This is a genomic window from Bradyrhizobium sp. 197 (genome assembly GCF_023073375.1).
Lineage (GTDB): Bacteria > Pseudomonadota > Alphaproteobacteria > Rhizobiales > Xanthobacteraceae > Bradyrhizobium.
Genome location: NZ_JADPJJ010000177.1, coordinates 1 through 54,619 on the forward strand (window position 1 = coordinate 1; position 54,619 = coordinate 54,619).

Consider the following 54,619-nt stretch of genomic DNA (forward strand, 5'->3'; position numbering starts at 1 on the left):
TTCGAAACCGCCTTCGCGCAAAACAAGGCACGATAACGCATCATGGCAACCGCGCTGTCACCGCAATTACCGTGTCTCATTCCAGGGGTGCAGTCCAGCACTGTCACCGTAATTCCCGATAACGAACGGGACGTACTTGAACTTCTTGTCAGTCATCGCTGCATCATGAAGCCAAGTGAGCGCGCGGGCGATGGCATCGGCTTCCAGCCCCAACATCGCACGCGTGCTGCCAATCAAGCTAATGCATGTTACTGCATTTCAATTGTAAGCGTGGCGGGAAAAGCCGGCAATGCCGCACATGCAGCTACTTCTTACTCTCTAGCCGAGAAGCAATCTCTCGTACCAATTGCTTTATGGCAGCTTTGGTATCAGCCTCAAAATCTGCGAGCTTGATCTTCTTCTCTCTAACTTTGTTCAGGAACTCATACGCCAAAATAGGCTTCGAGTGACCGCCTGTCTTTGCATGTTGGGAGTTCTTGCCCTCGTAATTTAGATCGGGATCACCGAGAACGTGCGAGCAGAAGTCTTTTTTAGAGAATATATCCTCAATGCCGTCGCCGGGAATCTTGAACATGCGTTGCTTAGAAACCGCTTCATCATCTCCAAACATGTAACGCTTGAGGTTATTGTATGCTTGCCTTCCGGCGCTGTCGTCGTCAACGGCGACAATGAACTCTAAGCCCCACCCCAAGAACATATTCGCCAATGTTTGCACGTTGCTCGCCCCCGTGGCGGCAATGAAGTAAACCTCCTGCTTTTCTCCCAGCATCTCCCAGAAAGAGGTCAGATAGTAGAACCCACTGATTTCCTCCAAAATCACATTATTTCTTTTTTTGACTACCTGCTGATGAGAGAGATCAACACCCATCGCAATCAATACAGGTGACAGCGTGTCTCTCGACGCTGCGCCAAGTTCATGAGCGTGAACGAGCTTCGTAGGCGAATTGTCCGCGTCGCCGTCTCTTTGTGCTGCGATGACCCGGTAAAGCTTATCGTATTCGATCAAGTGTGGACTGTGTGTCGAGTACACGATCTGGCTTTTACTCGACTTCGCCAACCGATTGATCAGTGCCAAAACATCGGCCTGCGCTTTTGAATGCAGATTTGCGCCCGGCTCATCGAACAGGAATACGGTCCCTTGCTCGTCTTTTTCAGAAGCCTTTAGTTGGAGATAGAAGGAAATAAACCAGCGGACGCCTAGACTGCGTTGCTTGGGGAATAGTTGATTTGTTCCATCCGTGATCCAAAATTCGAGATGGGGCATCCCAGCAGTCTTCTGACCGCCTGGACCGTAGTAAGCAAATACACACTTCAGTTGTAGTTTCTCGTTCTTGCCAATCGTTTGGCTCCAGAACGAACTGAAGTCGGCAGTAACAGTCGCATTCGCGCGCGCTAACAGCGTCTGCTGGGTTCGTGGACTTCCATCCACGAGCGTGTCCAAGTTTATATTAGCGATCCTGAGGAAATTGGCGGCAGCCTGCGTTCCCGCGCCCGAAAGCACCCACCCACCCTTTTGTCCTTTTTGAATGTCGACTCGGTCAGGCAAGAGACCTGCGGCTTGATCAAACAACACGGTATCTGGAGCAATTGCGATTATCTCGTCAGCGAGCGTTTCCGGTGTGAGGATATGCACATGCACAGCTTCTTCGTCGCTTGCCTTCTCGTCGTCATCCGCGTCCTCATTCTTTTCATCTTCCGCGCGATCGTCTCCATCATCTGCGGCTTTCGTTGCGGTGCTGTTCGGCGGGCCGTTCTTCAACAGCAATTCCGCTAGATCTTTATCTTCGCAGGAGGGTTCGCAGACATATTTTGCGTTGGCAGCGTCGTAGCGCCAGCGAAAGTTCAGGATAAGGTCATTTTCGGTAAGCTCAAGATACACTCCCAGGGCATATACTTGGTCTTGGTCGTATGCGGCGAGGTTCGCCAGAAGTCGTTTGGTGTCGACCTTGAGGCGCAAGAATACGGCAGGCAACTCAGCATCGATCCGACAATCGTCGTCGGTGATATCGGTGGCATGGAACGTTGTGGCGAGGGCTTCGAGGATTGATGATTTTCCGCTTTCGTTTTGTCCAACCACTACGGTGATGCCGTCGGACGCAAAGGGGCACCATCCCGTATCAACGATCGAACGAAAATTGGTAATCCGAAACGCAATCAACCTCATATTCAGCCTCCCACCCAGCAGGTAGCATGTACGTGCAACCGCCGGCGGTAAGCAAGTTGCTCCACGCGTTGCTCGTTAGGCCCTTGTGGAAAGACCAGAATAGTGTGCAAATATTGATCTAACCTCCGTTGTGGCGTTCAGCTTCGGCAATGTTCGTCCTTCTGCCGAAGGTGGAGATAGCTTCCGGAGCTTCGCCAGCCGCTCTGCGCATAGTACGGCCCGACGGATTCCGGGCTCGTGGCTTCGCCGCGTCCGGGAATAACGGGAGGGTGGGTCCAGCCCCCTTCACACTCGCCCCGATTCATGCGACCTCCGCCCCCAGAAAACCCCTCATTCGAGCCCTCAATGCACATTCTCCTGCTCGGTTCCGGCGGCCGCGAACATGCCCTGGCGTGGAAGATCGCAGCCTCTCCTCTGGTGACCAAATTCTGGTGCGCGCCGGGCAATGCCGGGATCGCGCGCGAGGCGGAATGCGTGGCGCTCGACGTCGCCGACCATGCCGCCGTGATCGACTTCTGCAAGACAAATGCGGTCGAACTCGTGGTGGTCGGCCCGGAGACGCCGCTGGCGGCCGGTATCGTCGATGACCTCACCGCGGCCGGCATCAAGGCGTTCGGGCCGAACAGGATCCCCGCCCAGCTCGAAAGCTCGAAGGGCTTTACCAAGGCGCTCTGCACCGAATTCGGCATTCCGACCGGCGCCTACAAGCGCTTCACCAATGCTGCCGATGCGCGGGCTTACGTCCAGAGCCAGGGCGCGCCGATCGTGGTCAAGGCCGACGGCCTTGCCGCCGGCAAGGGCGTCGTCGTCGCCAAGACCGTGCGCGAGGCCGAGGACGCCATCGCCATGATGTTCGAGGGCGCCTTCGGCGAGGCCGGCGCTGAGGTCGTGATCGAGGAGTTTTTGCCGGGCCGCGAGATCAGCTTCTTCGCGCTGTGCGACGGCGAGACCGCCATTCCGCTGGCATCCGCCCAGGACCACAAGCGCGTGTTCGACCATGACGTCGGCCCGAACACCGGCGGCATGGGCGCCTATTCGCCGACGCCGCTGGTCACACCGGCGATCCACGACGCGATCATGGCCAAGATCATTCTGCCGACGGTATCAGGCATGAAGCAGCGCGGCACGCCGTTTCGCGGCATCCTCTACGCCGGGATCATGCTGACGACGCAGGGCCCGAAACTGTTCGAGTTCAACGTGCGCTTCGGCGATCCCGAGTGCCAGGTGCTGATGCTGCGGATGATGTCGGACATCGTGCCGGCGTTCCTGGCGTCCTGCGACGGGCAGCTGAAGCATTTTGATCTGCGCTGGCATCCGGATTCCGCGCTCACGGTCGTGATGGCGGCGAAGGGATATCCCGGCGACTATCAGAAGGGCACGCGGATCGAGGGGCTCGATGACGCCGCCAAGGTCGAGACCGCCGAGATCTTCCACGCCGGGACGGTCGAGAAGGACGGCGCCATCCTCGCCAATGGCGGCCGCGTGCTCAATGTCTGCGCGCTCGGCAAGACCGTGACGGAAGCGCAAGGCCGCGCCTATCAGGCAGTCGACCGCATCAACTGGCCCGAAGGCTTCTGCCGCCGCGACATCGGCTGGCAGGCGGTGGAAGCCGAGAAGGCCAAGAGCTGACAGCGGTTTTTCGCACGCGCGCGCAATGTCCGGCCGCGCCCGTCGGCACTCCAAAATTGTGCAGGCAGGTCTTGAACTTAGCTACTGTGCATGGGGTTGTTTTCGAGATTTTTGTTTTGGGGCCCCCAAGTCTTGGGCACTTCAAGACCGAGCAGGATCCAGCGCTGACCAGATAAGGATGCAGAAGATGTCCGATCTCGCCGACCTCTACCCCGGCTTCGCCTCCGAATGGATCAACACCTCGTTCGGCCGCATCTTCGCCCGCGTCGGCGGCAAGGGGCCGCCGCTGTTGCTGCTGCACGGCTTCTCCGAGACCAACGTGATGTGGCACCGCGTGGCGCCGCAGCTTAGCGACCAGTTCACGCTGATCATCGCCGATCTGCCCGGCTATGGCTGGTCCGATATGCCCGAGAGCGATGCGCTGCACATGCCCTACAGCAAGCGCGCGATGGCCAAGGCCATGGTCGAGGCGATGGAGAGCCTTGGCCACGTGCACTTCGCGCTCGCCGGCCATGATCGCGGCGGCCGCGTCTCCTATCGCCTTGCGCTCGATCATCCCGGCCGGCTGTCGCGCCTCGCCGTGCTCGATATCCTGCCGACCTATAATTACTGGGAGCGGATGAACCGCGCCTATGCGCTGAAGATCTATCACTGGACTTTTCTGGCGCAGCCAGCCCCGTTGCCGGAAACGCTGATCTCGAGCAATGGCGAGTTCTTCCTGCGTTTCAAGATGGCGAGCCAGACCAGGTCGAAGACGCTCGACGCCATCGACGAGCGCGCGCTCGAACACTACATCGCCCCGTTCCGCGATCTCGCCCGCGTCCACGCGATGTGCGAGGACTACCGCGCCGGCGCCTATTTCGATTACGATCTCGACAAGGCGGACTTCGAGGCCGGCAAGAAGATCACCATTCCGATGCTGGCGCTGTGGGGCGATGCCGGTATTGCGCAAGCCGCCGCCACCCCGCTCGACATCTGGAAGCAATGGGCGACGAATGTCGTTGGCATGCCGGTGGATTCGGGACACTTTCTCACCGAGGAGAACCCTGATGTCACCGCCAAGGCGCTGCGCGAGTTCTTTGCGGCGGGTTAGCGCCGCTCCCGGAAGAAGTCCTTGAGCAGCCGCGCCGACTCGCTTTCGCCGACCCCGGAATAGACATCCGGGACGTGATGGCAGGTCGGCGAGGTGAAGAACCTCACGCCGGACTCGACCGCGCCGCCCTTGGGATCGGCGGCGCCGTAATAGAGCCGCCTCACCCTTGCAAAGGAGATCGCGCCCGCACACATGGTGCAGGGCTCCAGCGTCACGTAGAGGTCGCAGTCGACCAGACGCTCGCTGCCGATCTTTTTGGCGGCTTCGCGGAGCGCGACAATCTCGGCATGGGCGGTCGGATCATAGTCGGTCAGGGTCCGGTTCGCCGCGGTGGCGATGACCTCGAAGTTGCGGACCACGACGCATCCGATCGGAACTTCGCCCGACTTTCCGGCGTTTTCGGCCGTTCTGAGCGCCAAATCCATGAAAGAGGGGGCTTTCAAGCCTCGTATCATCCCGAGAAACCTGCTAGTAGCTGCGCCTTCAGCAGAAGTGCTAACCGAATTTGCCTGAGCATGCGGCTCGAAACGAGCGCGCACAATGCTTTCTGGCCACCCCCTGAGTGAGATTATTCATGCCTCGCGACAGCGACAAAGACAATGATTCCCGCGGCCGGCGCGACCGTGGCCCGGCCAAGGGCGGCCGTTCCGGCAAGGCTCGGGGCCCCGAGAAGAAGTTCGCCAAGCGCGGATTTGAGGGCAAGGGCGACAGCCGCCCGCCCCGCGGCGACAGTGACAGCCGACCGGTCCGCCGCCGCGAAGACGGTGATGCGCCGCGCCGCGACTTCAGCGACCGCCCGAGGTTCAAGCGCGAAGACCGGCCGCGCGGCGAGGATCGGGGCGAGCGCAGCTTCAAGCCGCGTGGCGACCGTCCCTTCAAGCCGCGTGAAGACCGTCCGTTTTCCGATCGCCCGTCGCGCGACGGCGAGAAGCGCTCGTTCAAGCCTCGTGGCGACCGCCCATTTTCTGATCGCCCCTCGCGCGATGGCGAGAAGCGGCCGTTCAAGCCGCGCGGTGATCGCCCGTCCTATGGGCGTGATGACCGTCCGCCGCGCAGGGATCGCGACGATTCCCGTCCGGCCGGCCGGACCGGTGACACGAAATTTGGCGACAAGCGACCTTACGCGCCGCGTGGCGACCGTCCGGAACGCAAGTTCGACGGCGAGCGGAAGTTTTCGCGCGGCGCACCGGGCCGCGATCGTAGCGAGCGCAGCGATTCAAAGCCTTGGCAGAAGCGCGATGCGGCTCCCCGTGGGGACCGGCCGCCGCGCAAGGACTTCAGCAAGGGCCCGCGCAAGGATTTTGGCGGCAGCGACCGCGGTCAGGACAAGCCCTGGCAGAAGCGCGACGATCGGCAAGGCGGCGGCGGCGACCGTCCGCGCTTCTCGCGTTCGCGCGACGATCGTCCATCGGGTGATCGTCCGTTCCGTGAGCGGCCCAAATTCGATCGCCCGCGCGATGACCGTCCCAAGTTCGACCGGCCCCGCCGTGACAGCGATGGTGAGCGTGGTGGGCGCGGCGGCGACCGCCCAAAATTCGATCGTCCGCGCGAGCGCTCCGACTGGCACGAGCATCCGCGCAGCGAGAGCGATCGTCCGCGCCGCGAAAACGAGGACGACAGCAGGATCTTCGAGAAACGTCCGGCCTTCGGCGGTCGCGGCGCCTATCGCGGCCGTGATCGGGACTTCGAAGGCCGCCCGCGCCGGGACGAAGCACCGAAGCCGAAGAAGGCCGGCGAGCGTATCGCCAAGGTGCTGTCGCGTGCGGGCCTCGCCTCGCGCCGCGATGCCGAGGAGATGGTCACGCAGGGCCGCGTCGCCGTCAACGGCCGTGTCATCAATTCGCCGGCGCTCGACATCACCGCGAACGATGTCGTCACCATCGACGGCAAGCCGATGCCGGAGCGCGAGCGCACGCGGCTGTTCCTCTATCACAAGCCGCGCGGGCTGATGACGACGCATGACGACCCCGAGGGGCGTCCGACCGTGTTCGACAATTTGCCCGAAGGCCTGCCGCGGCTGATCTCGATCGGCCGGCTCGACTTCAACACCGAGGGCCTGCTGCTGCTCACCAATGATGGTGGGCTCGCGCGCACGCTGGAGCTGCCGGACACCGGCTGGCTGCGCCGCTATCGCGTCCGCGCCCACGGCGACGTCACGCAGGCGCAGCTCGACGAGCTGAAGAACGGCATCGACGTCGAGGGCGTCAAATACGGTCCGATCGATGCCACGCTGGAGCGTGACCAAGGCGCCAATGTGTGGCTGGTTTTCGCGATCCGCGAAGGCAAGAATCGCGAGGTGCGCAATGTCTGCGCCCATCTCGGGCTCGAGGTGAACCGTCTGATCCGCGTGTCCTACGGCCCGTTCCAGCTCGGCGAGGTTCCCGAAGGCCAGGTCGAGGAGATCAAGTCCCGCGTGCTGCGCGACCAGCTCGGCGACAAGATCATCGAGAAGTCGGGTGCCCAGTTCGACGTGCCGCAGAAATCTGCCGCGCGTGAGGGAGACGACGCGCCGCGCGAGAAGAAGCCCGCCAGCAAGCGCGGCGTGATCAGCGACCGCAAGGGCCGCCGCGTGCTGGTGCAGCGCACCGGCAGCGAGGAGGCGCGCGAGCGCAACGAGTCCGAAGCCAGTGGCTACGGCCCGCCGCGCCGTCCCAAGCGCGGCTATCACGGCAAGCGCGATCTGGCGCCGAAGGAGGACTGACGTTGCGCGTCGTCGGCGGTCGATTGAAGGGGCGCAATTTGGCCTCACCGTCCTCGCGCGACATCCGCCCCACGGCGGACCGCCTGCGCGAATCCGTGTTCAACATCCTCGTGCACGCCTATGGCGATCCGATCTCGGACGCGCGCGTGCTCGATCTCTTCGCCGGCACCGGCGCGCTCGGCATCGAAGCGACGTCACGCGGCGCGAAGTTCACGCTGTTCGTCGACAACGGCGCGGAAGCGCGCGCCCTGCTCCGCAACAATGTCGAGTCGCTGGGCCTCGGCGGCGTCACCAAGGTCTATCGCCGCGATGCGACCGATCTCGGGCCTGCACATCCGGTCGAGCCGTTCTCGCTGGTGTTCCTCGATCCGCCCTACGGCAACGGTCTTGCGGAGAAGGCGCTCGAGAGCCTGCGTGATGGCGGCTGGCTCACGCCAGGCGCGCTGCTCGTGGTGGAAGAGGCGAAGGCTGCGCAGTTCGCGACGCCTGAGGGTTACGAGGAATTGGAGCGGCGGGCGTATGACGACACGGAGTTCGTGTTTTTGAAGGCGCCGTAGCCTCCGAACTCACCGCCGCCCGAACAGCTTCTCCACGTCCGACAGCTTCAGCTCGACGTAGGTCGGGCGGCCGTGGTTGCACTGGCCGGAGTTCGGGGTGTCTTCCATCTCGCGGAGCAGGGCGTTCATCTCCTCCGGCCGCAGCCTGCGGCCGGCGCGCACCGAGCCGTGGCAGGCCATGGTTGCGGCGACGTGCATCAGGCGGCGCTCCAGAGGCAGCGCCTCGTCCCACTCGGCCATGTGCTCGGAAAGATCGCGCAACAGCCCGCCCGCGTTGGTCTTGCCGAGCAGTGACGGCGTCTCGCGCACCGCGACCGCGCCGGGGCCGAAAGATTCGATCGCAAGGCCAAACGACGTCAGCTCTTCGCTGCGCTCGAGCAGGCGCTCTACCGTGGCCTCGTCCATCTCGACGATCTCGGGGATCAGCAGGATCTGCCGCTGCACGCCATTGGCGGCGAGCGAAGCCTTCAGCCGCTCGTAGACGATGCGTTCATGCGCGGCGTGCTGGTCGACGATGATCAACCCGTCGCGGGTCTGCGAGACGATATAGGTCTCGTGGATCTGGGTGCGTGCCGCGCCGAGCGGACGGTCGACCAGGTCGCCGACGGGCTGGCTCTCGATCCGCACGTCTGCGCTCGGCGCGCCGACATCGAACGCAGCCTGCGCGCGCTCGGCGAAGGAGGGCGCCGCGGCACCGTCGAAAGACGGCATCGGGGCGGATGGCGACTGCCGCCAGTCCCAGCTTGCCGGGCGCGGCGTGAATGCGGGGCGGAACGAAGACAGTGCGCTCTCGCCGCCGTTGGCGGCCGTACGCCGGCCCTCCCGCGCAAGCCCCTCCTTCAATCCGTGCACGATCAGCGCGCGCACGAGGCCGGCGTTGCGAAACCGCACCTCGGTCTTGGCCGGATGGACGTTGGCATCGACCTCGCGCGGATCGAGCGTGACGAACAGCGCCAGCACCGGATGGCGGTCGCGCGGCAGATAATCGGCATAGGCCCCGCGCACCGCGCCGAGGATCAGCTTGTCGCGCACCGGGCGGCCGTTGACGAAGAGATATTGCCCGAGCGCGTTGGCTTTGGTCAGCGCGGGCGCCGCGGCATAGCCGGCGACCACGACGCCCTCGCGCTCGGCATGGACCTCGATGGCATGGCTGCGGAACTCCGCCCCCAGGATGTCGCCGAGACGGGTCAGGCGACCGGCGGCGCCTGGTAGCGCCGCAGCCCAGGTCACCGGCGCGCGCTCTTCGCCTGCCAGCGTGAAGGCGATTTCGGGCCGCGCCATCGCCAACCGCCGCACCACCTCGCGGATCGCTTCCGCCTCGGTGCGGTCGGTCTTCAAAAACTTCAGCCGCGCCGGCGTCGCGTAGAAGAGGTCGTTGACCTCGACCCGCGTGCCATGCGCCAACGCCGCCGGCATGATCCCGGATTTCTCGCCGCCCTCGACATTGAGCGCCCAGGCGTGCGGCTCGCCGGCATGCCGCGTGGTGATGGAGAGCCGCGCGACCGAGCCGATCGAGGGCAGCGCCTCGCCGCGGAATCCAAGCGTGCGGATCTGCAGCAGGTCCTCGTCGTCGAGCTTGGAGGTGGCGTGACGCTCGACCGCCAGCGACAGGTCCTTGGCGGTCATGCCGCCGCCGTCGTCGGTGATGCCGATCCGCCGGCGCCCGCCGCCATCGGTGAAGACGTCGATCCGGCTCGCGCCGGCATCGATGGCGTTTTCGACCAGTTCCTTGACCACGCTCGCGGGACGTTCGACCACCTCGCCGGCGGCGATGCGGTTGACGACCTGTTCTGGCAATTGGCGGACGGGCATGAACTCGATCTTGGGCTTTCGATCTGGATTCGCTGACAGCGCTATTCTAGGCCGTGTTGCGTCAAAAGCATGTGTTGGGCAACAGGAACGTGGCGGGCTGGGGAAAAGGGCCGTCTATCGCATTGAAGAGATTGGACGTTCGAGAAAAATCGCGCAACCGGGATGGATCGATCTCCGGGTGCTGGTCCCGATTGTGGGGTACCGGGCTGCGGTGTAGCATCGTGAAAAAACGGCAACAGGACGGGAGGACGCCATGTGCCATCTCTTCGCGCACCAGCCCCAACGCGACTACGAATCCCAGACCCGTTCGTTACGGATCGGTGGGCATTGCACCTCGATCCGTCTGGAAATGGCATTCTGGGACACGCTGGACGAGATCGCGGCCAAGGAGAACATGAGCGTCGGCAAGTTCCTGACGACGCTCTACACCGAGGTGCTCGACCACCACGGCGAGGTCAATAATTTCGCCTCGTTGCTGCGCTGCTCCTGCCTGATCTATCGCTCCCGAAGCATAGCGTCGGTGCAGGAATTCAAGGCCACGGTGACGCCCATCCTCGATGCAGCCGAATAGCGACTATAAGATCCCTCCGCCGTCATTGCGAGGAGCCCTTGCGACGAAGCAATCCAGACCGCCACCGCGGTGGGATTCTGGATTGCTTCGCTTCGCTCGCAATGACGGGGAGGGAGCGATCAGATCTCCTTCTTCTGCATCGCGCCGGCAATGTAATCCGCCTGCCGGATCGCGAGCGAGACGATGGTCAGCGTCGGATTGCAGGCAGCGCCGCTGGTGAACTGGCTGCCGTCGGAGACGAACAGATTCTTGACATCGTGGCTCTGCCCGAACTTGTTGACCACACCGTCGCGCGGCTTCTCGCTCATCCGGTTGGTGCCGAGATTGTGCGTGCTCGGATAGGGCGGCGTCGGATAGCTCACGGTGGCGCCGACGGCTTCGTAGACCGCCGCCCCCTGCTTGTAGGCATGCGCGCGCATCGCGAGATCGTTGGGATGATCGTCGAAATGCACGCTTGCGACCGGCTGTCCGAACTTGTCCTTCACGGTTGGATCGAGCGTGATGCGGTTGGTCTCCTGTGCCATGTCCTCGCCGACCAGCCACATGCCGGCCATTCGGGGATAGCCGTCGAGCGCTGCGGTGAACGGACGTCCCCAGGCGCCGGGGTTGAGGAACGCCGCCATGAAGGGCAGGCCGATCGACAGCGTCTCCATCTCGTAGCCGCCGACGAAGCCGCGCTTCGGATTGTTGGTGGCCTCGTCGCGGATGATGCCGGCCATGGTGGTGCCGCGATACATGTGCACCGATTTCTCGAACACGGCGTAGACGCTGCCGGTCATGTGGCGCATGTAGTTGCGGCCAACCTGACCACTCGAGTTGCCAAGGCCGTCCGGAAACATCGTGGATGCGCTGTTCAACAGCAGCCGCGGGCTTTCGATCGAATTGCCGGCCACCGCAACGATGCGTGCCTTCTGGCGCTGCATCGCGCCCGTCTCGTCGGCGTACACCACGCCGGTGACCTTGCCGCCCGCGTCATGCTCGATCTTGACCGCCATGCTCGCGGGGCGGACTTCGAGATTGCCGGTCGCCTCGCCCTTGGGTATCTCAGTGTAGAGCGTCGACCATTTCGCGCCGGATTTGCAGCCCTGGAAGCAGAAGCCGATCTGCTGACAGGCGCCGCGGCCATCTCGTGGCTGGCTGTTGATGGCCATGTTGCCGGTGTGCACGGTTTTGTATCCGAGCTTCTTCGCGCCGGCCTCCATCACCCTGAAGTTATTGTTGCCGGGAAGTCCGGGAATGCCGTTGGTGCGGGTCACGCCCATCTTGTTCTCGGCCTTGGCGTACCACGGCTCCATCTCCGCGAGCGTGACCGGCCAGTCCAGCAGGTTGGCGCCGGGAAGGCTGCCGTAGGTGCTCTTCACCTTGAACTCGTGCTCGTCGAAGCGCAGCGACGCGCCCGCCCAATGGGTTGTCGAGCCGCCGACCGCCTTGACGATCCAGGCAGGAAGACCCGAGAAGTCTTTTGCGACGCGCCATGTTCCCGATGTGGTGCGCGCATCGGTCCAGGCGAGCTGCGAGAAGCTCTCCCACTCGTCATTGACGAAGTCCTGATTCTCGATGCGGGGACCTGCTTCGAGAATGACGACCTTGACGCCCTTCTGTGCGAGCTCGTTGCCCAGCGTGCCGCCGCCGGCACCGGAGCCGACAATCACCACAACGCTGGAGTCGTTCAGATCGAATTTTGCCATTTGCGTTCTCCTGAACCGTTGGGTGGCCTTAAGCCTTCGGCAGCCAGTCGATATCGGCGAAGCCGCGGTTGATGTAACCGCCATGCTCGGCGGAGGAGCCCTCGTAGCCGAACCGCGGCCAGACCTCTTTCTGGTTGTAGAGCGACACGATGAGGTCGCCGCGCACCTTCTGGAAGAAGTCGCTCTGCTCGATCTCCTTCAAGAGCACCACGCGGTCGGCTTCCCATGGCACTTCGGCATAGGGCGCCTTGTGGCGATCACGCGCGTTCTGATCGAGCCTTGTGATGCCGTCGCTGATCAGCACCTTGACGGACGCGTCTTTCGCCGCCTTGCCGTCCCACGGCTTGATCGCGGTGATGTAGTAGCTGTCGCCGAGGGCGTCGTGTGGATAGATATCGCGCGCGACCTTCAGCAGTGTCTTCATCGTCGCAGGCGAAAGCGCGCTTGCCTCATCGGCCCAGGCGCCATCGATGCTGACGGCGACGCTGGTCGCGACTGCCGCGACCGGAACGGCGGCCGCGGCGCCCTTGAGAAAGATGCGGCGGCTGTGCTTGCTTCGACGATCGACTTCTCTCATGGCATTCCTCCTTCGATCTTTGTGATTTTGATTTTTGTAGTTTGATCAGTTGAACCGTCCGCCGCGCTGGATCACCTCGATCTTGTAGCCGTCAGGGTCACTGACGAAGAAGAAGCGCGCCAGCGTTTTGCCGTCGTGCTTGAAGTCGCGCAGCGGACCCGGTGCGAGCTTTTCACGCTCGAAGCGGGCATGCTCGGCATCGAGATCCTCGACCACCACGGCGAGATGTCCATAGCCGTCGCCGAGCTGGTACGGCTCCTTGCGATCAGAGTTCACCGTCAGCTCCACTTCGAAGGGTGAGGAGGGGTGACGCAGATAGATTAGGGCAAAGTCCGAAAATTTCAGATGGTCGGCGATCTCCAGGCCGAAGGCGCGTCTGTAGAAGTCGAGCGAGCGCGCCTCGTCGAGCACGCGGATCATGGAATGAACGGGCTTCGCCATTCAGTTCTGCTCCTTCAGATAAGCGATAACGGCAGCGCGCGTCTCTGGCTTCGCCTGCCGGTAGACCATGGTCACGCCGGGAACGACGGCTTGCGGATCGGTCAGCCAAGCGTCGAGCCTGGTCTCGTCCCAGGCGAAGTCGGCTTTCGACAGCGCCTCTGAGTATTTAAAGCCTTCGGCCTTGCCGGCGGGGCGGCCCACGATCTTCACCAGTGAAGGGCCTTGCCGCATCGGTTCCGACAAGCTCAAGGTGTGGCACACCGCGCAGTGCTGCTTGAACAGTGTTGCGCCATCCGGCGGCTTTGCGGTCGGCAAAGGCATTTGCGCCTCGGCCACCGGCACCACCAGCACCATCGCGGTGCACAATCCCAGCACGATCGCGCGCATCGTCAAAAGCCCGCCCGTCCACGTCAATTCAGCGTGCGCAAACTCTAGGCGCGGCCAAACATGCGGTGGTAGTAGCGGGCTGTTTCGCCGCGAGCGGAGATGCTCACGGCCGCGTGTGTTCCGCACTGCCTAATATGCGGAGCACAATTCCGCGAAACCGCCGTCAAATCCCTAAACGATTACCACATGATGCGGATTGCATGACCAATGCGCCGCTTGATTTCTTTACGCGATGCAATGGACCGGTGCTGGCAAGCGGTGTCGGGAACGGCCGAGCCATTCATTGCAAAAAAATCCAGGAGAAATGGATGAAGTTGGTGAAGACCTCGATGATCGCATGCGCTCTGTCGGCTCTCATTGCGACGCCCGTTCTCGCGCAAGGCGCGCCATCCGCCAAGACAGGCGGCACCGTGCAAAGCAAACCCATGCAAGGCGGCACGATGGGCAGTGGCGATGAGGAGATGAGTGCTCAGCCGGGCGCAGCGGGCGAGAAGACCGGCATGAAGTCGACCAAAGGCACCAGAGGCACGGCCGGTACCACCGGCAGCGCTGCGCATAAGGGGACCGCCGACGATCCCACGACGGGCGGTGCTGCCCCATCCAAGCGTTACTAACCCGGCCGGGTCTGACGGCAGAACTCCGGTCGCCCTGCGGCCGGAGTTTTCTGCGCTAGCTAGTCGTCGAAATGTCCGCCGCGCTTCGACTTGATGTCGCTGCGGCGCTTCTTGCCCTCGAGCCGGCGCTGCTTGGAGCCAAAGGTCGGCTTTGTCGCGCGCCGCGGCTTCGGCCGGACCATGGCTTCGCCGAGCATCTCCGTAAGGCGGTCGATCGCGTCCTGGCGATTGCGCTCCTGGGTGCGGAAGCGTTGGGCCTGGATCACGATGACGCCGTCCTTGGTCATGCGCTGCCCTGCGAGCCGGGCGAGGCGCAACACGGCATCCTCCGGCAGCGTCAGCTTCCGGGTGTCGAAGCGCAATTGCGCCGAGGTCGCGACCTTGTTGACGTTCTGCCCGCCCGGGCCGGAGGCGCGGACAAAGCCGATCTCGATGTCGTCCTCGTCGATGACGAGATCGCGGGATATCCGCAGCATGGTGGCACCATTCGTGATGTCCGGACATATCGCGGACGTCTACGTTCGGCAATGGCGCTCATCCGAAACGCAAATGGCCGGGCGAACCCGGCCATTCCAAGAGACGTAGCGGAAGTCAGTTCGACTTCGGGGCCGCTGCGGCCGGTTGCGCCGCGGCCTGCGGAGCGCGGCCGACGACGACGGTCAGAAGCCCCTGGCCCCAGAGGCGCCTTGCGGCTGCCTTGGCGTCATCCATGGTGACCGCATCGACGACGGCGTTGCGCTTCTCGATATAGTCGATCGGCAGCTTGTCCTGCTGATATTGCAGCAGCGCCTGCGCGAGCTTCGAGGAGGTGTCGAGCGCCAGCATCTGCGAGCCCTTGAGATAGGACTTGGCCTCGTCGAGCTCCTTCTGCGTCGGGCCCTCCTCGGCGATCCGGCGCACTTCCTTCTCGATGGCGTCGATGGTGTCGCCGGCACGGTCGGCGCGGGTGCCGGTATTGCCGATGAAAACCGCCGAATGCTCCATCCAGAGCAGCGATTCGAACACCGAATAGGCCAAGCCGCGCTTCTCGCGCACCTCGCGATAGAGCCGCGAGGACAACCCGCCGCCGCCGAGGATGTGGTTGACGACATAAGCCGCCATGAAGTTCGGATCGCTGCGCTTCACCCCGGGGCCGCCGAAGGTGATCACGGTCTGGGGCACGTCGAGCGTCACGAAGGCGCGTTGCGGCGGCTTGGCGGCCTCGACGTCGGGGATCGGCACGAGATTGGCCTTGGCGGGCAGGCTGCCAAACGTGTGGTCGAGCAGCTTGCCGAGCGTGGCTGGATCGACATCGCCGACCACCGCGATCTTCAGCGTGTCCTTGGCGAGTACGCGGCCGACATAATCCTTCATGTCGGCGATCGTGATGGTCGGAACACTGTCGAGGCTGCCGTTGGACTGCCGGCCGTAGGGATGCTCGCCGAAGGCGACCTCCAGGAATTTGCGGCTCGCCAGCGAGGTCGGGTTGGTTGTCTCGCGGCGCAGGCCCGAGATCACCTGCGAGCGGATGCGTTCGACATCGGCGGCTTCGAAATGCGGCGAGGTCAGCGCGCTCCGCAGCAGGTCGAAGGCCTCGTCCTTGTTGTCGCGCAGCATGCGCAGGCTGCCGCGGAACGTGTCGCGGGTGGCGCTGAAGGAGAGCTCGATGGCGCGGCGGTCGAGCCGCTCATGGAAGGTCTTGGAGTCGAGATCGCCGGAGCCTTCGTCGAGGAGATCGCCGACCAGATTGGCGAGGCCCGACTTGTCTTTGGGATCCTGGGCCGAGCCGCCGGCGAAGGAATATTCCATGGCGATCAGCGGCACGGTCGCATCCTGCACGAACCAGGCTTCGATGCCGCCCGGCGAGGTCAAATGCTGGATCTTTGCAGCCGCCTGCGACGGCGAGACCGCAGCGAGCGCGAGTGCCGCGCCGGTGACGAGGGAGAATGCAACGCGTCGAAGGAAGGGATAGGTCACGAACGCTTCTCCTCGCGCTTGGTGGTAGCGGTGTCCTTGATCAGATAGCCCGTCACCGAGCGCTTCTTCTCGAGCCATTTCTGCGCGACGGTGCGGACCTGCTCGGCGGTGACGGCGCGGATGCGGTCGGGCCAGCTCCGGATGTCCTCGATCGACAGGCCCGTGGTCAGCGCGCCGCCATACCAGCGCGCCAGAACAGCCTGGTTGTCCTGGGCGTAGATCGCCTCCGCGATGAGCTGGGTCTTCACGCGCTCCAGATCCTCGGCGCGAACCGGGTTCTGGGCGATGTCGGCAATGACGCCGTCGACCACCTGCTCGACTTCGGCGAAGCTGACGCCGGATTTCGGCGAAGCCGAGATCGCGAACTGGGTCGGGTCGAGCGAGATGCTCGAATAGCTGGCGCTGGCGGAGACCGCGAGCGGCTTGTCGACCACCAGCGCGCGGTAGAGATAGGAATTGCTGCCGCTGCCCATCAGCTGCGCCAGCACGTCGAGGGCCGCGCTTTCGCCGGCTGCAGCCGTGGTCGCCGAGGGCACCAGGTAATAGCGCCGCAGGCTCGGCTGCTCGACGCGCGGGTCGGACAGCGTGACGGTGCGCGGTGCCGCGGGCTCCGGCTCCTGCGGGCGGATGCGTTGCGCCGGGATCGCGGGCTGCGCCGGGATGGAACCGAAATTGCGCTCGACCAACGGACGGATGTCGGCGGCGTCGACGTCGCCGGCGATGACCAGGATCGCGTTGTTCGGCGCATAGAAGCGGCGGTAGAAGGCAAGTGCGTCTTCGCGATTGAGCTTCTCGATCTCCTGGTGCCAGCCGATCACCGGACGGCCATAGGGATGGTTGAGATAGAGCGCGGCCATGATCTGCTCGTTGAGGCGCGCGTCGGGGCTGTTGGCGACGCGCATGTTGTACTCTTCGAGCACGACGTCGCGCTCAGGCAGCACGTTCTCGTCCTTGAGGATCAGGCCGGTCATGCGGTCGGCCTCGAACTCCATCATGGTCGGCAACTGCTCGCGCGGCACGCGCTGGTAGTAGTTGGTGTAGTCGACCGAGGTCGAGGCGTTCTCGTTGCCGCCGACGCGGAGCACGGTCTGGGAGAATTCGCCGACCGGATGCTTCGAGGTGCCCTTGAACATCAGGTGCTCGAGGAAGTGCGCGAGCCCGGACTTGCCCGGCGTCTCGTCTGCGGAGCCGACCTTGTACCAGATCATCTCCGTGACGACGGGCGTGCGGTGGTCCGGAATCACCACGACCTGCATCCCGTTACCGAGCGTGAAGCTGGCGGGCGGAGCCGATGTCACCGTGGTCTGGGCGAACGCGGCGCTGGCTGAGAGGACACTGGTCGAAAGCAGCGCGGCAAGGAGGCAGGCAACCGATCGGTTTGCTGACATCATGATCCCTGGTGAAAGGCCGAGCCCGGATGCCCGGCTCGGAGGCACGGCATGCTACACCGTGCGGCTGAGGCTTCGCGTCACGAAGCAGAGAACGCAACTCGTAGGCAAGTTACTGATTAGCAATTTATAGACCGCGTCCGGCGTGCATCAGCCGCCGGTGCCGGGTTCGCGCCTGTCAGGACGTCGCGGCGGGTGAGGGGCGCTATTGTACCTTGTCCTTGCCCGTCATGATGTCGAAATAGGTCCGCCGCGATTTGTCCTCGCCGGCGCCATAGGCGTAGTTCGGTGACGGCGTCTGGTATCCCGGCGGCGGCTCGACCAGGGACGAGCGCGGCGGCTCGGTGGTGAACTGCTTGTTCTCGGCGCTCTTGCCGCCCTTCATCATATTCCACAACCCGCCGGTAAAACCGAGTTCGGCGGGGCTGAGCGACGGGTTGCTGTTGGCGCCCGGCTGAATGGGATCGTTGCTCGTGCGCTCGGGAGCGGCCGTCTGGCCGGCCTTCATCTCTGCGGGGGTCAGCGGCTGGGCGGCCTGCCAGTTCTCCGTCGCCTTGGTGGCCTTCTTCCGCGCGGCGATCGCTTCCTTGCGGCGCTTCTCCTCGGGATCCTTGGGCCAGTTCGGCGCATTCTGGGTCTGGGTCGCGGGCGGCGGCAGGTCGAGCTTGGGCGGCACCACCAGCGGCGAGCGCTCGCGGTATTCAATGCCGGGCTTTTCCATGCTCTTGGCGCCGATGCCGGACATCAGATTGTCGATGAGCTTCTCTTCGAAGGTCATGTCGTCGTCATCGGCATCATCGCCGTCACCGGCGCGGGCCGCGCCTGCCGACATGGCGAGACCGATGCCGAGGGCAACAGCGGACAATTTCAGTGCCCGCCAGAACCCCTGCTTGGGGTCTCGAACCATCGAACCGCTGGTCTTCGAGCTGCGCATCACTGTACCTGTTCCAAAATGTGCCAGTTTGCCGCTCTCGCGCGGCATAACCCCCCGCAAAAGCAAGGTTCCGCCTGCCGGTCCGTATCGGCCGGGATCAGGGCGCTTTTGCGGCGGGTACCCCCAGGAAGGAATCATACAATAGCGCCGCCACGCCGACAACGATGGCCACGTCGGCGAGGTTGAACACGTACCAATTATAGGTATTTCCGCCGATCTCGATGTGGAACAGGGCGAAATCGACCACCGCGCCATAGGCGAAGCGGTCGATGCCATTGCCGATGGCGCCGCCGATGATCAGCCCGAGCGCGATGGTTGCCAGCAGGGTGTGTGAGCGGGCCATCCAGACCCCCAGCGCGACCACCGCAATGACTTTGACAGCCATCAGCGCCAGCTGCGCCGCCTGACCGTCGTTCTGAAGCCAGCCGAAGCTGATGCCGATGTTCAAGGCCAGCACCAGGTCGAAGAACGGCGTCACCTTTACCGCGCCGCGACGGGCGAGGTCGAACACGTTCAGCAGCCAGAGCTTTGAGGCCTGGTCGGCCACGAGCGTGAGCAAGGCCGTGAGGATGCCGGCGCGGAGCGGGGTCATGGCCGCGGGGATCAGACCCCCACCCCGAGCGCCTTCCATTCGCGCAGCGCCCGGGCGTCGCGCGGGGTGACGTCGGGGTATTCGGGATCTTCACCCACCGTCGGCGAAATCTTCCAGGAACGGGCGCATTTGGTGCCGACCGCTTTCTCCACCACGACGGCGACGCCGGGCACGGCATCGAGCCGGAACGCAGACGCTGGCGCCTCGCCCTCGCGCACCTCGTAGTTCGAGGTGATGCAGATTTCGGCGAGGTCGGTGTCGAACAGCGTCGCCAGCATGTCGCGGTCGGCGACATAGATGACCGGCGAGGCCTCCAGCGACGAGCCGATGTTCTTGGCGGCGCGCTCGAGCTCCAGCGCGCCGGTGACGACGCGGCGGACGTTGCGGATCGCTTCCCACTTCGCGGCGAGCTTGTCGTTGCGCAAGCTTTCGAGGTCGTGGGGAAACTGTGTCAGGTGCACCGAGGGTTCGGCGTCGGGCCTGTACATCCGCCAGGCTTCCTCGGCCGTGAAGCTGAGAATTGGCGCCAGCCATTTCAGGATCGCGTGACACAGCAGGTCGATCGTGGTCAGCGCCGCCTTGCGCGTCGGCGAGGACGGCGGATCGCAATAGAGAGTGTCCTTGCGGATGTCGAAATAGAACGCCGAGAGCTCGCTGTTCAGGAAGGCGGACAGGGTCGCGACCACGGTCTTGTAGTCGAACTCCTGATAGGCCTTGCGGACGACGGCAGCACGGACCGCGAGTTCGTGCAGCATCAGCCGTTCGAGTTCCGGCATCTCGGCGGCCGCGACCGCGTCGGCCGGCTTGTAATGATGCAGCGTGCCGAGCATCCAGCGCACGGTGTTGCGCAGCTTGCGATAGGTCTCGACCGTGTTCTTCAGGATCTCGGGGCCGATGCGCTGGTCGTCGGTGTAGTCGCAGGCGGCGACCCAGAGCCGCAGAATGTCGGCGCCGGATTCCTTGATGACGGTCTGCGGCGCGATGGTGTTGCCGAGCGACTTCGCCATCTTGCGGCCGTGCTCGTCCTGGGTAAAGCCGTGGGTCAGCACGATATCGTAAGGCGCGCGACCGCGCGTGCCGCAGCTCTCCAGCAGCGAGGAGTGGAACCAGCCGCGATGCTGGTCCGAGCCCTCAAGATACATCACGGTATCCTTGCCGCCGTCGACCTTGCGCTTGATGCCGGCGAGGCCGGGGAAGTGCACGGGGTCTTCGAGCACGAAGGCGTGAGTCGAGCCGGAATCGAACCAGACGTCGAGAATGTCGTCGACCTTCTGCCAGTCCTCGTTCGCGTGCGGCCCAAGGAAGCGCTCGCGCGCGCCTTTCGCGTACCAGGCGTCTGCGCCTTCCTTCTCGAAGGCTTCGCCGATGCGCGTATTGACGGCCTCGTCCTGAAGGATCTCGGCCGAGCCGTCGCCCTTCTCCCGCACGAACACGGCGATCGGCACGCCCCAGGCGCGCTGGCGCGAGATCACCCAGTCGGGCCGCGACTCGATCATGCCGTTGATGCGGTTCTCGCCGGATGGCGGCACCCATTGCGTCACCGAGATCGCGTGCAGCGCGCGGGCGCGCAACGTGTCGCCGGACTTGGTCTTGCCGCCTGCCGCGATATCCTTGTCCATCGCGATGAACCATTGCGGCGTGTTGCGGAAGATTACCGGCTTCTTGGAGCGCCAGGAATGCGGATATTGGTGCTTCAGCCGGCCGCGTGCCAGCAGCATGCCTCTTTCGACGAGCGCCTTGATGACGGCCTCGTTGGCCTCGCCCTTCTCGCCCTTGTCGTTGATGACGCGCTTGCCGGTAAAGCCCGGGGCATAATCGGTATAGGCGCCGTTCTCGTCGACGGTGTAGGGGATTGCGGTGTTGATGCCGCGCGCATCGAGATCGCGTGCCTGCGCCGTCCAGGCGTCGAAGTCCTCGCGACCATGGCCGGGAGCCGTATGCACGAAGCCGGTGCCGGTGTCGTCGGTGACGTGATCGCCTGGCAAAAGCGGCACGATGAATTCGTAGCTGTCGGCAAGACCCTTCAGCGGGTGGGCGCATTCGATCGCGTCGATGGTATCGCCGGGGATGTCGCGGACCTTCTTGTAGGCGGTCACGCGCGCCTGCTTGAACACTTCTTCGGCGAGCGCGTCCGCAAGGATCAGGAGATCGCCCGTCTTGGCCCAGTTGTCGCCAGGGGCGTCCGTGACCTCAAAGAGGCCATAAGCGATCTTCGGCGAGAACGAGATGGCGCGATTGCCCGGCAGCGTCCACGGCGTCGTGGTCCAGATCACGACGCTGGCGGAGGCGAGCGCACCATGCGCGGGCGAGGTGACCGGGAATTTTACCCACACCGTATCGGACGTGTAGTCCTCGTACTCGACCTCGGCTTCGGCGAGCGCGGTCTTCTCGACCACGCTCCACATCACCGGCTTGGAGCCGCGATAGAGCGTGCCGTTGGCGGCAAACTTCATCAACTCGCGCGCGATCTGGGCCTCGGCCGGATAGCTCATGGTGGCGTAGGGATGGTCCCAGTCGCCGATCACGCCGAGGCGCTTGAATTCCTCGCGCTGCACGCCGAGCCAGTGCGTCGCGTAAGCGCGGCACTCTTTGCGGAAATCGATCATCGCGGCACTGTCGCGGAAGTCGGGCTTCTGCTTGCCCTTCTTGCGATAATGCTCCTCCTCGACTTTCCACTCGATCGGCAGACCGTGGCAGTCCCAGCCCGGCACGTAGTTGGAATCGAAGCCGAGCATCTGCTGGCTCTTGGTGACGAGATCCTTCAGGATCTTGTTCAGCGACGTGCCGATATGGATGTTGCCATTGGCATAGGGCGGGCCGTCATGCAGCACGAACTTGTCGCGGCCCTTGGCGCCCTCGCGCAGCTTCTCGTAGAGGCCCATCTCGTACCAGCGCTTGAGGATCTCCGGCTCGCGCTGCGGCAGGCCGGCGCGCATCGGGAATTCGGTCTGCGGCAGGAACAGGGTCTTGGAATAGTCTTTGGCGTCGGACTTTTGGATGTCGGACTTTTGCGGCTTATCGGACATGGGGCTGACTGGCTCGGAAGTGCGCGGGAACGGATGGCGATGCGGAATCGCGGGGTGAAACGACAACATCCCGGTCTTGCGCCGAGCCGAAGGCTCAGGCGGAAGCCGGGCCGCTAATCCCTATGATGCGCCGCGCAAACATGGGGCCCTCCATAGCAGCCGGGCCGGCGAAGCGCAAAGGCCCGGCAGGCCGGCTTTGGGACCTCAGTCAATCGCTCCAAGCCTCGGAAATGCGTCAGGGGCGGCTGCCAGGATGGCGCGGGCGCGGGCGGAATCGTCGTCCATCTGGCGGATCAAGGCATCCAGGTCGTCGAATTTCAGCTCCTCACGGATGAAGCCGACGAAAGCGCAATCCAGCGCCTGCCCGTAAAGGTCGCCCTTGAAGTCGAACAGGAAGATTTCCAGCAGCGGGGCGCCATTATCAAACGTCGGGCGGCGGCCGAAGCTTGCCACCCCGTCCAGCCGCTCGGCGCCGCGACCGACCCGCACCGCATAGATCCCGTGCTTCAGGCCGCAATTCGCGTCGAGCCTGATGTTGGCGGTGGGATAACCGAGATCGCGGCCACGCTTCTCGCCGTGGATGACTTCGCCGGTGATGAACCAGGGTGCGCCCAGCATGGTGGTGGCCTCGTCGAGCTGACCTTCGGCGAGTGCGATCCGGATCGCACTGGAGGAGACCGGCCGCTCGTCGATATCGACATGCGGCTGCACGTCGACCTCGATACCGAGCCGGGGCGCCTCGTTGACGAGGAGGCCCGGCGAGCCGACGCGGCCCTTGCCGAAATGAAAATCGTAGCCGACGGCGATTCCGCCGATGCCCAGGCGCCCGATCAGGTCATGGTGAATGAAGTCTTGCGCGCTGGTCCCGGCGCGGGACTTGTCGAAGGTCATGACAACGGCGCCGGCAAGTCCGGTGCCGGCCAGAAGCCGCAGCTTGGCCCGCTCGTCCGTGAGGCGGAATTGCGGGGTGTTGGGGCTGAAAAACCGGCGCGGATGCGGCTCAAAGGTCAATGCCAGCGCAGGGCGGCCATGCGTCCGGCCCATTTCCAGCGCTGCAGCGATCACGGCGCGATGGCCGAGATGAACGCCGTCGAAATTGCCCATGGCGACCACGGCGCCCCTCGCAATAGCGGAGTCCGGCGTGGTGTCGCGGATAATGGTAAAATGCGGAGCCATCAGGGGAATTCTCGAGCCGGCGGGACCGGCCGGGACCGTGGCGCGACGGGCCGGATGAAGTCAAGCGGGAGGGGCGGCCGCATCGAATGCGATTTCCGTTCAACGGCGGCCTCCCCGGTTAACGCGCTGTTTAACGCCTCGGTGTTAGTCCTTGAGCGTGGAACCGCCGGCTCCGGTCTGGCAGGTCCGATCGTAATATTCCTGGGTTTGCGTTGGGGGAGTCGAGATGGCGGTTGATTTGTCGATGTCGGTTCTGGTGGTTGATGACTACAGCACCATGATCCGTATCATCAGGAACCTCCTGAAGCAGCTTGGCTTCGAGAATATTGATGATGCCAGCGACGGTTCGGCAGCGCTGAACAAGATGCGCGGCAAGAAGTACGGGCTCGTGATTTCCGACTGGAACATGGAGCCGATGACGGGTTACGACCTGCTGCGCGAAGTGCGCGCGGATCCGAACCTCGCCACCACGCCCTTCATCATGATCACGGCCGAATCGAAGACCGAGAACGTGATCGCGGCCAAGAAGGCCGGCGTGAACAACTACATCGTCAAGCCGTTCAACGCGGCGACGCTGAAGACCAAGATCGAGGCGGTCTTCCCGGACATGGCGAGCGCGTAAGGCGCAATCGAAGCCATCATCGAATTCGGAAGGCCCGGGCATCGTCCCGGGCTTTCTGTGCTGGATTTGTCATTCGGGGTTCGATCCTCACATCACCCCGGAATGACGATCAACTCGTTACCACTTCAGTTCGCGCATCAGCGCCTTCGGCGGATGGCCGAACAATTCCAGCACCGAAGCCGGGTCGAGCTGGTCGAGACCCTCGAACTCCTCGGCATGGATGCCGCGGGTCACGAACAGGCAATCGATGCCGAATTCGCGCGCGCCGGTAAGGTCGGTGCGCACGGAATCCCCGATCGCGAGTACCTTCTTGCGGTCGATCTGGTGACCCTGGCGTTCGCCGGCCAGCGCCATCGCGCGCTCGTAGATCGGCCGGTGCGGCTTGCCGTAGAAGAGCACTTCGCCGCCGAGCTCGCGATAGAGCTCCGCGATCGCGCCGGCGCAATAGATCAATCGGTCGCCCTTCTCCACCACGATGTCGGGGTTGGCGCAGATCAGCGTCAGCTTGCGCTCGCGCGCCTTCAGCATCATGCCGCGATAGTCTTCGGCCGTCTCGGTCTCGTCGTCATAGAGGCCGGTGCAGACGATGTAGTCGGCCTCTTCCAGCGGTGCGAGCACCGCGTCGAGGCCGCGATAGATCGAGTTATCGCGCTCAGGCCCGAGCCAGAACATCTTGCGGCCGGGATGGTCGGCGACATAGAGCCGCGTCAGGTCGCCTGATGAGACGATCGCGTCATAGGTCTCGTCGGCGACGCCGAGCTTGCGCAATTGCCGCTGCACGGAGTCGGCCGGGCGCGGCGCGTTGGTGATCAGGATCACCGTGCCGCCATGGCTGCGATAGGTGTGCAGCGCCTCGCAGGCTTCGGGGAAGGATTCGAGGCCGTTATGGACCACGCCCCAGATGTCGCTGAGCACGACGTCCACGCCACCCACGAGTTCGCGCAGGCTCTTGGCGAAATGCAGCGTCGTCATGATGCGTGCGGCCGATCAGATGCGGCGCGCAAGCGCCGCGTTGCCGGTGACGCGCTGTGGCGGAGGCGCAGCTGATGTCGCGCCTGAGCTGGGTGTGCCGGAGCCATTCGATTCCTGAGTGTCCTGTGCCTGGTTCGACGGGGCCCCGGCGGTAGCAGATGCCCCCTCCGGCCGCAATGGTCGGGGCGGCGCGAACAAAAACCCCTGGCCGAACCGCACGTCGTAGTCGAGCAGGTCGATCACGGCGCGCTCGCCCTCGATCCGCTCGGCGATCAGGTCGATGCCGAAGCGGCCGAGCAGATCCGAGAGGTCCGAGGGGTGGATGTCCGAGGTCGACGCCTGTTTGGGGTCGAGCAGCAGGGACGCCGGCACCTTGATGAAGCGCACGCCGCGGTCGGCGAGCTCGCGCGGCTCGATGCGCAAATCCGTGACATGGTCGATCGAGAAACGGAAGCCACGCTGGGCGAGCGCAGCGAGGTTCTCAGTCTCGGCCGCGCCGAGATTGCGGAAGGTCGATTGCTTGAATTCCAGCACCAGCGAGGGCGCCAGCGCCCGATTGGCTTCGAGGAAGTCGAGGTATTGCGCGAAGGTCGTGGAATTGCCGAGCGTGGAAGCCGCGACGTTGCAGAACACGCCGACATCCTTGTTGCGCACCATCAGGCGCCGCAGCACCTGCACACAGCGCAGCATCACCATGTTGTCGATGCGCCCGATCAGGCCGGAGGCCTCCGCGAGGCTGATGAACTCCTCGGCCGCGATCAGCTGGTCACGCTCGTCGCGCAGGCGCGTCACGGCTTCGTAGAAGCGGACCTTGCGCTGCGGCAGCGTCACCATCGGCTGGAGGAAGATGTCGATGCGGTTCTCGTCGATCGCGTTGCGCAGCGTCGTCAGCAATTGGGTCTGGTTGCGGCCGTTCGCCGTCTGAACCGGATTGGCGGTCTGGATCTGGATCGCCGGTGGTGCCGGTCGTGGCGGCGGCGCGGGGACTGGGGCAGGGGCAGCCGGCCGCTCCTCGTCGAACGGAGCCATCAGGTCGAGCGGCCCCTCCGGTTCCAGCCTCGCGACCGGAGCGGGAGCCGGAGGCGGCGCGTTGCCGGCCATCAGATCCTCATGAGCCGACACGGTGGTGGCGAGCTGCCTGACCAATCCGCCGAGCTCGTTGATCTCGCCGACCACCGACTGGATGCGGTCGGCGTTGGTCGAATTGGAGGAGGCGATGCGTCCTTCGATCGTGGCAAGCCGGCGGCCGTACTCGGCCACCTGGCGGGCGAGGTCGGCGGTGCCGCGCGAAAGGTCGGCGATCTGGCCGCCGACGTCGCTGCGGTCGCGCAGCCGCATCGACACTGCATTGTAGAGGATCAGGAAGGTCAACGCCGTCAGCGCCACGATCGCGGATTCGGTTCCGCTGATGCCGGCGACCGCGTAGAGCACAAGGCCGAGCGAGGCCGCGACCAGAACCATGCAGATGGCGATGAAGATCGTCGAAATACGAATCATGCCGCGCATTACGCCTCAAGAGCTGACTGCCTGACCGGGAAAACACGGGTGGCGTTTCGAACCCGTCACGCCCCATGCTCCCCCAAGCGAGCATGACGTTAGCATCATTGTTGATTCGAGGGGATAGCGGCCCTCCTGCAGACTCAGGACGGCGCCGCAGCGCCGACCGTGTCGGCCGAGACGGCCTGACGGGTGCCAAGCGGCTTGGGCGGCCCGGTGGTCGTGTCGTGCAGGGTCTGCCGTTCGACCTCTGAGTTCAGCTCGGCCCCGAACATGATGACGATGGCCGACATCCACATCCACGTCATCAAGCCGATCGCAGCGCCGAGCGAGCCGTAGGTCGCATTGTAGTTGGCGAATTCCGAGAGATACCAGGACAGCAGCGCCGAGCCGGCGATCCAGAGGATCGCGGCCGTCACCGCGCCGAGGCTCAGCCATTGCCAGCGCGGCGCATCGCGGCTGGGCGCGAAACGGTAGAGGACGGCGAGCGCCGCAAGGAGAATGACGAACAGCACCGGCCATCGCGCCAGCGCCACGATCAACTTGCTTTCGGGCGCCATGCCGAGATGATTGAGCGCGAGCGGGAAGGCGACGACGGCGCCCACCATCAGCAGCAGGGCAACGATGCCACCGACCGTGAAGGCCAGCGAGACTGCGTTGAGCCGGATGAAGCTGCGCTTTTCGCGCTCTTCATAAGCGACGTTGAGGGCGTCGAAGATGGCTTTGACGCCAGCATTGGCGCTCCAGATCGCGAGCACGAGGCCAAACAGGAAAGTGACACCAAGGGTCGCACCGCCGTTCGACACGACGCGCGCCACCTGGTCCTCGACGATCTGGAACGCACCCTCGGGCAGCATCATCGCGAGCGAATGCAGGTTGGAACTGATCGTCGAGGGATCGGCGAACAGGCCATAGAATGAAACCAGAGCTGTGACGGCCGGAAAGATCGCGAGCAGCCCGAAGAAAACGACGCCGCCGGCGGTCGCGAGCAGGCGATCGTCGCCGACGCGCTGATAGGTGCGCCAGAAGATGTCTTTCCAGCCAGCCCAGGGGATCGCGAACGGGCTTTTCGAGCGGCGGCCATGGCCGGGCTGCGTGGCTGCGCCTGTCGGGCTCGTTTCCGGCGAATTCGCCTCGCTGTTGCGATGGTCTTGCGGAGGTCCCGGCCGGATCAGGCCGGAATCCTGGAAATACCGTTCTGCAGTGAGCACAAACACGGTCGTGGCTGCCACCAGCAGCCAGCTGTCGAGTTGCTCGGCGCGCCGCACACGCATTTAGCTGTCCGCTCCGTGGCCGTGACGCCGCCGACGCGCTGCCGTGAGCCCTACCAGCCCAACAGCCGCGAGCATCAGCCCGAGTTGCACGGGCCGGTTGGATCGAACCGGCCATGTGCTGCCGCCATGTCCTCGTTCGTGGCCGCGTTCGCCCGGCGCGAGCGGCACCAGGGGAATTGTCGTCGCGACCTCTTTCACCGCCTGCTTTACCGTTCCGCGCGGGATGCGCGGGGTGGCGATAGCCGCGCGCAGGCGGCTGGCGAGCGGCACGATCGGCTTGGTCTTGCGCTTCATCTGAGCCATGGCCACGCCGGCGCAGGCGCCGGCCAGCACCAACAGCACGCCGCCGACGGCGCCGAACCCCCAGAATTGTCCGTAATGGATTGCAACCCAGCGGTACAGCGCGATCAGGCCGACGAAGAAGGCTGCAACGACGAACAAGCCGGCAACCGCGAGCAGTCCGGCCGCAACCGCGTACGACGTCATGCGCCCTGTGGCTTGATTGCTCCGGTCACGGGCATAGGACCGGGCGGCGCGCTTGAGATGGTTGAGCTTGAGCGCGACGCCGGCGCGCAGCAATTCGCCCGATGGCGCGAGCATGCGGATATCCTCCGAGAGCGAGACATTCGTCCGGGGATGAACGTGGCGGTATTTGACTTGTTCCGACGAGGTCTGCCGGTCGTGACGGATCAGCCGAGATCGGCTGCCGCGATCCAGAACACCTCGCCCTCGGAATCCTCGGTGTCGAGCCAGAGCAGCGGCAGCTCCGGGAAGGCCTCGTCGACCAGCTCGCGGCCGCGGCCGATCTCGCAGATCAGCCCGCCATCCGGCGTCAGGTGTTCGGGCGCCTCGCGCAGGATCCTGCGCACCACGTCGAGACCGTCGGCCCCGCCGTCGAAGGCGAGCTTCGGCTCGGCCCGGCACTCCGGCGGCAGCGCCGCCATGCCTTGGGCGTCGACATAAGGCGGGTTGGTGATGATCAGGTCGTATCTGGTGTCGCCGAGCGGAGCGAACAGGTCGCCGCGATGCAGGCTGATCCGGTCATCGAGCCCGTATTCGCCGACATTTCGGCGGGCGACTTCGACCGCGCCCTTCGAGATATCGACGGCGTCTATCGTGGCGTTCGGGAAATGATGCGCGGCGAGAATAGCGAGGCATCCCGACCCCGTGCAGAGATCGAGCACGCGCTCGACGGCGGCGCGATCGTCGATCAGCGAGCCGGCTTCGCCGTCGCCGCCGAAATGCGAATCCAGCAGCTCGCCGATGAAGGAGCGGGGAACGATGACGCGCTCATCGACATAGAAGGGCAGGCCGCGCATGTAGATCTTGTTGACGAGATAGGCGGCCGGTTTGCGCGTGGTGACGCGCTGATGGATGAGATCGATGATGGTCTTGCCCTCGGCGGCCGTGACGCGCGCGTTGGCAAAAATCTCGAACTGTTCGGGATGCAGATGCAGGGCTTCACAGACTAGGAAGGCCGCTTCCGCGACCGGATCGGTCGTGCCATGCGCAAAGGCGAGGTTGGCCTCGTTGAAGCGGCTCACCGCATAGCGGACGAAATCGATCAGCGCGACAAGCTCGCCGCGGCCGACTTTCGCGAGCTTTGGCGCGGCGCGGCCGCGCATGGTCTTTTTGGATGTTGTTGCCATCAGGGTCGGGTCCAGCGTGCGGCGGCTTCGTCGTCGCGGGCCTGGGCCTCGACCCAGCCGGTGCCGGTGGCGCTCTCTTCTTTCTTCCAGAACGGCGCGTTGGTCTTGAGATAATCCATCAGGAACTCGGCTGCCTGGAACGCCGCCTGGCGGTGCTGCGAGGCGGTCAGCACGAGCACGATGTTCTGGCCGGGCATGAACCGGCCGACGCGATGGATCACAGTGACACCGTCGAGCGGCCAGCGCGCGGTGGCCTCGTCGGCATGACGCCTGATCTCTTCCTCCGCCATACCAGGATAATGCTCGAGCGTGAGCGCGGCGATCTTCGCACTGTCCTCGTCGCCGCGGCAGATGCCGGAGAAGCTCACGACCGCGCCGATGTCGGTGCGGCTCCCGGTCAGGACCGCGATCTCGCGCGCGATGTCGAAATCGTCCTGCTGGATACGGATGGTGACGGGGCACGTGGTGACGGGAGAGGTGGTGACGGGAGAGGTCATGGCCTAGCCGCCGGTCATCGGCGGGAAGAACGCGATCTCACGGGCGCCCGCGATCGCGGCGTCCGGCTTGACGTGGGTATGGTCGATTGCGGTGCGGATCACCTTCGGCTTCTCGAACGCGTAGGCGTAGGCTTCGCTTTGGCCGGATAGCCAGGCGATCAGCTCTTCCACGGTGCGTACGGTCGCAGGCGGTTCGATCGTCTCCTCGGCCTTGCCGACGCGCTCGCGCACCCAGGCGAAGTACTTCACCTTCATCCCTCATCCTCCTTGATGAGGTGATGGATGCCGGCGCGGAAATAGTCGTAGCCGGTGTACATGGTGAGGATTGCCGAGGCCCAGAGCAGGACCAGTCCGACCATCGAGACCATGGGTATCACCTCATCGCCGGCCGGACCGGCCAGCAGGAAGCCGATGGCGATGAGCTGAACGGTTGTCTTCCACTTCGCAAGCTTGGTCACAGGCACGCTGACGCGCAGCGCGGCGAGGTACTCGCGCAGGCCCGAGACCAGGATCTCGCGGCACAGGATCACGATGGCGGCCCACAGCGACCAGCCGTGGATGATGCCGTCGGCGGCCAGCATGAGGAGGCACGAGGCGACCAGCAGCTTGTCGGCGATCGGATCGAGCATTCGGCCGAATGCCGATTGCTGATTCCATATCCGCGCGTAATAGCCGTCGAGATAGTCCGTGACCGCGGCCGCGATGAAAATGGCGACCGCAACCCAGCGCAGCCACAGAGGGCCGTCCACGATCGACTGCGCGTAAATGCACCCGACCACGACCGGGATCGCAGCGATCCGGCCGTAGGTCAGAAGGTTCGGGAGGGACATCGCGCGGCTGGTCGTCCCTCGTGTCGTGGCGATGTTCATCCGTCCTACCAATACCGCTGCAGCCTGAAGGTCAACCGGTCCGCTCCCCAAATGGGGTGCGAGATGCGACGACCATATGACCGCGGCCCCTTTAGATCACCCCGGCTGGGGGTGGAAATAGTCGAAAATCTTGCGGGCGCTTTCGGCGCTCACCCCCGGAACCTTGCCGAGATCGGCGATCGAGGCCCGTTCGATCTCCTTCAGGGTTCCGAAATGATGCAGCAAGGCACGTTTGCGTGACGGACCGATGCCCGCAATCTCCTGCAAACCGGCCTCGCGGATGTCCTTCTTGCGCAGCTTGCGGTGCGAACCGATGACGAAGCGATGCGCCTCGTCCCGCAGCCGCTGGATGAAATAGAGCACGGGGTCGCGTGGCTCCAGCTTGATCGCCTCGCGCTCCGGCATGAACAGGGTCTCGCGGCCGGCATCCCGGTCCGGCCCCTTGGCCACCGACATCAGCGCCACCTGGGTCAGGCCGAGATTCGTAAAGATCTCCCGGACGGCGTTGAGCTGGCCGCGGCCGCCGTCGATGATCACGAGATCGGGCCATTGGGGGAAATCATCGTCCTTGGCCTTGTCGTTTTCCCTGGCCGCACTGTCCTCGGGTGGATTGATCAGGCGCTTGAAGCGGCGTTCGAGCACCTCGCGCATCATCCCGTAATCGTCGCCGGGCGTGAGCCCTTCCGACTTGATGTTGAACTTGCGGTACTGGTTTTTCACAAAACCGTCCGGGCCGGCGACGATCATGGCGCCGACCGCGTTGGTGCCCTGGATGTGGCTGTTGTCGTAGACCTCGATCCGCTTCGGCGAATGCGGCAGGCTCAGCGTCGTGGCCATGGCGTCGAGCAGGCGGCTCTGCGTCGCGGTGTCCGCGAGCTTGCGGCCCAGCGCCTCGCGCGCGTTGGTGAGCGCGTGGGCGACGAGCTCCTTCTTCTCGCCGCGCTTCGGCGTGGAAACCTCGACCTTGCGGCCGGCCTTGATCGCCAGTGCGCTGGCGAGCAGCTCGCTCTCCTCGATCTCGTGCGAGAGCAGGATATTCCTCGGCGGCGGCTTGTCGTCGTAGAATTGGGCGAGGAAGGAGCCGAGCACTTCCTCCGGCGTATACGTCTTCTCCGCGCGCGGAAAATAGGCGCGGTTGCCCCAGTTCTGCCCGGTGCGGAAGAAGAACACCTCGACGCAGGAGAAGCCGCCCTCCTGGTGGATGGCGAACACGTCGGCTTCTTCCACCGTGCGCGGATTGATGCCCTGCTGCGACTGGATCGCAGAGAGCGCGGCGAGGCGGTCGCGGTAGAGCGCGGCGCTCTCGAATTCGAGCTCGCCGGAAGCCTTCTCCATCTCGCCAGCGAGCTCCTGCTTCACCGCCTGGCTCTTGCCCGAGAGGAAGTCGGTCGCCTCGCGCACCAGCGTCGTGTAGCCGGGGAAGTCGATCTCGCGGGTGCAGGGGCCGGCGCAGCGGCGGATCTGGTAGAGCAGGCAGGGCCTGCTGCGGCTCTCGAAGAAGGAATCCGTGCAGGAGCGGACCAGGAACGCGCGCTGAAGCGCGGTGATGGTGCGGTTGACGGCGCCGGCGGAGGCGAACGGGCCGAAATAGCGACCGGGACGGGTCTGCGCGCCGCGGTGCTTCAGGATCTGCGGCGCCCAATGGTCGCCGGTGATCAGAATATAGGGAAACGACTTGTCGTCGCGCAGCTGCACGTTGAAGCGCGGCCGAAGCTGCTTGATGAGGTTGGCTTCCAGCAGCAGCGCTTCGGTCTCGGTGTTGGTCGAGATGATTTCCACGGTAACGGTGGCGGCGATCATGCGCAGGATGCGCGCCGGCAGCGGCGCACTCTGACGCGCATAATTCGACAGGCGCTTTTTGACGTTCTTGGCCTTGCCGACATAGAGCACGTCGGCATTCGCACTAAGCATGCGGTAGACGCCGGGCGAGGTGGGGGCGAGGCGAACCGCGCGCTCGATCGCCTCATGGCCGGTCGCCAGCGGCTCTTCGCCGACCGTGCCGCTCTCTTCCGGGATATCCGGCAGCCGTGCATCGTCCTCGTCGTCACCGCTTGCGGTCGCGGGATCGAGGTCCGGGGGCGCCGTTTCCGTTTCCTGGGGCGGGACGTCCGGCACGTTGCCGTGCACGGGTTTACGCGCGTGCATGTCGTCCGGATCGTCGGTGGAATCGTGAACCATGGAGCGAATTTAGGCGCTTGGGGTGCTGATTTGAAGTTCCGGCCGTGCGGCACGCACAGAATGGCGGCGCAGTTCCCGGTAACGCTTGCTTAAGCCTGTTAACAGCGCGGTAACCCGACTTAACAGGCCTTTAACTTAAAACTCTCGATAAATCTTACACGAAAAGGTCTTGGTTCCGTAACCATGCGGTTTTGCCTCGCGCGGCGGCGCAGGCATCGCACCCGGTGACGGCAGTTGCGTTGGAGTGTGTGATGAAGAGGCTCGTTGTGGGCGCAGCTGCGTTGGTTGCAGCCGGCTGGACGGCTTCGGCAAAGGCGGCCGATCTCAATTACGGGCAGCGTGCGCCCTACACGGTCAATCAGCCGCTCAACGGCTATAGCTGGGCGGGCCCGTATCTCGGCGGCAATCTCGGCTACGAATGGGGCTCGGTGAACAACAATCCCGCAAAGCCCTCCGGCTTCGTCGGCGGTGTTCAGGCCGGCTACAATTTCCAGAACGGCCCGTGGGTGTTCGGCGTCGAGGGCGACATCCAGGCCACGGGTGCCGACGACACCTTCGCGCCGTGGAAGTTCTCCAATCCGTGGTTCGGCACCCTGCGCGGCCGCGCCGGCTATGCCTTCAGCAACGTGCTGGTCTACGGCACCGCGGGCCTCGCCTTCGGCGAGCTGCGCGCACAGACGTTCGGCTGGACGGAGTCGCACACCAGCGCCGGCTGGACCATCGGTGCCGGCGCGGAAGTCGGGTTCGCGCCGAACTGGAGCGCCAAGCTCGAATATCTCTACATCGATCTGTCGACGAGTCAGTTCGCGATTACAGGCGTGTCAAACGGCTATAGCGCCAGCGTTGTGCGCGCAGGCGTGAACTATCACTTCTGATACCCAAAGAAGAAAATACCGGACTGCAGCCTCCCGGCCGCTCGCGGCCGGGATTTTTTTGGGGCCGGTGTTTTCGCGTGGGACTCGCTAGGAAAGGATGACTAAATCGACCGCTTTCGGCCCCTTCCCCTTCTTGTCCGGTTCGACTTCGAAAGTAATACGCTGTCCTTCGGCAAGGTCCTTTAATCCGGCCCGCTCCACGGCAGTAATGTGCACGAAGACGTCGCGGCCGCCGTCGTCCGGTTTGATGAATCCGTAGCCGCGCTCGCCGTTGAAAAACTTGACCGTTCCCGTCATGGCCATCGGGAAACTCCCCCTCATTGCTCCTCCGTCGCGACGCAGACGCACGTCACGACATGACCGGGCCTTACGAAGCCCGGGAGCTGGCCATCCTTGGGCAGACCATTCGGTCCGACCGGATCTTTCTTAGGCCTTCACTCCGCCGCAACCATTCGCGGAAGCGGAACGTAAAGCCAGTCACGGAAGCAGCATAATACGGTTCTTTGCAGATTGACTACGGCTCTTGCATATTTTTCCCAAGAATGCCGGAGTGTTAGGGCCTCGGCACCTCTAATCGGAATCTGGCAGCGCCGCCCTGGCCGAGCGGCATTTCCAGCTCGGGCAGGATCGTCTTGAGCTCGCCCTGCAGCGTGTAAGGCGGATTGACGATCAACAGCCCGGTGGAGGTGAGAGTTGCGCCGTCGGCTTGCGGCGACACACTGAATTCGAGGCGCAGGCAATTTCCCGGCGGCTTTGCTGCGGCTGCGAGGCGCGCCACTGATTGCACCAGCGCGTCGGTGGCGCGCCGGCTCTTGGCGGGATACCAGATTACATAGATACCGGTCGGCCATTTCGTGAAAGCGGCCGAGAAGGCCTCGCCCAGCTTGTCGAACTCGTCCTTTGCCTCGAACGGGGGGTCGATCAGCACGAGCCCGCGCCGTTCCTTCGGCGGCACGAAAGCCGGCAGCGCCATCCAGCCGTCGAGATCGACCACGCGGGCCTGCTCGTCGTGGCGCAGCACGCCGATCAGCGCTTTCCGCGCCTTCGGCTCGAGTTCGCAGGCGACGAGGCGGTCCTGCGGCCGCATCAGGGCGCGCGCGATCAGCGGCGAGCCCGGATAAGCCTTGAGCTCGCCCTTCGGATTGTAGGCGCGGATGATATCGAGATAGGGCTTGGTCAGCGCGATGGTGTCGTTCGAGAAACGCGCCTGCATCAGCCGGGCGATGCCCGTCAGCCACTCGCCGCCGCGGCGGGCCTCGTCGCTTTCGAGATCGTAGAGGCCGGCGCCTGCATGGGTGTCGATGACGCGGAAGGCGCCCGGCTTGTCCTGGAGATAGGTGACGATGCGCGCCAGCACGATGTGCTTGATGACGTCAGCGAAGCTTCCGGCGTGAAAAGCGTGGCGGTAATTCATGCAAGAGCACTACGCCACGTGACGGCTTGAGCAAAGAGGCACGACGCCTGGGCTACCCACCCCTGATCGGCGGCATCGTCACCTGGTCGCGGCGGCAGGCGCGGCGGTCGATCTCCTCGCAGGCGCGGAATTGCAGATCCTTGCTGAGGCAGATGCGGACTTCGGACAGCCGCGTCCGGTTGCACGTGATCGAGACGGCGGCGTTGCCGAGGCCCGGATTGGCCTTGATGAAGGCCTCCTCCACCTCAGCCGGCGCCACGGTCTTGGCCTGCGATAGATCGAGATATTCGGCCGGAATCTTGATCGCGGCGCGCGCCTTCCTTATCGTCTCGAAATAGCTGCGGTCGGCGAGCCCCGAGCAGGTGCCGTGCTTGTCCCACTCGTTGAAAATCAGCCCCGGCGCCGGCATCAGATCGAGCATCGAGGAGACGATGCTGCGATTCAGCCGCGGCGACGGCCGCTGGCAATATTCCGGAAAACCGTTCTCATATTGCGGCCACAGACCATGCACCACGAAAGAGTAGGGCCGTCCGCTGCACTGGATCTGCGAGCGGCCGCCGCGCTCTGCCGCCTCCTCGCAGAAGGAGGGCGACCACGACAGCGACAGCACATAAAAATCGAATTCGCCGGGCGCGTTCTGCCGCTTGTCCTCGGCCATCGCGCCGCCGGCCAGCGCAGCCAGCCCGGCCGCAAGCGTCAGCGAGATCATCAGGCGGGAGAACGAATGCAATCTGGAATGAAACATGGCGACCCCCTCAACTAGACTGTGCAGCAAGCCTAGCAGGCGATAGGAACATTTCAAGAACAAAATTCAGGCGGCCATTTCAGCCAACCGAATCAGAGCTTCTTGGACTGAGGCTGGGCTGCTTAAGGCTTAGGCTGCTTAAGGCTTGGCGGCGCGGCAGGACGGGTTGTAGGCCCAGTTGCGGTCGAGCCCGACCACGCACCATTCGACGCCCTGGCCGAAGCTGGCGAAGCCGCCATCCTCGATGATCGAGAAGTGCACCTTGCGCATCTTGCCGTCCGTGAGCATGGCCTCGCCGCTGCAAAAGCGGCGCGGAATGTTATCGGGTGCCCAGGGCCGGAACGCGGTCTCGCGAACCGCGGCGAAGCCGGTGATCTTCAACGAGGAATTCCAGAACGAGCTTTCCTTCTCCAAGAACTGGGAAGCGATCGTCGGCAGCGCCCTGTCGCATTCGGAGATGTTGCCGTCATAGCGCGGCCCGCTCAGCCAGAAATTCAGCTCCAGCGGATTGGCGGCCTTGGCCTCACCGAGCGACAGCGCCCCGAACAGGAGGCCGAGCACGGCGGCAAAGCGGAGCGATTTCAGGGAGGTCGAGGCGCGCATGGGCAATCCAGACAGCATGATCTGCAAGGGACGGACGGTGCCGTGAAGGCCGCGCGGGGTCAAGTGCAGCGCGGCAACACTCGCCGACGAGTTGACCACAAGGTCGCAGCAACCGGCCTTCCGTTCTTTCCACCGCCGCCCCGGCACCGTAAACTGCCGCCAACCAATCGGAGTGACGGGAATGCGAATCATTGCGGCCGCGGGCCTACTTGCCTTGGGTATGATGGCGAGCCAGTCGGCGCGCGCCGATATCCTTCCGGTGCCTCCGTTCAAGGGCAACGACACCGGCGGCATCATCGCCTATTCGATGGCAACCCAGGTCGATGCGCGGCAGGTCGCGGTCGATCATTGCGCGCGCTACGGAAAGGTCGCGAAATTCCTGGGGGTGCAGGCCTATGAGGGCGGCTACATCTCGTTCTCGTGCCGCTGGGTGCCCTATGGCGCTGCCGACAAGCCGATCCGCACGCTCTACTGAGGCGTTTTCGTAACGCCAGCAATCTCTCAGCCGGGAGCTTCTCACATGACGCGCAAACTCGCTTTGCTCGGCTCGGCCCTTTGCCTCGTCTTCTCGGCCGGCGTAGCCAGCGCCGACGATCTGCCGATGCGCAAAGCCGGTCTCTGGGAATTGAAGATGCTCAGGACCGGTACGCCCGTGCCCGAAATGACCATGCAGCACTGCACCGACGAGACCGTCGACAAGGAGATGAACAACAACGTCTCCCCGATGGCCAAGCAGATCTGCGCCAAGCAGGACATCAAGAAGACCGCGACCGGCTATGTCAGCGATTCCGAGTGCAGTATCGCGGGCATCAGCACGACCTCGCATGCCGAGATCACGGGCGATTTCAATTCGGCCTACACGGTGAAGACCTCGTCGCACGCACAAGGTGGCGCCGCCGGCGCCGCGGGGCGCGATTCCACGATGACACTCGAAGCCAAGTGGCTCGGAGCCTGCAAGCCCGAGCAGAAGCCCGGCGATATCGTGATGCCGGGCGGCTTCAAGATGAACGTGCGCGACATCGACAAGCTGAAGGCGCTGCTGCCGAAATAGGGCTATTGCGGCTACATCCGTTACACCGGTATCCGCACGCTCGCCCTTAATCCGCCTATCGGGCTATCGCCGAGCGTGATGTCGCCGCCATGCGAGCGGGCGATGTCGCGTGCGATCGCGAGCCCTAGGCCGGTGCCGCCTTCGTCCTGGTTGCGGGCGTTGTCCAGCCGCAGGAACGGCTTGAACACCTCTTCGCGCAGATGGGCGGGAATGCCCGGCCCGTCGTCGTCGACCGTCACGGTCAAATAACGGTGATCGCGCTGGCCGGTGATGGCGATGCTTTTGCCGTAGCGGGCGGCGTTGGTGACGAGGTTGGCGAGGCAGCGCTTGAACGAGGCCGGCTTCACCGTGACCACGGGCAGCCCGTTGAACGCGACGGTCGCGGTGTGGCCGTGGCGTTCGGCGTCGCTGCGCAACTCCTCGAGCGCCTGCGCCATGTCGGTCGGCTGCGACTGCTCGCCGGAATCGCCACGGGCAAACGCGAGGTAATCTTCCAGCATCATCGACATCTCGTCGACGTCCTTGCGCATGCCCTCCATTTCGGGGCTGTCGCCGATCAGCGCCAGTTCGAGCTTGAACCGCGTCAGGATCGTGCGCAGATCGTGACTGACGCCGGCGAGCATCGCGGTGCGCTGCTCCATCGTGCGCTCGATGCGCGATTTCATTTCGAGGAAGGCGACCGACGCGCGCCGCACCTCGCGCGCGCCGCGCGGCCTGAAGTTCGGCGCCTCGCGGCCCTTGCCGAAGCTTTCGGCGGCGTCCGCAAGACGCAGGATCGGCTTGATCTGGTTGCGCAGGAACAGCACCGCGACGATCAGCAGGATCGAGGACGTTCCCACCATCCAGAACAGGAAAATCTCCGAGTTCGAGGCATAGGCGGCGCTGCGCTGCGCGAACACGCGCATCACGGCATCGTCGAGCTGGATCCGGATCTCGACGAGGTTGGAGCGGCCGACCGTGTCGATCCAGAACGAGCGCCCGATCTGGCGGCCGAGCTGCACCGACAGGGTCTGGTCGAGCAGCGAGAAGAACGGCTTTGGCCCGGGCGGCGGCATGTCGCCGGCCGGAAGGAAATCGACGACGAGGCCGAGGCGCTGCTGCGCGATGCGGCGGATCTGGTCGCGGTCCTTGTCTTGCGGATAGCCCTTGTAGACGTCGATCAGCGCGGCGATGTCCTGCACCACCGCCGCCGACAGGCGCCGCGTCACCGTGTTCCAGTGCCGCTCCATGAACACGAAGGCGACGACCGACTGCAGGATCACCATCGGCACGATCATGATCAGCAGCGCGCGGGCATAGAGGCCGGTCGGCATCCAGCCCTTGAATGCGTTGCCCATCCAGCCATTGACGGCGGACACGCGGCCGGCGGCGCTCTTCAAAAGCGTCAGGCCGGTATCGATCGTGCTCATAGGGGGCGCTTCACTTCACAAAACTCAAGGCGAGGCGACCAGCCGGTAGCCGATACCGCGCACCGCCTGGAGGAACAGCGGATTGGCGGGATCGGTCTCGATCTTGCGCCGCAGGCGGTTGATCTGCACGTCGACGGCACGCTCGTTGACGCTGCCATTGCCGGTCAGTGCGCTGCGCGGCACGGTCTCGCCGGGCGTCTCCGACAGGATCCGCAGCATCTCGCGCTCCCGGTCGGTGAGGTGGATGACGTCTTCGCCCTGGCGCAACTCGCCGCGGTCGAGATGGTAGACGTAGGGACCGAACGCGATCTTCTCGACCGCTGCGGCCTGCGGCGGCGGCGCGGCGCGCTTGAGGATGTTGTTGATGCGCAACGCGAGCTCGCGCGGCTCGAACGGCTTTGCGACGTAGTCGTCGGCGCCGATCTGCAGGCCCTCGATGCGGGCTTCGGCTTCATGCCGCGCCGTCAGCATCACGATCGGCACCGAGGAGGAGGTCCGGATGAAACGGGCGAGATCGAAGCCGGTCTCGCCGGGCATCATGACGTCCAGGATCAAGAGATCGAAGTGCAGGCCCAAAAGCTTGGAACGCGCGTCGCTGGCGCTGCCGGCGGTCGAAACGCGATAGCCTTCGCCGGCGAGAAAGCGCGAGAGCAGATCGCGGATGCGGCGGTCGTCGTCGACCAGCAGGAGATGCGGGGCATCGTCGGCCGGGCGTGCCGGCGGGCGGGCGAGCGTGGCAGCGAGCGGCACGGTCACTCCTTGGCGTCGTGGTTGACGGAAGCGAAGATCGTCTCGAGCACCTTGTCCGGATCCTCGCGATCGATCATCGCGCGCAGGAAGCGCTTGACGGTCTCGGCATCCTGCGGCGCCATCTCGGCGAGCGCCCTGGTGATCCGCGTGGTCTGGAGGCCGGCGAGCTTCTGCACCAGCGCCTCGCCCTTCGGTGTCGCAAAGAGCAGGCGTTGGCGGCGATCATTGTCGCCGGTCTTCTGCACGATATACCCCTCGTCCAGGAGCTGCTTGAGCACCCGGCCGAGCGATTGCTTGGTGATGCGCAGGACGTCGAGGAGATCGGCGACCTTGAGACCGGGATAGCGATAGACGAAGTGCATGACGCGGTGGTGAGCCCGGCCGAAGCCGAACGCCTCCAGCTCCTGGTCGGGATCGCCGACGAAATCGCGATAGGCGAAGAACAGCAGCTCAATGATATCCCAGCGCAAATTGCCTCCGTCGCCTGCCGCCGGCCGTGGCTCGGCAGCGTCTTGAGGGGGAGTCGCGAAATTTATGTCAGGCATATTGACGTATCTTGGGTCCAATGTTACAAAACGATCAGCTCGCACGAAATTTTAAATCGTTTCACTGCGGGCGGCATTTCCAGGAGCGGTTGGTGAGCGCCGAACAGGCGGCGACAGCCGGATCAGATCTACCGTGCGATTGTCGAGCGGTGTTCGGCAAAACATACTGGACTTCTGCCTTCCGCAAAAGCATGTCCTCGGCGACATGCTGGCCACGGAAACCGGCCGTAACAAGGCTAGCGGTGGTCCGGCCAGTAACCTAGTCAAGCCAGCCGAGCCCGGAAAAGGGCAGGCGGGCGCCAGAACAGCGCCGCCACCGGCAGCGGGAGGCCTAAGGACATGAGCATGAAATTCGACATCCAGCCCGCATCCAATCCGATCCCCGAGAAGGACCGCGTCGCCAAGCTGGTGGACCCAGGTTTCGGGAGGGTCTTCACCGACCACATGGCGGTGGTTCGTTACAACCAGGCCAAGGGCGGCTGGTACGAGGCGCGCGTCGAGGCCCGCGCCAATTTCCAGATCGATCCGGCCGGCGCCGTCCTGCACTACGCTCAGGAAATTTTTGAAGGCCTCAAAGCCTACAAGCGCGACGACGGCGGCGTGAACCTGTTCCGTCCCGACGCCAATGCGCGGCGCTTCAAGGACTCGGCCGATCGCATGGCAATGGCGCAGCTCCCCGAAGACATCTTCATCGAGGCTGTCGAGCAGGTCGTGCGCATCGACCGCGCCTGGATGCCGGGCGGCGAGGGCAGCCTTTACCTGCGTCCCTTCATGATCGCGAGCGAGACCTTCCTTGGGGTCAAGCCGTCCTCCGAATATATTTTCGCGGTGATCGCCTCGCCGGTCGGCTCCTACTTCAAAGGTGGCCCCGCGCCGGTGTCGATTTGGGTTTCAGAGAACTACACGCGCGCCGCGGTCGGTGGTACCGGCGCCGTCAAATGCGGCGGCAATTACGCTGCAAGCCTGCGGGCGCAGGCCGAAGCCATCCAGCACGGCTGCGATCAGGTCGTCTTCCTGGACGCGGTCGAGCGCCGCTACGTCGAGGAGCTCGGCGGCATGAACGTGTTCTTCGTGTTCGAGGACGGCTCGCTCTCGACACCGCCGCTCGGCACCATCCTGCCCGGCATCACCCGCGACTCCATCATCGCGCTGGCCAAAGACGCCGGCAAGACCGTGCGCGAGGAGCCGTACTCGCTCGACCAGTGGCGCAAGGATGCGGCCAGCGGCAAGCTCAAGGAAGCGTTTGCCTGCGGCACGGCGGCCGTGATCTCGCCGATCGGCAAGGTGCGTTCGGTGAGCGGCGATTTCGAGATCGGCGGCGGCGCCGCCGGCCCCATCGCCATGGGCCTGCGCAAGCAGCTCATCGACATCCAGTACGGCCGCACCAACGATCCGCACAACTGGATCCGCAAGGTGTTTTGAGGTCTCGTGTCCCGGACGCGCTGCAGCGTGAAACGCTGCTGCGCAGAGCCGGGACCCATCCCGCCGCGGATGGACCCCGGATCAGCAGCGCACCACGCCGCCAAGAGGCGGCGCGTTGCGTAGCATCCGGGGAACGCCAGCCGGCATGCCATGAACTCGCTTGCACGACCGCGCGACAAAGTCCGAGACATCATGGCATCTGGACATCGCGATCATGGCTTCCACGCTTTCCCAACCCCTGAAATGGGCCGTTCTCGCCGCAATCACTGGCGTCACCGTCTTCGGCGTCCTGACGATCGGCCCCAAGCCGCATGTCGCCGCGGAAGACCGTTCACCCATCGTCGACGTGCGCACCACCGATCCGGAGATGAACACCGCGATCGCGCGCGCCCGCGGCACGCTGCCGACTTTCTGGGCCTCCTACGAGGCGCCAAAACCGTCGGAAACCGGGCATGCCCTGAAGGTGCACTTTTCCACCCGCAAGGGCGGCGAGCACATCTGGATCGCCGACGTGAAAAAGCAGCCCGACGGGACCTATTCCGGCTTCTTCGCCAACGAACCGCGCGATCTGCCGGGTAAGCGGGCAGGCGATCCGGTCAAGTTCACTGAAGCCGACATCTCGGACTGGATGTTCATGCGCAACGCCAAGATCGTCGGCGGCGAAACCATCAAGCCAACGCTGAAGTCGTTGCCGAAGGCGGACGCCGATGCCCTCAGGGCGCGGATGGAGCAGCCGTAGGGCAAGCCGGCAGTTGCCGCACCCCGCGTCGGCTGGTAAATGCCGCGCATGGCCGAAAAACCCAAAAAAACCCAGAAACTGAAGGCGCGGCTGCCGCGCGGGCTCGAGGATCGCGACCCTGCCGCGATCCGGGCGACGCGCGAGATGGTCGAAAAAATCCGCGCCGTCTACGAGCTCTACGGGTTCGAGCCCGTGGAAACGCCGGCGATGGAATACACCGACGCGCTCGGCAAATTCCTGCCCGACCAGGATCGTCCGAACGAGGGCGTGTTCTCGTTCCAGGACGACGACGAGCAGTGGATCAGCCTGCGCTATGATCTGACCGCGCCGCTCGCCCGCTACGTCGGCGAGCGCTACGGCACCGACGGTGTGGTCCTGCCGTATCGCAGCTATCGCGTCGGCTACGTCTTCCGCAACGAGAAGCCCGGCCCCGGCCGCTTCCGCCAGTTCATGCAGTTCGATGCGGACACGGTGGGCTCGGCGACGCCGGCGGCGGATGCCGAGATCTGCATGATGGCGGCGGACACGATGGAGGCGCTTGGTGTTCAGCGCGGCCAGTACGTCGTGAAGGTCAACAACCGAAAAGTGCTCGACGGCGTTCTGGAAGCAATCGGGCTCGGCGGCGAAGAGAACGCGGCACGCAGGCTGACCGTGCTGCGCGCAATCGACAAGCTCGACAAATTTCCCGCCGAGGAAGTGCGCAAATTGCTCGGTCCCGGCAGATGGGATGGCGGCGAAGAAGGCAAGGGCGACTTCACGAAGGGCGCCAATCTGAGCGCGTCTGAGGCCGACGTTGTTCTCGCCATCACCAAACCGCGCGATGATTGGAAAGAGGCCATCGCCGCGGCAGAAACTTACCTCGCCAAGAGCGAAGTTGGTCAGGCCGGCGTGAGCGAGCTGGAAGAGATTGCCAAACTGGTTACGGCATCAGGCTACGGCGCTGATCGCATCCGTATCGACCCCTCCGTCGTGCGTGGCCTCGAATATTACACCGGTCCCGTCTACGAGGTCGAACTGCTGCTCGACACCAAGGACGAGAAGGGCCGTCCGGTGCGGTTCGGCTCCGTCGGCGGCGGCGGCCGCTATGACGGCCTGGTCTCGCGCTTCCGCGGTGAGCCGGTGCCGGCGACCGGATTCTCGATCGGTGTGTCGCGGCTTCAGGCCGCGCTGACGCTGCTTGGCAAGCTCGACACAAAACCCGAGTTTGGCCCCGTCGTCGTCACCGTGTTCGACCGCGACCGCGTTGCCGACTACCAGAAGATGGTCGCGAGCCTACGCACGTCCGGCATCCGCGCCGAGCTCTATCTCGGCAATCCCAAGAACATGGGCAACCAGCTCAAATATGCCGACCGCCGCAACGCGCCCTGCGTCATCATCCAGGGCTCCGATGAAAAAGCCCGCGGCGAGGTGCAGATCAAGGATCTGATCGAGGGCGCCAAGGCGGCTGCTGCGATCGCTTCCAACCAGGAATGGCGCGAGAGCCGCCCGGCGCAGTTCTCGTGCAGTGAAGCCGACCTCGTCACCAAAGTGCGCGAAGTGCTGGCGCGCCATGACGTGAGCTGGGGCTAGCCATTCGCTGACGCCGCCATGCCCGGGCTTGTCCCGGGCATCCGCCTCCTGTTTGATGGCGCCCGTCAACGGCCGGTGTTCGGCCCCAAGGGAGAGAAAAATGCCTGAGATCACTGTCAGCATGGCCGAAGGCCGCAGCGACGAACAAAAGGCCGGCATGATGCGCGACATCACCCAGGCACTGGTGAAGAATCTCGGCGTCGACGCCGATGCCGTGGTCATCCAGATCAACGAAGCCCCGCTCCGCCACAAGATGAAGGGCGGCAAGACCTTCGTGGAGCGCGCGGCGGCGGCGAAGAAATAGCCACTACTCTAGCGCCAATCACAACTGTCGTCCCGGCCTAGTGCGCAATTGCGCACGGGGGGCCGGGACGACGCCGAGCAAGCAACATGGACGCACGCGACTTCATCACAATCGGCATGAACGCCGAGCGCATGCTGGTGGTGCCGGTGGAGCGCACGGTCGGGCATTTCGTGCCCGGCATGCCCATGGTCTACGCGACGCCGATGATGATTCTGGAAATGGAGATGACGTCGGGCGATGCGATCCGCCCGGCGCTTCAGCCGGGCTGGGTCACCGTCGGCACCGAGGTCGACATCCGGCATCTTGCAGCAGCTCTGGTCGGCGCGACGGTGCGGACGACCGCGAAGGTCGTCGCGGTCGAGCGCCGCGTCATCCGCTTCGAGGTCGAGGCTTTCGAGGGCACGCGAAAGCTTGGCGAGGGCCGCCACGCGCGCGGGCTCGTCAATGTCGAGATGTTCAACAAGCGGTTGGGAACGACGTAGGAGCCGCTTGCTCTGCCCTCATCCTGAGGAGACGGCGCAGCGGTCGTCTCGAAGGATGGCTCGCGGGCGAGAGCCGGGCCTGCATGGTTCGAGACGGCGCTTCGCGCCTCCTCACCATGAGGGGATAGCTTCCTTACTTCGCCAGTTGCTTCGACCGCTTCGTCGCCGCCGCGATCGCGCGGATCATCAGATCGCGCAGGCCGGGCTCACCCATCAGCACGCCGAGGGCTGCGGCCGTGGTGCCGCCGGGCGAGGTAACGTTCTGGCGCAGCGCGCTCGACGGCAGTTCCGACTGGTGGAGAAGTTCACCGGAGCCGGCGACGGTTTCGCGCGCGAGCTTGGTCGCCAGTGCCTCGGGCAGTCCCGCCTCGACACCCGCGCGCGCGAGCTCTTCGGCGAGCAGGAACACATAGGCCGGACCTGAGCCGGAGACGGCGGTGACCGCGTCCATCAGGCTCTCATCGTTGACCCATTCGACCGAGCCGATGGCGCGCAGCAGCGCATCGGCCACCGCGCGCTGGGCCGCGCTGACGTTGTTCGCCGCGACCGCGACGGTGATGCCGCGGCCGATCGCGGCCGGCGTGTTCGGCATCGCGCGCACCACGGCGCCGCCGCAGACCTCTTCAAGCGAAGCGATCGTGGTTCCCGCCATGATCGAGACCACCGAGGTTTTTTCAGAGACAAATGATTTCAGCTTCGCGCCGGCCTCGCGGAACATCTGCGGCTTCACCGCGACGACCATTGTCTCGACCGTGCCTACCGTCGTCACATCGGGATTGAGCGCAACGCCCTTGGCGGCAAATGCGGTGATCTCGGGCGAGATGTGCGGATCAACCACAGCGACGCGGCGCGGATCGAGCCCGCCCGAAAGCCATCCGGTCAGCATCGCACCGCCCATCTTGCCGGCGCCGGCGAGCAGGATGGTGCCGGTGATGTTTTTGAGAGTGCTGTTCGCCATCGCTGTTGCCAATGCCGTCGTCCTGGCGAAGGCCAGGACCCATTACCCCGGCTGGTTCTAGAGGAAGGATGGCAGGGCAACAAGCATCGCGAGCTACGCAAAGACCTCGCGGTATCGGTCCTGGCTTTCGCCAGGACGACGATGGAGAAAGCTGGGCTCGCTCGCCGCCTCGGGAGAGTGTGCTTACGCCTCGCCCACCGTGTCGAACATTGCCGCGTCCATGGCTTCCGTCGTGGTCTTGCCCGCCCACACCACGAACTGGAACGCCGGAAAATAGCGCTCGCAGGCGTGGATGGCGCCGGCGAGCATGGCTTCGCATTGCGCGGTGGAGGCGGCGAGCCCGCCCGGCAGCACCAGGGCCTGCCGGTGCATGATCATGCCGGTGTTGCTCCACAGGTCGAAGTGCCCGACCCACAACTGTTCGTTGACCGCGGCGACGAGCCGCTGCACCTCCGGTCGCCGCGCAACCGGAATCTTCATGTCGAACGCGCAGGCCAGATGCAGCGCCTCGATCTCGCCCATCCAGGTGAAGGAGATCTGGTAGTCGGTCCATTGTCCCTTGGAGACAATCGTGAGTTCGTCTTCGCCGGAGCGTTCAAACGGCCAGTTGTTGCTGGCAGCGATATCCTCGACCACCGCGAGCGGATGGCTTTTCGAATCGATAGTGCCTTCGAGCAGGGACATGCCGTCTCGACCTCTTGCCTTTTTGTTGTCTCTGATACGCACGCGCTTGGTCCGGCGCGCGCTTCCTTAACGTCGTTAAGGCGTTCCCCTCGGAGTCGCTGTAGCGATCCCGGGATCAGCGCGGGCTTGTCGCGGATCAACTGATGTGATTTGCGGAATCTGCGCAACCGGCTGCCGAGTCCGTCCACAAGCCATGACTCGTTCGTCCACAGCTCATCTCGGCCACAATTATTAACGTGGGATGTCCCAACCGGGATGGAGGAGAACAAACCGGAATCGGATTCGCGTGGAATGCCCGATCGTTAATTCCGCCCTGCGAGGGCCGGGTCGCCAAAGCGGCATGGGACCATGCGATTTTCCCATGCGGAACGTACTTGCTGTGGCAGCTCGCCGGCGTCATATTTCCCTCAGGCCGTTCATTCCGGACGGCCGATGTTCTCAGGGCGGGGTGAAAGTCCCCACCGGCGGTAAGGGCCGAAAGGCCTAAGCCCGCGAGCGCCTTCCTCAAGGTCTCTTGCCGCAGGGAAGGGTCAGCAGATTCGGTGCAACTCCGAAGCCGACGGTTAAAGTCCGGATGAAAGAGAACGGTCGGTGGCAGACGCATCGCAGGATGCGGCTGTTTGTCGTTCCGTGTGCCCTGATTCTGGTCCTTAACTGAGGAAAGCCATGAATCAGATGTTGCAAGACCCCCAAACCGAAACGCCCCAACCAACCCAACCGCCGCCGCCGGTTCCACAGGATCCCGCGACGGAGCACCCGCGCTTCGCAAAGCCGCAGCGGGTGGCCTTCGTGCAGGCCTGCTGGCACCGCGACGTGGTCGAGGAGGCCCGCATCGCCTTCGTGAGGGAGGCAGAAGTGCGTCACCTCAATCATGTCGACGTGTTCGAGGTGCCGGGCTCGTTCGAGATCCCGCTGCATGCGCAGATCCTCGCCAAGACACGGCGCTACACCGCGATCGTCGCGGCCGGCCTCGTCGTCGACGGCGGCATCTACCGCCATGAGTTCGTCGCCGACACCGTGATCAAGGCGCTGATGGATGTGCAACTGCGTACCGAGGTGCCCGTGTTCTCCGCGGTGCTGACGCCGCAGCAATTCCACGAGACCGAGGTGCACTACGATTTCTTCCGCAGGCATTTCGCGATCAAGGGCGTCGAGGTCGCGGCCGCCTGTGCGGAGACATTGCTCGGTCTGGAGCGTCTGCGTGGCCAGGTCGCGGCGGGAATTGTGTAGCGCAGCGCAATGACCAGCACCCCTCATCCCGAGGAGCGCGAAGCGCGTCGCGAAGGATGAGGGGCGATTGCTGCCGTGTTCGTCATCACCCCAGCGACACCCCCGCCTTGGCGCGGCTTATTCCGAGCATCAGGATGCGTTGCAGGAGAGCCGGATATTTCAGCCCGGCATGTTGAGCCGCCGTGGCGAACTCCTGGCTCTTGGCGATCTCGGGATTGGGATTGGCTTCGATGAAATATGGCGTGCCGTCGGCGGCGAGACGAAAATCGATGCGCGCGTAGCCGTCGAGGCCAAGCGCCCGGTAGATGCGTTTCGCGGCCCGCTGGATGCGGGCGGTCACTTCCGGCGCCAGATCCTTCGCAGGCCCGTCGACGATGCCGACCTTCTCCTGATAGTCGGTGTCGTGCTTGGCCTTCTCCGTGGCGATGTGCCGTGACGAACGGCCGCCCATGCTGCCGAATTTCAACTCCCAGACCGGCAGAACGCGTAAGCGATTGTTGCCGAGCACGCCGACGTAAAGCTCTCGCCCCTCGATGAACTGCTCGGCGATGGCGGCGGATTCGACCCGCTCGTGGATGAAGGCAACCCGCTCCGCCAGCTTCTCGTCGGTGTCGACGATCGATGCCTGCGAGATGCCGAACGAGCCATCCATGTTCAGGCTCTTGACGATCAGCGGCAGCGCAAGACGGGTCGGGCGCTTCACCTTGCGGCGCATCGGGAAGACGGCAAAGGCCGGCGCGGCGATCCGGCGGTGATGCACCAGCGTCTTGGACAAATCCTTGCCGCGCGCCAGGATCAGGCCGCGCGGATTGCATCCGGTATAAGGGACCTTCATCAGCTCGAGATAGCTCGCGATGTGCTGGTCGAAGGCGACGTTGTTGTGGAATTCCTCCAGCAGCGTGAAAACCACGTGTGGCTTGAACTCCTCGATCGCTACGCGCACCGGCTTGATTTCCTCCTGCGCGCCGAGTGGCCGCACCTCGTGGCCGGCCGCGCGCAAGGTGCTCACCACGTCGTATTCCGTTTTCCACGCATTGATCTCCTGTGCGGAGTATCCGTCGGAGGAGTCCGGGGGCAGGAAGTCCGGATGCATCAGCACGAGAATACGGAGACGTCTCATAGCGCGATCCATTTGCGCCGAGACGGGCCAAACAGCGCGTGCATCGTCTTGGCGGTCACGAGGACGGTGAAATCGAGGACGAGCTTCTGTTCGGGGCCGACGGCGCGCAGATCGAGCTCGCGGCAGCGGGAGATCATGTCATCGAGCACGGCATCGAGCGTGAGCTGGTTCTCGCCGGTCCATCGCGAGACCAATTGCCTGATCTGGGAGCGGTGGCGCCTGATCAGGGTCGAAGCCGGCTTTGAGCGGTGATGCCGTGGATCGGCTGAAAACAGCCGGGAGAGATCGCGGTCGTAGGTCTTCGGGGGCGTGAAGGCGTAGAACGCCTGCTTCTTCTTGTAGTGCTCTTCGAGCGTCTGGCTGAGCCGGCCCAGCGGATCGACACGCTCCCGCGTCGTGACCGGCGGCCGCTTTCCCGCGATCTCGCCCATCAGCTCGTCGATATATTCGAGCTTCTTCAGCGCCGGCCAGCCGGCATATCGCGTCCGCCAGTTCGAGCGCGGCCGCAGCCACACCGCAAAGGTCTCGGCGAAATCCTCGTCCGGATGGCTCTGCGCATACCACAGCCGCAGATGCTGGACGTAACGCCTGCTCGCCGGATTGGGCCGGTAATAGCGCGGATAGCGTTTCGACGACGGGCCGAACAATTGCTGCCAGCGCCGGCGGCGTTGCAGCTGATAGCCGTGCTGTATGGCGTGGCCCGCTTCGTGACGGAGGATGGCCATGCATTCGCGCCAGGTTCCGCCCTCGACGTCGAACATCATCTTCTTCTCGAGCTTCATCAGGCGGGGATGGGCGAGATAGAAGGGGATGGCGATGCCGGGGACGCCTCCCGGGCTGAACCATTCGCTCGAGATCCAGGTGTGCGGCCGCAGCCGGATGCCGCGCTCTTCGAGCTCCTCGTGGAGCGTGCCGACACAATCATCGAGCCAGGTGCCTTCGACCGTAACCCTCAGGCTGGAGAGCCGTTGCTTGAGCAACTCGTCATCCGACAGCTTTTCCCAAGCGAATTTCCGGCGTGGCATCAGGCATCCAGAGGGCAGAGATGACTCGGTATCCGGATGATGTCATGGGGCGGGGCCGGCAACAACCCGCGAGGTCTTCGAGGCGTGCCGCGGCGCGTCGGCGCCCGAGGCCATGTGGTGAGCAAAGTGAAGCGTGCTCACCGATTGCGCCGCAAAGAAAAAGGTGGGCACGGCGCATTGCGCCTTTGCCCACCCTGCGACATCGCGAAGCTAATTCAGTCGAACAGGCTCGACACCGATTCTTCCGCCGCCGTGCGCGCGATCGCGTCGGAGATCAGGCTGGCGATCGGCAGCGTGCGGATGTTCGGCGCCTTGCTCACCGCATCCGTCGGCAGGATCGAGTCGGTGATCACGAGCTCCTTCAGCTTGGAGTTTGTGATACGGGCGGCCGCACCGCCGGAGAGCACGCCGTGGGTGATGTAGGCGTAGACGTCCTTGGCGCCCTTGGCGATCAGCGCGTCGGCTGCGTTCACCAGCGTGCCGCCGGAGTCCACGATGTCGTCGATCAGGATGCAGGTGTAGCCGGCGACATCGCCGATCACGTTCATGACCTCGGATTCGCCGGCACGTTCGCGGCGCTTGTCGACGATCGCGAGCGGGGTGTTGATGCGTTTGGCGAGGCCGCGGGCGCGTGCCACGCCGCCGACGTCGGGCGAGATCACCATCGTCTTGGAGAGGTCGAACTTGTCCTTGATGTCCCGCACCATCAGCGGCGCCGCGTAGAGATTGTCGGTCGGGATGTCGAAGAAGCCCTGGATCTGGCCGGCATGCAGGTCGAGCGTCATGACGCGGTCGACGCCGGCCTGCGTGATCAGATTGGCGACGAGTTTTGCCGAGATCGGCGTGCGCGAACCTGATTTGCGATCCTGCCGGGCGTAGCCGAAATAGGGCAGCACCGCGGTGATGCGGCGCGCCGAGGAGCGGCGCAGTGCGTCGGTGATGATCAGCAATTCCATCAGATGGTCGTTGGCCGGGAACGAGGTCGACTGGATGATGAAGGCATCCGATCCGCGGACGTTCTCCTGGATCTCGACGAAGATCTCCATGTCGGCGAAGCGCCGTACCACCGCCTTGGTCAGCGGCAGGTCGAGACCTTGCGCGATGGCCTGGGCGAGAGCCGGATTGGAGTTGCCGGCGACGAGCTTGATGGAGCCGTTCTTGGCCGACATGGACGCTTCCTCCCGCGCTTTGTTGGACAGGATGTTCAACATCAGAGAATACCCACTGGAAGCACGGTTACGACGGGCGAGGAAATATCAGGCGGAGGGCTGCAATGGCAACCCGGGATGCTACGTTTTCCCTGCGAAATCCTGAGTCCGGTCAACGGTTTGGCCTGAAGTTGGGGCCGTGGTTTAGCGGGGGTTATCGCTCGGCATAGCCGAGCGCCGAGGCCGGCATCCCGGCCGCCGGAGCCTCCGGGATCACGCTCGCCACGGCCGGCCCGCGCAAGCCGGGAGCCGAGCCCGGCGCATCCGGTGTGCCATTGATCATGTTGGAAAGTCCGCTGAATCCGGCCTGGGCGATCTTCCGCAGCACGAGGTCGTCAGCGGCGCCCCACGGATCGCGGCCGCCCTTGGCGGACGTGGGTTCCTCGCCGGAAAGGCGCCGCGCGCGCTGCTGGTTGGCGTCGTAGACGTCCCAGACCCAGGCGATCACGGTTTTGCCGCGCACAATCTGGGCGGAGAGGTAGCTGCGCACGCGGTAGGCGGCCGTCCCCTCGCGGGAGACCACGGACAGGCTGCGCAGCTTGGATTCGCTGTCGAGCACGCCGACCATGCGGTCGAACACTTGCGGCGGCGGCCCGTCGATCGATTCGAACGCGACCGTTGCTCCAGAGCCGGCGCTCGGCGCCATCGCATAGGAGTTCGCAGCACCACCGCCGCCGGCGCAGCCGCCAAGCGCGCAAGCAACCGCAATCGATGCGGCGGCGATCGCGGCGCGCATGATTGTCCCGGTTTGGAGCAGGCGGGTTGACGCTTCCCTCATCGCGCCTTGCGATATCGTTAAAATCGCTTAACGTCTAGGGCAGGCAGGACACAGGGCTTAACCGATCAGGCCAGCGCGCATGGGGAGCGGTCGATGAGAGACCCGGCTTTTGGCTTGATCATCGCGTGCCTTGCCGCAGGCCCGGTGACCGCAGAGGAGAGCGCTGCGGAGGTCATTCAGTCCTTCGGATTGGTCGGGACGTGGTCGGTCGATTGCAAGCGCGATCCAAATCAGGCTTGCACGAGCAACGGCTGCGGCGCGCGGATGACATACATTGTGCCGCCCTCGGGATCGCCGACAATCAGGAACGTGATAGGGACGTTTTCGCCCGGCCAGGTGCGGACATTCATCAGCACGATCTACGCGGCGACCCGCATCGCGGCCGACAAGATCAAGTTCGTGTCCGTTCAGGATCCTCCGGCGAGCGTCGCGGCGGTGTGGTGGCGTCAGCCTGGCGAGCCTTGGGAGGTTGTCCTGTTGAAGGTTGGCGACAAGTATCGAACATTTTCCGCGCATCGCGAGGACAAGAAGAAGTTCGACGTCGAAGAAGGCTTTTACGTCCGGCCGCCGCCGCCACCCCCGCCCGCCAAGACATATGACGAACTGCCGACGAAATGGGATCGCACCCAGCAGCAAGCGCCGTTGTTTGAAAAGTGCAGCGACTGACGCCTACCCTTCGAGCACGATCGCGTGAACGTGGCGGCCGTAATCCGGCTCCTTGCGATGCACCGAGCGGCGATAGCTGAAGAAGCGCTCGTCGGCGTAGGTATCGAGGCCGAGATCGTCGATCATCAGGATGCCTGCGGCTTCCAGACGTTTCCGGATAAAGCCGGCGAGGTCGAACATCGCGTGGCCTTCGCGCACCGACGGGATGAAGAACATGGCGTTGTCCGCATCCGCCTCGATGAAGCGGGCCACGAACTCGTTACCGACCTCGTAGCTGTCCTGGCGGATTAACGGGCCGATCGCGGCGATGATGCCGCTGCGCGAGGCGCCGAGCTTTTCCATCGCCGAGATCGTCGCCTCCAGCACGCCGGTGAGGGCGCCCTTCCAGCCGGCATGTGCGCCGCCGATCACGCGCGCGTTGGGATCGACGAACAGCACCGGTCCGCAATCGGCGGTGGAGACGCCAAGCGCGATGCCCGGCACCTTCGTCACCAGCGCATCGCCCTTCGGCCGCGGCCCGCTGGGCCACGGCGTGTCGGCGACGCGCACGTCGGGCGAATGGATCTGGTGCAGGCTGAGAAAGCGTTCCGGCGCGACGCCGACATGCTCGGCCATGCGGCGGCGGTTCTCTGCGACAAGGGCCTGATCGTCGTTGGAGCCGAGCCCGCCGTTCAGCGCCGAATAGATGCCGCGTGAAACGCCGCCCTCGCGGGTGAAGAAGGCGTGACGCAGGCCGGGCACCGCCGACAGCAGCGACGAGCCAAGCGTCATGACGCGCCCCCGGCCTGTTCGAGATCGCTCAAGCCCGCAAGGCCGGTCAGCCGCGGCTCGGAGATGCCGAGCACCTTGAACATCGAGCCCATGCCGCTGCGCCCGGCATCGGTCAGGCGCTTGAGCGCGATCGAAATGTCGGTGGCGACATCAGGCGTTGCCTTCTGCATCAGCGCGGCGGCACGGGTCTCGATGCCGACGCGCTTGAGGAAATCGCCCTGCGTCACCGGGCCGTGCACGTGGGCGCCGACATCCTCGGCCGCGCGCGCCAGCGCCTGGAAGTCGACATGGGCGGTGACGTCGGCCTGGCCCGGTGCCTTCAGGGGATCGGTAAAGGTGTGGCGCGCGATCGCCTGGAAGGTGTCGCCGGCATCGCTGCGCAGATGGCCGTAGTCGATGATCAGCGCCGCGCCGTCCTGGTCGCGCACGCGGCTGGCGAGCTTCATGATCTCCGCATCGGGCCGCCATTCGAACACGGCCCCGACGGGCGCGGCGCGCACCAGAGGCGGCAGCAGCACCTCGAAGCGCGGCGTCGGCTCGGCCGCCGCGCCGAACTGAAGTTTTCCGTTGGCGTCGACCTCGATCACGCGCTCGTGCCAGCCGTTCTCGTGACGGACCATCTGGTGGATCGGCAGCACGTCGAAATATTCGTTGGCGAGGATGATGCTCGGTCCCTCAGGCACGTCGTCGATGCTGTCGTGCCAGGCGATGTTGCGTACGCCCGCCAGCGTCGCACTCTGCCGGTCGCGCAGGACGGGATTAACCTCGACCATGTGGATGTGAAGCGCCTGGTAGAGCGGCGGCAGCACGCGGAGCGCACGCAGCGCATCCGCCATCATGGTGCCGCGGCCGGGGCCGAGCTCGATCAGCCGCAGGAATTGCGGCGAGCCCATCTGCTTCCACACCGAGGCGGTCCACAGGCCCAAAAGCTCGCCGAACATCTGGCTGACCTCGGGCGCGGTGGTGAAGTCGCCTTCTCGTCCCAAGGGATCGCGCGAAACGTAATAGCCATAGCGCGGGTGCATCAGGCACAGTTCCATGTACCGCCAGACCGGCATGGGGCCTGAGGATTTGATCAGCGCCTTGATCGCGTTGAGTAACGGCTGGTCGGTCACGGCCTATCTTCTCAAAAGGAATTAACGAATAGCCCCTGCGGGCTCGGGCGCACCGCGCCTGATAGCCAATACAATAAGTATGCCGCCGACAATAAGCATCGGGATCGACAACAGCATGCCCATGGTTAATCCGCCCCAGAGATAACCGAGCTGGACGTCCGGTTCGCGGAAATGCTCGCCGATGATCCGGGTCAGGCCGTAGATCAGGATGAAGCTGCCGAGAATGAGCCCCGGCCGCTTCAAGGCGCCGCGGCGGATCATCACGGCGAGGACGATGAAGAGCAGGAGGCCC

At 64.4% G+C, this 54,619-nt stretch carries 56 protein-coding genes and 1 riboswitch (1 of these 57 cut by a window edge); of the genes, 17 read left to right on the plus strand and 39 right to left on the minus strand.

Going from position 1 to position 54,619, the window contains the following annotated elements:
- Positions 1–304: 304 nt before the first annotated feature.
- Positions 305–2,164, minus strand: coding sequence for an ATP-dependent nuclease (locus IVB27_RS38610; protein WP_247447822.1), 1,860 nt, complete (start codon positions 2,162–2,164; stop codon positions 305–307).
- A gap of 345 nt (positions 2,165–2,509) precedes the next feature.
- Between IVB27_RS38610 and purD the strand changes: the two genes are divergently transcribed.
- Positions 2,510–3,793: a phosphoribosylamine--glycine ligase gene (purD, locus tag IVB27_RS38615; protein ID WP_247447823.1), complete on the plus strand. Its 1,284-nt coding sequence runs from the start codon at positions 2,510–2,512 to the stop codon at positions 3,791–3,793.
- 187 nt (positions 3,794–3,980) lie between these two features.
- The gene (locus IVB27_RS38620; RefSeq protein ID WP_247447824.1) at positions 3,981–4,886 is read left to right on the plus strand and encodes an alpha/beta fold hydrolase; all 906 of its coding nucleotides are present in this window, start codon (positions 3,981–3,983) and stop codon (positions 4,884–4,886) included.
- On the opposite strand, the gene IVB27_RS38625 is transcribed toward IVB27_RS38620, so the two are convergent.
- On the minus strand, positions 4,883–5,341 hold the full coding sequence (locus IVB27_RS38625; protein ID WP_247447825.1) for a nucleoside deaminase: 459 nt from the start codon (positions 5,339–5,341) through the stop codon (positions 4,883–4,885). The two genes, IVB27_RS38620 and IVB27_RS38625, sit on opposite strands and share 4 nt — an antisense overlap.
- Positions 5,342–5,460: 119 nt before the next feature.
- On the opposite strand from IVB27_RS38625, the gene IVB27_RS38630 reads away from it, so the two are divergent.
- The gene (locus IVB27_RS38630) at positions 5,461–7,587 is read left to right on the plus strand and encodes a pseudouridine synthase (protein ID WP_247447826.1); all 2,127 of its coding nucleotides are present in this window, start codon (positions 5,461–5,463) and stop codon (positions 7,585–7,587) included.
- 2 nt (positions 7,588–7,589) lie between these two features.
- Entirely contained in the window at positions 7,590–8,144 is a 555-nt protein-coding gene (gene rsmD, locus IVB27_RS38635; RefSeq protein WP_247343540.1) for a 16S rRNA (guanine(966)-N(2))-methyltransferase RsmD, read from the plus strand.
- 9 nt (positions 8,145–8,153) lie between these two features.
- Here rsmD and mutL read toward each other — a convergent pair whose 3' ends face one another.
- Positions 8,154–9,956, minus strand: coding sequence for a DNA mismatch repair endonuclease MutL (gene mutL / locus IVB27_RS38640; RefSeq protein WP_247447827.1), 1,803 nt, complete (start codon positions 9,954–9,956; stop codon positions 8,154–8,156).
- A 253-nt stretch (positions 9,957–10,209) separates the two neighbouring features.
- On the opposite strand from mutL, the gene IVB27_RS38645 reads away from it, so the two are divergent.
- Complete coding sequence (locus tag IVB27_RS38645; protein ID WP_247343537.1) at positions 10,210–10,527, plus strand: ribbon-helix-helix domain-containing protein; 318 nt, start codon at positions 10,210–10,212, stop codon at positions 10,525–10,527.
- A 119-nt stretch (positions 10,528–10,646) separates the two neighbouring features.
- On the opposite strand, the gene IVB27_RS38650 is transcribed toward IVB27_RS38645, so the two are convergent.
- Genes IVB27_RS38650 through IVB27_RS38665 form a run of 4 tightly spaced genes read right to left on the minus strand, consistent with a single transcriptional unit; the run spans position 10,647 to position 13,620 of the window.
- Positions 10,647–12,215: a GMC family oxidoreductase gene (locus tag IVB27_RS38650; protein WP_247447828.1), complete on the minus strand. Its 1,569-nt coding sequence runs from the start codon at positions 12,213–12,215 to the stop codon at positions 10,647–10,649.
- A gap of 28 nt (positions 12,216–12,243) precedes the next feature.
- Positions 12,244–12,792, minus strand: a complete 549-nt coding sequence (locus IVB27_RS38655) for a gluconate 2-dehydrogenase subunit 3 family protein (protein WP_247352938.1) — start codon at positions 12,790–12,792, stop codon at positions 12,244–12,246.
- A gap of 45 nt (positions 12,793–12,837) precedes the next feature.
- On the minus strand, positions 12,838–13,233 hold the full coding sequence (locus IVB27_RS38660) for a VOC family protein (RefSeq protein WP_247447829.1): 396 nt from the start codon (positions 13,231–13,233) through the stop codon (positions 12,838–12,840).
- Entirely contained in the window at positions 13,234–13,620 is a 387-nt protein-coding gene (locus IVB27_RS38665) for a c-type cytochrome (protein ID WP_247447830.1), read from the minus strand.
- A gap of 200 nt (positions 13,621–13,820) precedes the next feature.
- On the opposite strand from IVB27_RS38665, the gene IVB27_RS38670 reads away from it, so the two are divergent.
- Complete coding sequence (locus tag IVB27_RS38670; protein ID WP_247352944.1) at positions 13,821–14,234, plus strand: hypothetical protein; 414 nt, start codon at positions 13,821–13,823, stop codon at positions 14,232–14,234.
- Positions 14,235–14,293: 59 nt separating this feature from the next.
- Here the strand turns inward: IVB27_RS38670 and arfB are convergent, their stop codons facing one another.
- The 7 genes from arfB to IVB27_RS38705 form a co-directional block, all read right to left on the minus strand.
- On the minus strand, positions 14,294–14,710 hold the full coding sequence (gene arfB, locus IVB27_RS38675) for an alternative ribosome rescue aminoacyl-tRNA hydrolase ArfB (protein ID WP_247447831.1): 417 nt from the start codon (positions 14,708–14,710) through the stop codon (positions 14,294–14,296).
- Between the two features lie 115 nt (positions 14,711–14,825).
- Positions 14,826–16,190 (minus strand): M16 family metallopeptidase, encoded by a 1,365-nt coding sequence (locus IVB27_RS38680; protein ID WP_247447832.1) that lies wholly within the window; start codon positions 16,188–16,190, stop codon positions 14,826–14,828.
- Positions 16,187–17,578 (minus strand): M16 family metallopeptidase, encoded by a 1,392-nt coding sequence (locus tag IVB27_RS38685; RefSeq protein WP_247447896.1) that lies wholly within the window; start codon positions 17,576–17,578, stop codon positions 16,187–16,189. The genes IVB27_RS38680 and IVB27_RS38685 overlap by 4 nt, the downstream gene beginning before the upstream one ends.
- 205 nt (positions 17,579–17,783) lie before the next feature.
- Positions 17,784–18,512, minus strand: coding sequence for a hypothetical protein (locus tag IVB27_RS38690; RefSeq protein ID WP_247353091.1), 729 nt, complete (start codon positions 18,510–18,512; stop codon positions 17,784–17,786).
- A gap of 97 nt (positions 18,513–18,609) precedes the next feature.
- Entirely contained in the window at positions 18,610–19,104 is a 495-nt protein-coding gene (lspA, locus tag IVB27_RS38695) for a signal peptidase II (protein WP_247447833.1), read from the minus strand.
- 11 nt (positions 19,105–19,115) lie between these two features.
- Positions 19,116–22,130 (minus strand): isoleucine--tRNA ligase, encoded by a 3,015-nt coding sequence (gene ileS, locus IVB27_RS38700; RefSeq protein ID WP_247447834.1) that lies wholly within the window; start codon positions 22,128–22,130, stop codon positions 19,116–19,118.
- 204 nt (positions 22,131–22,334) lie between these two features.
- A complete protein-coding gene (locus tag IVB27_RS38705) occupies positions 22,335–23,306 on the minus strand; it encodes a bifunctional riboflavin kinase/FAD synthetase (RefSeq protein WP_247447835.1) in 972 nt (323 codons plus the stop codon).
- Between the two features lie 226 nt (positions 23,307–23,532).
- Here IVB27_RS38705 and IVB27_RS38710 point away from each other — a divergent pair, with 226 nt between their 5' ends.
- Positions 23,533–23,928, plus strand: coding sequence for a response regulator (locus IVB27_RS38710; protein ID WP_007596883.1), 396 nt, complete (start codon positions 23,533–23,535; stop codon positions 23,926–23,928).
- A 117-nt stretch (positions 23,929–24,045) separates the two neighbouring features.
- On the opposite strand, the gene IVB27_RS38715 is transcribed toward IVB27_RS38710, so the two are convergent.
- The 9 genes from IVB27_RS38715 to uvrC form a co-directional block, all read right to left on the minus strand.
- Positions 24,046–24,900, minus strand: a complete 855-nt coding sequence (locus tag IVB27_RS38715; protein ID WP_247352956.1) for a TIGR01459 family HAD-type hydrolase — start codon at positions 24,898–24,900, stop codon at positions 24,046–24,048.
- A gap of 15 nt (positions 24,901–24,915) precedes the next feature.
- Positions 24,916–26,397, minus strand: coding sequence for an EAL domain-containing protein (locus IVB27_RS38720; RefSeq protein ID WP_247447836.1), 1,482 nt, complete (start codon positions 26,395–26,397; stop codon positions 24,916–24,918).
- A 143-nt stretch (positions 26,398–26,540) separates the two neighbouring features.
- Positions 26,541–27,671 carry a YihY/virulence factor BrkB family protein gene (locus IVB27_RS38725; protein ID WP_247447837.1) on the minus strand — a complete coding sequence of 377 codons (1,131 nt, stop codon included), beginning with the start codon at positions 27,669–27,671 and terminating at the stop codon, positions 26,541–26,543.
- Positions 27,672–28,271 carry a phage holin family protein gene (locus IVB27_RS38730; protein ID WP_247352959.1) on the minus strand — a complete coding sequence of 200 codons (600 nt, stop codon included), beginning with the start codon at positions 28,269–28,271 and terminating at the stop codon, positions 27,672–27,674.
- Between the two features lie 89 nt (positions 28,272–28,360).
- Positions 28,361–29,320 carry a 50S ribosomal protein L3 N(5)-glutamine methyltransferase gene (gene prmB, locus IVB27_RS38735; RefSeq protein WP_247447838.1) on the minus strand — a complete coding sequence of 320 codons (960 nt, stop codon included), beginning with the start codon at positions 29,318–29,320 and terminating at the stop codon, positions 28,361–28,363.
- A complete protein-coding gene (locus IVB27_RS38740; protein ID WP_247447839.1) occupies positions 29,320–29,817 on the minus strand; it encodes a molybdenum cofactor biosynthesis protein MoaE in 498 nt (165 codons plus the stop codon). Before IVB27_RS38740 ends, prmB begins: the two co-directional genes overlap by 1 nt.
- A 3-nt stretch (positions 29,818–29,820) precedes the next feature.
- Entirely contained in the window at positions 29,821–30,072 is a 252-nt protein-coding gene (gene moaD / locus IVB27_RS38745) for a molybdopterin converting factor subunit 1 (RefSeq protein ID WP_247352964.1), read from the minus strand.
- The gene (gene pgsA / locus IVB27_RS38750) at positions 30,069–30,686 is read right to left on the minus strand and encodes a CDP-diacylglycerol--glycerol-3-phosphate 3-phosphatidyltransferase (RefSeq protein ID WP_247352966.1); all 618 of its coding nucleotides are present in this window, start codon (positions 30,684–30,686) and stop codon (positions 30,069–30,071) included. Before pgsA ends, moaD begins: the two co-directional genes overlap by 4 nt.
- A gap of 96 nt (positions 30,687–30,782) precedes the next feature.
- Positions 30,783–32,864, minus strand: a complete 2,082-nt coding sequence (gene uvrC, locus IVB27_RS38755; RefSeq protein WP_247352967.1) for an excinuclease ABC subunit UvrC — start codon at positions 32,862–32,864, stop codon at positions 30,783–30,785.
- 251 nt (positions 32,865–33,115) lie between these two features.
- Here uvrC and IVB27_RS38760 point away from each other — a divergent pair, with 251 nt between their 5' ends.
- Positions 33,116–33,739, plus strand: coding sequence for an outer membrane protein (locus tag IVB27_RS38760; RefSeq protein WP_247352969.1), 624 nt, complete (start codon positions 33,116–33,118; stop codon positions 33,737–33,739).
- An 87-nt stretch (positions 33,740–33,826) separates the two neighbouring features.
- On the opposite strand, the gene IVB27_RS38765 is transcribed toward IVB27_RS38760, so the two are convergent.
- The 4 genes from IVB27_RS38765 to IVB27_RS38780 all read right to left on the minus strand — a co-directional run bounded on the left by IVB27_RS38765 (position 33,827) and on the right by IVB27_RS38780 (position 36,501).
- Positions 33,827–34,042 (minus strand): cold-shock protein, encoded by a 216-nt coding sequence (locus IVB27_RS38765; RefSeq protein WP_092029496.1) that lies wholly within the window; start codon positions 34,040–34,042, stop codon positions 33,827–33,829.
- 250 nt (positions 34,043–34,292) lie between these two features.
- Positions 34,293–35,153, minus strand: coding sequence for a 23S rRNA (adenine(2030)-N(6))-methyltransferase RlmJ (locus tag IVB27_RS38770; RefSeq protein ID WP_247447840.1), 861 nt, complete (start codon positions 35,151–35,153; stop codon positions 34,293–34,295).
- 52 nt (positions 35,154–35,205) lie between these two features.
- Positions 35,206–35,898 (minus strand): ribonuclease T2 family protein, encoded by a 693-nt coding sequence (locus IVB27_RS38775; protein ID WP_247447841.1) that lies wholly within the window; start codon positions 35,896–35,898, stop codon positions 35,206–35,208.
- A gap of 138 nt (positions 35,899–36,036) precedes the next feature.
- A complete protein-coding gene (locus IVB27_RS38780; RefSeq protein ID WP_247447897.1) occupies positions 36,037–36,501 on the minus strand; it encodes a hypothetical protein in 465 nt (154 codons plus the stop codon).
- Positions 36,502–36,682: 181 nt separating this feature from the next.
- Here IVB27_RS38780 and IVB27_RS38785 point away from each other — a divergent pair, with 181 nt between their 5' ends.
- Positions 36,683–36,976 carry a hypothetical protein gene (locus IVB27_RS38785; protein WP_247352976.1) on the plus strand — a complete coding sequence of 98 codons (294 nt, stop codon included), beginning with the start codon at positions 36,683–36,685 and terminating at the stop codon, positions 36,974–36,976.
- 45 nt (positions 36,977–37,021) lie between these two features.
- Positions 37,022–37,552 (plus strand): DUF3617 domain-containing protein, encoded by a 531-nt coding sequence (locus IVB27_RS38790; protein WP_247447842.1) that lies wholly within the window; start codon positions 37,022–37,024, stop codon positions 37,550–37,552.
- Positions 37,553–37,572: 20 nt separating this feature from the next.
- Here the strand turns inward: IVB27_RS38790 and IVB27_RS38795 are convergent, their stop codons facing one another.
- Genes IVB27_RS38795 through IVB27_RS38805 form a run of 3 tightly spaced genes read right to left on the minus strand, consistent with a single transcriptional unit; the run spans position 37,573 to position 40,256 of the window.
- Entirely contained in the window at positions 37,573–38,961 is a 1,389-nt protein-coding gene (locus IVB27_RS38795) for an ATP-binding protein (protein WP_247447843.1), read from the minus strand.
- A gap of 24 nt (positions 38,962–38,985) precedes the next feature.
- Positions 38,986–39,717: a response regulator gene (locus tag IVB27_RS38800; RefSeq protein WP_247447844.1), complete on the minus strand. Its 732-nt coding sequence runs from the start codon at positions 39,715–39,717 to the stop codon at positions 38,986–38,988.
- A complete protein-coding gene (locus IVB27_RS38805; protein ID WP_247352983.1) occupies positions 39,714–40,256 on the minus strand; it encodes a MarR family winged helix-turn-helix transcriptional regulator in 543 nt (180 codons plus the stop codon). Before IVB27_RS38805 ends, IVB27_RS38800 begins: the two co-directional genes overlap by 4 nt.
- A 339-nt stretch (positions 40,257–40,595) precedes the next feature.
- Here IVB27_RS38805 and IVB27_RS38810 point away from each other — a divergent pair, with 339 nt between their 5' ends.
- From IVB27_RS38810 to IVB27_RS38830, 5 genes are all read left to right on the plus strand, one after another.
- Positions 40,596–41,678 (plus strand): branched-chain amino acid aminotransferase, encoded by a 1,083-nt coding sequence (locus IVB27_RS38810; protein WP_247352985.1) that lies wholly within the window; start codon positions 40,596–40,598, stop codon positions 41,676–41,678.
- 214 nt (positions 41,679–41,892) lie between these two features.
- Entirely contained in the window at positions 41,893–42,417 is a 525-nt protein-coding gene (locus IVB27_RS38815) for a YegJ family protein (RefSeq protein ID WP_247447845.1), read from the plus strand.
- 48 nt (positions 42,418–42,465) lie between these two features.
- The gene (hisS, locus tag IVB27_RS38820; protein WP_247447846.1) at positions 42,466–43,986 is read left to right on the plus strand and encodes a histidine--tRNA ligase; all 1,521 of its coding nucleotides are present in this window, start codon (positions 42,466–42,468) and stop codon (positions 43,984–43,986) included.
- Positions 43,987–44,041: 55 nt separating this feature from the next.
- On the plus strand, positions 44,042–44,290 hold the full coding sequence (locus IVB27_RS38825) for a tautomerase family protein (protein WP_256467622.1): 249 nt from the start codon (positions 44,042–44,044) through the stop codon (positions 44,288–44,290).
- Between the two features lie 86 nt (positions 44,291–44,376).
- Positions 44,377–44,772, plus strand: a complete 396-nt coding sequence (locus IVB27_RS38830) for a thioesterase family protein (protein ID WP_247352989.1) — start codon at positions 44,377–44,379, stop codon at positions 44,770–44,772.
- Positions 44,773–44,905: 133 nt separating this feature from the next.
- Here the strand turns inward: IVB27_RS38830 and proC are convergent, their stop codons facing one another.
- Together proC and IVB27_RS38840 are read right to left on the minus strand one after the other, a co-directional pair.
- On the minus strand, positions 44,906–45,730 hold the full coding sequence (gene proC / locus IVB27_RS38835) for a pyrroline-5-carboxylate reductase (RefSeq protein WP_247447847.1): 825 nt from the start codon (positions 45,728–45,730) through the stop codon (positions 44,906–44,908).
- 183 nt (positions 45,731–45,913) lie between these two features.
- Positions 45,914–46,414, minus strand: coding sequence for a type III secretion system chaperone family protein (locus IVB27_RS38840; protein ID WP_247447848.1), 501 nt, complete (start codon positions 46,412–46,414; stop codon positions 45,914–45,916).
- A gap of 430 nt (positions 46,415–46,844) precedes the next feature.
- A riboswitch (FMN riboswitch) is annotated at positions 46,845–47,004 on the plus strand.
- Positions 47,005–47,080: 76 nt separating this feature from the next.
- On the opposite strand from IVB27_RS38840, the gene IVB27_RS38845 reads away from it, so the two are divergent.
- Positions 47,081–47,644, plus strand: coding sequence for a 6,7-dimethyl-8-ribityllumazine synthase (locus tag IVB27_RS38845; RefSeq protein ID WP_247447849.1), 564 nt, complete (start codon positions 47,081–47,083; stop codon positions 47,642–47,644).
- Between the two features lie 85 nt (positions 47,645–47,729).
- On the opposite strand, the gene IVB27_RS38850 is transcribed toward IVB27_RS38845, so the two are convergent.
- The 4 genes from IVB27_RS38850 to IVB27_RS38865 all read right to left on the minus strand — a co-directional run bounded on the left by IVB27_RS38850 (position 47,730) and on the right by IVB27_RS38865 (position 51,775).
- Positions 47,730–48,764, minus strand: coding sequence for a D-alanine--D-alanine ligase family protein (locus tag IVB27_RS38850; RefSeq protein WP_247447850.1), 1,035 nt, complete (start codon positions 48,762–48,764; stop codon positions 47,730–47,732).
- Positions 48,761–49,789 carry a putative zinc-binding metallopeptidase gene (locus IVB27_RS38855; RefSeq protein ID WP_247447851.1) on the minus strand — a complete coding sequence of 343 codons (1,029 nt, stop codon included), beginning with the start codon at positions 49,787–49,789 and terminating at the stop codon, positions 48,761–48,763. Before IVB27_RS38855 ends, IVB27_RS38850 begins: the two co-directional genes overlap by 4 nt.
- A gap of 215 nt (positions 49,790–50,004) precedes the next feature.
- Positions 50,005–50,958, minus strand: coding sequence for a ribose-phosphate pyrophosphokinase (locus IVB27_RS38860; protein ID WP_247352999.1), 954 nt, complete (start codon positions 50,956–50,958; stop codon positions 50,005–50,007).
- Positions 50,959–51,151: 193 nt separating this feature from the next.
- Positions 51,152–51,775, minus strand: coding sequence for a hypothetical protein (locus tag IVB27_RS38865; protein WP_247447852.1), 624 nt, complete (start codon positions 51,773–51,775; stop codon positions 51,152–51,154).
- A gap of 93 nt (positions 51,776–51,868) precedes the next feature.
- On the opposite strand from IVB27_RS38865, the gene IVB27_RS38870 reads away from it, so the two are divergent.
- On the plus strand, positions 51,869–52,441 hold the full coding sequence (locus IVB27_RS38870) for a hypothetical protein (protein ID WP_247447853.1): 573 nt from the start codon (positions 51,869–51,871) through the stop codon (positions 52,439–52,441).
- A 3-nt stretch (positions 52,442–52,444) separates the two neighbouring features.
- Here IVB27_RS38870 and pgeF read toward each other — a convergent pair whose 3' ends face one another.
- The 3 genes in view from pgeF to lgt are tightly spaced (at most 21 nt apart) and all read right to left on the minus strand, a layout consistent with a single transcriptional unit that may run on beyond the window.
- A complete protein-coding gene (pgeF, locus tag IVB27_RS38875; RefSeq protein WP_247447854.1) occupies positions 52,445–53,212 on the minus strand; it encodes a peptidoglycan editing factor PgeF in 768 nt (255 codons plus the stop codon).
- Entirely contained in the window at positions 53,209–54,327 is a 1,119-nt protein-coding gene (locus IVB27_RS38880) for a class I SAM-dependent methyltransferase (RefSeq protein WP_247447855.1), read from the minus strand. The genes pgeF and IVB27_RS38880 overlap by 4 nt, the downstream gene beginning before the upstream one ends.
- A 21-nt stretch (positions 54,328–54,348) precedes the next feature.
- Positions 54,349–54,619, minus strand: partial view of a prolipoprotein diacylglyceryl transferase gene (gene lgt / locus IVB27_RS38885; RefSeq protein WP_247447856.1) — the 3' portion only. It continues 572 nt past the right edge of the window; only the last 271 of its 843 coding nucleotides appear in the window; the start codon falls outside the window, past its right edge — the gene reads right to left on this strand; the stop codon is at positions 54,349–54,351.

What these genes read in the sequence shown, in the direction of transcription:
- IVB27_RS38610 (WP_247447822.1), bottom strand. Translation starts at nt 2,164, where the DNA reads ATGAGGTTGATTGCGTTTCGGATTACCAATTTTCGTTCGATCGTTGAT.
- purD (WP_247447823.1), top strand. Translation starts at nt 2,510, where the DNA reads ATGCACATTCTCCTGCTCGGTTCCGGCGGCCGCGAACATGCCCTGGCG.
- IVB27_RS38620 (WP_247447824.1), top strand. Translation starts at nt 3,981, where the DNA reads ATGTCCGATCTCGCCGACCTCTACCCCGGCTTCGCCTCCGAATGGATC.
- IVB27_RS38625 (WP_247447825.1), bottom strand. Translation starts at nt 5,341, where the DNA reads ATGATACGAGGCTTGAAAGCCCCCTCTTTCATGGATTTGGCGCTCAGA.
- IVB27_RS38630 (WP_247447826.1), top strand. Translation starts at nt 5,461, where the DNA reads ATGCCTCGCGACAGCGACAAAGACAATGATTCCCGCGGCCGGCGCGAC.
- mutL (WP_247447827.1), bottom strand. Translation starts at nt 9,956, where the DNA reads ATGCCCGTCCGCCAATTGCCAGAACAGGTCGTCAACCGCATCGCCGCC.
- IVB27_RS38645 (WP_247343537.1), top strand. Translation starts at nt 10,210, where the DNA reads ATGTGCCATCTCTTCGCGCACCAGCCCCAACGCGACTACGAATCCCAG.
- IVB27_RS38650 (WP_247447828.1), bottom strand. Translation starts at nt 12,215, where the DNA reads ATGGCAAAATTCGATCTGAACGACTCCAGCGTTGTGGTGATTGTCGGC.
- IVB27_RS38655 (WP_247352938.1), bottom strand. Translation starts at nt 12,792, where the DNA reads ATGAGAGAAGTCGATCGTCGAAGCAAGCACAGCCGCCGCATCTTTCTC.
- IVB27_RS38660 (WP_247447829.1), bottom strand. Translation starts at nt 13,233, where the DNA reads ATGGCGAAGCCCGTTCATTCCATGATCCGCGTGCTCGACGAGGCGCGC.
- IVB27_RS38665 (WP_247447830.1), bottom strand. Translation starts at nt 13,620, where the DNA reads ATGCGCGCGATCGTGCTGGGATTGTGCACCGCGATGGTGCTGGTGGTG.
- IVB27_RS38670 (WP_247352944.1), top strand. Translation starts at nt 13,821, where the DNA reads ATGACCAATGCGCCGCTTGATTTCTTTACGCGATGCAATGGACCGGTG.
- arfB (WP_247447831.1), bottom strand. Translation starts at nt 14,710, where the DNA reads ATGCTGCGGATATCCCGCGATCTCGTCATCGACGAGGACGACATCGAG.
- IVB27_RS38685 (WP_247447896.1), bottom strand. Translation starts at nt 17,578, where the DNA reads ATGTCAGCAAACCGATCGGTTGCCTGCCTCCTTGCCGCGCTGCTTTCG.
- IVB27_RS38690 (WP_247353091.1), bottom strand. Translation starts at nt 18,512, where the DNA reads ATGCGCAGCTCGAAGACCAGCGGTTCGATGGTTCGAGACCCCAAGCAG.
- lspA (WP_247447833.1), bottom strand. Translation starts at nt 19,104, where the DNA reads ATGACCCCGCTCCGCGCCGGCATCCTCACGGCCTTGCTCACGCTCGTG.
- ileS (WP_247447834.1), bottom strand. Translation starts at nt 22,130, where the DNA reads ATGTCCGATAAGCCGCAAAAGTCCGACATCCAAAAGTCCGACGCCAAA.
- IVB27_RS38705 (WP_247447835.1), bottom strand. Translation starts at nt 23,306, where the DNA reads ATGGCTCCGCATTTTACCATTATCCGCGACACCACGCCGGACTCCGCT.
- IVB27_RS38710 (WP_007596883.1), top strand. Translation starts at nt 23,533, where the DNA reads ATGGCGGTTGATTTGTCGATGTCGGTTCTGGTGGTTGATGACTACAGC.
- IVB27_RS38715 (WP_247352956.1), bottom strand. Translation starts at nt 24,900, where the DNA reads ATGACGACGCTGCATTTCGCCAAGAGCCTGCGCGAACTCGTGGGTGGC.
- IVB27_RS38720 (WP_247447836.1), bottom strand. Translation starts at nt 26,397, where the DNA reads ATGATTCGTATTTCGACGATCTTCATCGCCATCTGCATGGTTCTGGTC.
- IVB27_RS38725 (WP_247447837.1), bottom strand. Translation starts at nt 27,671, where the DNA reads ATGCGTGTGCGGCGCGCCGAGCAACTCGACAGCTGGCTGCTGGTGGCA.
- IVB27_RS38730 (WP_247352959.1), bottom strand. Translation starts at nt 28,271, where the DNA reads ATGCTCGCGCCATCGGGCGAATTGCTGCGCGCCGGCGTCGCGCTCAAG.
- prmB (WP_247447838.1), bottom strand. Translation starts at nt 29,320, where the DNA reads ATGGCAACAACATCCAAAAAGACCATGCGCGGCCGCGCCGCGCCAAAG.
- IVB27_RS38740 (WP_247447839.1), bottom strand. Translation starts at nt 29,817, where the DNA reads ATGACCTCTCCCGTCACCACCTCTCCCGTCACCACGTGCCCCGTCACC.
- moaD (WP_247352964.1), bottom strand. Translation starts at nt 30,072, where the DNA reads ATGAAGGTGAAGTACTTCGCCTGGGTGCGCGAGCGCGTCGGCAAGGCC.
- pgsA (WP_247352966.1), bottom strand. Translation starts at nt 30,686, where the DNA reads ATGAACATCGCCACGACACGAGGGACGACCAGCCGCGCGATGTCCCTC.
- uvrC (WP_247352967.1), bottom strand. Translation starts at nt 32,864, where the DNA reads ATGGTTCACGATTCCACCGACGATCCGGACGACATGCACGCGCGTAAA.
- IVB27_RS38760 (WP_247352969.1), top strand. Translation starts at nt 33,116, where the DNA reads ATGAAGAGGCTCGTTGTGGGCGCAGCTGCGTTGGTTGCAGCCGGCTGG.
- IVB27_RS38765 (WP_092029496.1), bottom strand. Translation starts at nt 34,042, where the DNA reads ATGGCCATGACGGGAACGGTCAAGTTTTTCAACGGCGAGCGCGGCTAC.
- IVB27_RS38770 (WP_247447840.1), bottom strand. Translation starts at nt 35,153, where the DNA reads ATGAATTACCGCCACGCTTTTCACGCCGGAAGCTTCGCTGACGTCATC.
- IVB27_RS38775 (WP_247447841.1), bottom strand. Translation starts at nt 35,898, where the DNA reads ATGTTTCATTCCAGATTGCATTCGTTCTCCCGCCTGATGATCTCGCTG.
- IVB27_RS38780 (WP_247447897.1), bottom strand. Translation starts at nt 36,501, where the DNA reads ATGCGCGCCTCGACCTCCCTGAAATCGCTCCGCTTTGCCGCCGTGCTC.
- IVB27_RS38785 (WP_247352976.1), top strand. Translation starts at nt 36,683, where the DNA reads ATGCGAATCATTGCGGCCGCGGGCCTACTTGCCTTGGGTATGATGGCG.
- IVB27_RS38790 (WP_247447842.1), top strand. Translation starts at nt 37,022, where the DNA reads ATGACGCGCAAACTCGCTTTGCTCGGCTCGGCCCTTTGCCTCGTCTTC.
- IVB27_RS38795 (WP_247447843.1), bottom strand. Translation starts at nt 38,961, where the DNA reads ATGAGCACGATCGATACCGGCCTGACGCTTTTGAAGAGCGCCGCCGGC.
- IVB27_RS38805 (WP_247352983.1), bottom strand. Translation starts at nt 40,256, where the DNA reads ATGCCTGACATAAATTTCGCGACTCCCCCTCAAGACGCTGCCGAGCCA.
- IVB27_RS38810 (WP_247352985.1), top strand. Translation starts at nt 40,596, where the DNA reads ATGAGCATGAAATTCGACATCCAGCCCGCATCCAATCCGATCCCCGAG.
- IVB27_RS38815 (WP_247447845.1), top strand. Translation starts at nt 41,893, where the DNA reads ATGGCTTCCACGCTTTCCCAACCCCTGAAATGGGCCGTTCTCGCCGCA.
- hisS (WP_247447846.1), top strand. Translation starts at nt 42,466, where the DNA reads ATGGCCGAAAAACCCAAAAAAACCCAGAAACTGAAGGCGCGGCTGCCG.
- IVB27_RS38825 (WP_256467622.1), top strand. Translation starts at nt 44,042, where the DNA reads ATGGCGCCCGTCAACGGCCGGTGTTCGGCCCCAAGGGAGAGAAAAATG.
- IVB27_RS38830 (WP_247352989.1), top strand. Translation starts at nt 44,377, where the DNA reads ATGGACGCACGCGACTTCATCACAATCGGCATGAACGCCGAGCGCATG.
- proC (WP_247447847.1), bottom strand. Translation starts at nt 45,730, where the DNA reads ATGGCGAACAGCACTCTCAAAAACATCACCGGCACCATCCTGCTCGCC.
- IVB27_RS38840 (WP_247447848.1), bottom strand. Translation starts at nt 46,414, where the DNA reads ATGTCCCTGCTCGAAGGCACTATCGATTCGAAAAGCCATCCGCTCGCG.
- IVB27_RS38845 (WP_247447849.1), top strand. Translation starts at nt 47,081, where the DNA reads ATGAATCAGATGTTGCAAGACCCCCAAACCGAAACGCCCCAACCAACC.
- IVB27_RS38850 (WP_247447850.1), bottom strand. Translation starts at nt 48,764, where the DNA reads ATGAGACGTCTCCGTATTCTCGTGCTGATGCATCCGGACTTCCTGCCC.
- IVB27_RS38855 (WP_247447851.1), bottom strand. Translation starts at nt 49,789, where the DNA reads ATGCCACGCCGGAAATTCGCTTGGGAAAAGCTGTCGGATGACGAGTTG.
- IVB27_RS38860 (WP_247352999.1), bottom strand. Translation starts at nt 50,958, where the DNA reads ATGTCGGCCAAGAACGGCTCCATCAAGCTCGTCGCCGGCAACTCCAAT.
- IVB27_RS38865 (WP_247447852.1), bottom strand. Translation starts at nt 51,775, where the DNA reads ATGAGGGAAGCGTCAACCCGCCTGCTCCAAACCGGGACAATCATGCGC.
- IVB27_RS38870 (WP_247447853.1), top strand. Translation starts at nt 51,869, where the DNA reads ATGAGAGACCCGGCTTTTGGCTTGATCATCGCGTGCCTTGCCGCAGGC.
- pgeF (WP_247447854.1), bottom strand. Translation starts at nt 53,212, where the DNA reads ATGACGCTTGGCTCGTCGCTGCTGTCGGCGGTGCCCGGCCTGCGTCAC.